53 protein-coding genes (1 of these 53 cut by a window edge) are annotated in these 55,963 nt (G+C 72.3%); 19 read left to right on the top strand and 34 right to left on the bottom strand.

Features of this window, described 5'->3' with window-relative positions:
- The 4 genes from AC07DS_RS25355 to AC07DS_RS25340 form a co-directional block, all read right to left on the bottom strand.
- A protein-coding gene (locus AC07DS_RS25355) for a vWA domain-containing protein (protein ID WP_479148749.1) crosses the window boundary here: on the bottom strand, positions 1–1,292 show its 5' portion. It extends 511 nt beyond the left edge of the window; 1,292 of the gene's 1,803 nt are visible here — the first part of the coding sequence; the start codon lies at positions 1,290–1,292; its stop codon lies off the left edge, out of view.
- Positions 1,289–2,350, bottom strand: a complete 1,062-nt coding sequence (locus tag AC07DS_RS25350; RefSeq protein WP_479148996.1) for an ATP-binding protein — start codon at positions 2,348–2,350, stop codon at positions 1,289–1,291. The genes AC07DS_RS25355 and AC07DS_RS25350 overlap by 4 nt, the downstream gene beginning before the upstream one ends.
- Positions 2,351–2,429: 79 nt before the next feature.
- Positions 2,430–4,547 (bottom strand): phage holin family protein, encoded by a 2,118-nt coding sequence (locus AC07DS_RS25345; protein WP_479148994.1) that lies wholly within the window; start codon positions 4,545–4,547, stop codon positions 2,430–2,432.
- An 86-nt stretch (positions 4,548–4,633) separates the two neighbouring features.
- Positions 4,634–5,065: a hypothetical protein gene (locus AC07DS_RS25340; protein WP_145884685.1), complete on the bottom strand. Its 432-nt coding sequence runs from the start codon at positions 5,063–5,065 to the stop codon at positions 4,634–4,636.
- An 85-nt stretch (positions 5,066–5,150) separates the two neighbouring features.
- Here AC07DS_RS25340 and AC07DS_RS25335 point away from each other — a divergent pair, with 85 nt between their 5' ends.
- Both AC07DS_RS25335 and AC07DS_RS25330 read left to right on the top strand, forming a co-directional pair.
- Complete coding sequence (locus AC07DS_RS25335; protein ID WP_479148747.1) at positions 5,151–5,924, top strand: MBL fold metallo-hydrolase; 774 nt, start codon at positions 5,151–5,153, stop codon at positions 5,922–5,924.
- A gap of 14 nt (positions 5,925–5,938) precedes the next feature.
- Entirely contained in the window at positions 5,939–6,553 is a 615-nt protein-coding gene (locus AC07DS_RS25330; RefSeq protein WP_479148745.1) for a DedA family protein, read from the top strand.
- A gap of 27 nt (positions 6,554–6,580) precedes the next feature.
- On the opposite strand, the gene AC07DS_RS25325 is transcribed toward AC07DS_RS25330, so the two are convergent.
- The 3 genes from AC07DS_RS25325 to AC07DS_RS25315 all read right to left on the bottom strand — a co-directional run bounded on the left by AC07DS_RS25325 (position 6,581) and on the right by AC07DS_RS25315 (position 9,987).
- Entirely contained in the window at positions 6,581–7,648 is a 1,068-nt protein-coding gene (locus AC07DS_RS25325; RefSeq protein WP_479148743.1) for an MBL fold metallo-hydrolase, read from the bottom strand.
- Positions 7,645–8,901, bottom strand: a complete 1,257-nt coding sequence (locus AC07DS_RS25320) for an aminotransferase class I/II-fold pyridoxal phosphate-dependent enzyme (RefSeq protein ID WP_479148741.1) — start codon at positions 8,899–8,901, stop codon at positions 7,645–7,647. Before AC07DS_RS25320 ends, AC07DS_RS25325 begins: the two co-directional genes overlap by 4 nt.
- A 243-nt stretch (positions 8,902–9,144) precedes the next feature.
- On the bottom strand, positions 9,145–9,987 hold the full coding sequence (locus AC07DS_RS25315) for a hypothetical protein (RefSeq protein WP_479148739.1): 843 nt from the start codon (positions 9,985–9,987) through the stop codon (positions 9,145–9,147).
- A 226-nt stretch (positions 9,988–10,213) separates the two neighbouring features.
- Between AC07DS_RS25315 and AC07DS_RS25310 the strand changes: the two genes are divergently transcribed.
- On the top strand, positions 10,214–10,588 hold the full coding sequence (locus AC07DS_RS25310) for a DUF2795 domain-containing protein (protein WP_479148737.1): 375 nt from the start codon (positions 10,214–10,216) through the stop codon (positions 10,586–10,588).
- A 75-nt stretch (positions 10,589–10,663) separates the two neighbouring features.
- Here AC07DS_RS25310 and AC07DS_RS25305 read toward each other — a convergent pair whose 3' ends face one another.
- The 3 genes from AC07DS_RS25305 to AC07DS_RS25295 form a co-directional block, all read right to left on the bottom strand.
- Complete coding sequence (locus tag AC07DS_RS25305; protein ID WP_479148735.1) at positions 10,664–10,951, bottom strand: DUF6158 family protein; 288 nt, start codon at positions 10,949–10,951, stop codon at positions 10,664–10,666.
- A 127-nt stretch (positions 10,952–11,078) separates the two neighbouring features.
- Positions 11,079–12,698, bottom strand: coding sequence for an ABC-F family ATP-binding cassette domain-containing protein (locus AC07DS_RS25300; RefSeq protein ID WP_479148733.1), 1,620 nt, complete (start codon positions 12,696–12,698; stop codon positions 11,079–11,081).
- Between the two features lie 108 nt (positions 12,699–12,806).
- Positions 12,807–13,463: a histidine phosphatase family protein gene (locus AC07DS_RS25295; RefSeq protein ID WP_479148731.1), complete on the bottom strand. Its 657-nt coding sequence runs from the start codon at positions 13,461–13,463 to the stop codon at positions 12,807–12,809.
- Between the two features lie 72 nt (positions 13,464–13,535).
- Here AC07DS_RS25295 and AC07DS_RS25290 point away from each other — a divergent pair, with 72 nt between their 5' ends.
- Positions 13,536–15,026, top strand: a complete 1,491-nt coding sequence (locus AC07DS_RS25290; RefSeq protein WP_479148729.1) for a phosphatase PAP2 family protein — start codon at positions 13,536–13,538, stop codon at positions 15,024–15,026.
- A gap of 103 nt (positions 15,027–15,129) precedes the next feature.
- A complete protein-coding gene (locus tag AC07DS_RS25285; protein ID WP_479148727.1) occupies positions 15,130–15,951 on the top strand; it encodes a class I SAM-dependent methyltransferase in 822 nt (273 codons plus the stop codon).
- A 119-nt stretch (positions 15,952–16,070) separates the two neighbouring features.
- On the opposite strand, the gene AC07DS_RS25280 is transcribed toward AC07DS_RS25285, so the two are convergent.
- The 13 genes from AC07DS_RS25280 to AC07DS_RS25220 all read right to left on the bottom strand — a co-directional run bounded on the left by AC07DS_RS25280 (position 16,071) and on the right by AC07DS_RS25220 (position 25,241).
- Entirely contained in the window at positions 16,071–16,364 is a 294-nt protein-coding gene (locus AC07DS_RS25280) for a gas vesicle protein K (RefSeq protein WP_479148725.1), read from the bottom strand.
- A complete protein-coding gene (locus tag AC07DS_RS25275; protein WP_479148723.1) occupies positions 16,361–16,549 on the bottom strand; it encodes a gas vesicle protein in 189 nt (62 codons plus the stop codon). The genes AC07DS_RS25280 and AC07DS_RS25275 overlap by 4 nt, the downstream gene beginning before the upstream one ends.
- Complete coding sequence (locus tag AC07DS_RS25270; protein WP_479148721.1) at positions 16,546–17,325, bottom strand: GvpL/GvpF family gas vesicle protein; 780 nt, start codon at positions 17,323–17,325, stop codon at positions 16,546–16,548. The genes AC07DS_RS25275 and AC07DS_RS25270 overlap by 4 nt, the downstream gene beginning before the upstream one ends.
- Positions 17,322–17,660 (bottom strand): gas vesicle protein, encoded by a 339-nt coding sequence (locus AC07DS_RS25265; RefSeq protein WP_479148719.1) that lies wholly within the window; start codon positions 17,658–17,660, stop codon positions 17,322–17,324. The genes AC07DS_RS25270 and AC07DS_RS25265 overlap by 4 nt, the downstream gene beginning before the upstream one ends.
- Complete coding sequence (locus AC07DS_RS25260) at positions 17,657–18,775, bottom strand: SRPBCC family protein (protein ID WP_479148717.1); 1,119 nt, start codon at positions 18,773–18,775, stop codon at positions 17,657–17,659. Before AC07DS_RS25260 ends, AC07DS_RS25265 begins: the two co-directional genes overlap by 4 nt.
- A complete protein-coding gene (locus AC07DS_RS25255; RefSeq protein WP_479148715.1) occupies positions 18,772–19,377 on the bottom strand; it encodes a DNA primase in 606 nt (201 codons plus the stop codon). The genes AC07DS_RS25260 and AC07DS_RS25255 overlap by 4 nt, the downstream gene beginning before the upstream one ends.
- Positions 19,374–19,637, bottom strand: coding sequence for a gas vesicle protein GvpG (locus AC07DS_RS25250; RefSeq protein ID WP_479148713.1), 264 nt, complete (start codon positions 19,635–19,637; stop codon positions 19,374–19,376). Before AC07DS_RS25250 ends, AC07DS_RS25255 begins: the two co-directional genes overlap by 4 nt.
- A 30-nt stretch (positions 19,638–19,667) precedes the next feature.
- Positions 19,668–20,432 carry a GvpL/GvpF family gas vesicle protein gene (locus tag AC07DS_RS25245; protein ID WP_479148711.1) on the bottom strand — a complete coding sequence of 255 codons (765 nt, stop codon included), beginning with the start codon at positions 20,430–20,432 and terminating at the stop codon, positions 19,668–19,670.
- Complete coding sequence (locus tag AC07DS_RS25240) at positions 20,429–20,887, bottom strand: gas vesicle structural protein GvpA (RefSeq protein ID WP_479148709.1); 459 nt, start codon at positions 20,885–20,887, stop codon at positions 20,429–20,431. Before AC07DS_RS25240 ends, AC07DS_RS25245 begins: the two co-directional genes overlap by 4 nt.
- 70 nt (positions 20,888–20,957) lie before the next feature.
- Positions 20,958–21,326 (bottom strand): gas vesicle protein GvpO, encoded by a 369-nt coding sequence (locus tag AC07DS_RS25235; RefSeq protein ID WP_479148707.1) that lies wholly within the window; start codon positions 21,324–21,326, stop codon positions 20,958–20,960.
- A gap of 209 nt (positions 21,327–21,535) precedes the next feature.
- Positions 21,536–23,383, bottom strand: coding sequence for a transketolase (locus AC07DS_RS25230; RefSeq protein ID WP_479148705.1), 1,848 nt, complete (start codon positions 23,381–23,383; stop codon positions 21,536–21,538).
- The gene (locus AC07DS_RS25225; RefSeq protein WP_479148703.1) at positions 23,380–24,702 is read right to left on the bottom strand and encodes an NAD(P)/FAD-dependent oxidoreductase; all 1,323 of its coding nucleotides are present in this window, start codon (positions 24,700–24,702) and stop codon (positions 23,380–23,382) included. Before AC07DS_RS25225 ends, AC07DS_RS25230 begins: the two co-directional genes overlap by 4 nt.
- Positions 24,703–24,818: 116 nt before the next feature.
- Positions 24,819–25,241, bottom strand: a complete 423-nt coding sequence (locus AC07DS_RS25220) for a phage holin family protein (protein WP_479148701.1) — start codon at positions 25,239–25,241, stop codon at positions 24,819–24,821.
- Positions 25,242–25,333: 92 nt separating this feature from the next.
- On the opposite strand from AC07DS_RS25220, the gene AC07DS_RS25215 reads away from it, so the two are divergent.
- Positions 25,334–25,681, top strand: a complete 348-nt coding sequence (locus AC07DS_RS25215; RefSeq protein WP_479148699.1) for a VOC family protein — start codon at positions 25,334–25,336, stop codon at positions 25,679–25,681.
- Positions 25,682–25,694: 13 nt separating this feature from the next.
- Here AC07DS_RS25215 and AC07DS_RS25210 read toward each other — a convergent pair whose 3' ends face one another.
- The 10 genes from AC07DS_RS25210 to AC07DS_RS25165 all read right to left on the bottom strand — a co-directional run bounded on the left by AC07DS_RS25210 (position 25,695) and on the right by AC07DS_RS25165 (position 39,930).
- Positions 25,695–27,656: a DUF5107 domain-containing protein gene (locus AC07DS_RS25210; protein WP_479148697.1), complete on the bottom strand. Its 1,962-nt coding sequence runs from the start codon at positions 27,654–27,656 to the stop codon at positions 25,695–25,697.
- A gap of 40 nt (positions 27,657–27,696) precedes the next feature.
- Positions 27,697–28,269 carry a GNAT family N-acetyltransferase gene (locus AC07DS_RS25205; RefSeq protein ID WP_479148695.1) on the bottom strand — a complete coding sequence of 191 codons (573 nt, stop codon included), beginning with the start codon at positions 28,267–28,269 and terminating at the stop codon, positions 27,697–27,699.
- 52 nt (positions 28,270–28,321) lie between these two features.
- Entirely contained in the window at positions 28,322–29,245 is a 924-nt protein-coding gene (locus tag AC07DS_RS25200) for a S66 peptidase family protein (RefSeq protein WP_479148693.1), read from the bottom strand.
- Complete coding sequence (locus AC07DS_RS25195; protein WP_479148691.1) at positions 29,242–31,206, bottom strand: LpqB family beta-propeller domain-containing protein; 1,965 nt, start codon at positions 31,204–31,206, stop codon at positions 29,242–29,244. The genes AC07DS_RS25200 and AC07DS_RS25195 overlap by 4 nt, the downstream gene beginning before the upstream one ends.
- Positions 31,207–31,209: 3 nt before the next feature.
- Positions 31,210–32,517, bottom strand: a complete 1,308-nt coding sequence (locus tag AC07DS_RS25190; protein ID WP_479148689.1) for a M20/M25/M40 family metallo-hydrolase — start codon at positions 32,515–32,517, stop codon at positions 31,210–31,212.
- Positions 32,510–33,343, bottom strand: coding sequence for a M55 family metallopeptidase (locus AC07DS_RS25185; protein WP_479148687.1), 834 nt, complete (start codon positions 33,341–33,343; stop codon positions 32,510–32,512). The genes AC07DS_RS25190 and AC07DS_RS25185 overlap by 8 nt, the downstream gene beginning before the upstream one ends.
- A 114-nt stretch (positions 33,344–33,457) precedes the next feature.
- Positions 33,458–34,177, bottom strand: coding sequence for a methyltransferase domain-containing protein (locus AC07DS_RS25180; protein WP_479148685.1), 720 nt, complete (start codon positions 34,175–34,177; stop codon positions 33,458–33,460).
- Between the two features lie 128 nt (positions 34,178–34,305).
- Positions 34,306–36,762, bottom strand: coding sequence for an ATP-binding SpoIIE family protein phosphatase (locus tag AC07DS_RS25175; RefSeq protein ID WP_479148683.1), 2,457 nt, complete (start codon positions 36,760–36,762; stop codon positions 34,306–34,308).
- Positions 36,763–36,926: 164 nt separating this feature from the next.
- Positions 36,927–39,323: an MFS transporter gene (locus tag AC07DS_RS25170; protein WP_479148681.1), complete on the bottom strand. Its 2,397-nt coding sequence runs from the start codon at positions 39,321–39,323 to the stop codon at positions 36,927–36,929.
- Between the two features lie 163 nt (positions 39,324–39,486).
- Positions 39,487–39,930 carry an SRPBCC family protein gene (locus AC07DS_RS25165; RefSeq protein ID WP_479148679.1) on the bottom strand — a complete coding sequence of 148 codons (444 nt, stop codon included), beginning with the start codon at positions 39,928–39,930 and terminating at the stop codon, positions 39,487–39,489.
- Between the two features lie 134 nt (positions 39,931–40,064).
- Here AC07DS_RS25165 and AC07DS_RS25160 point away from each other — a divergent pair, with 134 nt between their 5' ends.
- From AC07DS_RS25160 to AC07DS_RS25145, 4 genes are all read left to right on the top strand, one after another.
- The gene (locus AC07DS_RS25160) at positions 40,065–41,129 is read left to right on the top strand and encodes an Rv2578c family radical SAM protein (protein WP_479148677.1); all 1,065 of its coding nucleotides are present in this window, start codon (positions 40,065–40,067) and stop codon (positions 41,127–41,129) included.
- 136 nt (positions 41,130–41,265) lie between these two features.
- Positions 41,266–42,828 (top strand): alpha/beta hydrolase, encoded by a 1,563-nt coding sequence (locus tag AC07DS_RS25155; RefSeq protein WP_479148675.1) that lies wholly within the window; start codon positions 41,266–41,268, stop codon positions 42,826–42,828.
- A gap of 68 nt (positions 42,829–42,896) precedes the next feature.
- Positions 42,897–43,295: a RidA family protein gene (locus tag AC07DS_RS25150; protein WP_479148673.1), complete on the top strand. Its 399-nt coding sequence runs from the start codon at positions 42,897–42,899 to the stop codon at positions 43,293–43,295.
- Positions 43,296–43,334: 39 nt separating this feature from the next.
- Positions 43,335–43,853, top strand: coding sequence for an N-acetyltransferase family protein (locus AC07DS_RS25145; protein ID WP_479148671.1), 519 nt, complete (start codon positions 43,335–43,337; stop codon positions 43,851–43,853).
- A gap of 7 nt (positions 43,854–43,860) precedes the next feature.
- On the opposite strand, the gene AC07DS_RS25140 is transcribed toward AC07DS_RS25145, so the two are convergent.
- Entirely contained in the window at positions 43,861–44,442 is a 582-nt protein-coding gene (locus AC07DS_RS25140; protein WP_479148669.1) for an adenylosuccinate lyase, read from the bottom strand.
- 384 nt (positions 44,443–44,826) lie between these two features.
- Between AC07DS_RS25140 and AC07DS_RS25135 the strand changes: the two genes are divergently transcribed.
- From AC07DS_RS25135 to pssA, 9 genes are all read left to right on the top strand, one after another.
- The gene (locus AC07DS_RS25135; RefSeq protein WP_479148667.1) at positions 44,827–46,632 is read left to right on the top strand and encodes a 3-hydroxyacyl-CoA dehydrogenase family protein; all 1,806 of its coding nucleotides are present in this window, start codon (positions 44,827–44,829) and stop codon (positions 46,630–46,632) included.
- 169 nt (positions 46,633–46,801) lie between these two features.
- Positions 46,802–47,623: a TetR family transcriptional regulator gene (locus tag AC07DS_RS25130; protein WP_479148665.1), complete on the top strand. Its 822-nt coding sequence runs from the start codon at positions 46,802–46,804 to the stop codon at positions 47,621–47,623.
- Positions 47,624–48,064: 441 nt separating this feature from the next.
- A complete protein-coding gene (gene ccrA, locus AC07DS_RS25125; protein WP_479148663.1) occupies positions 48,065–49,408 on the top strand; it encodes a crotonyl-CoA carboxylase/reductase in 1,344 nt (447 codons plus the stop codon).
- A gap of 9 nt (positions 49,409–49,417) precedes the next feature.
- Positions 49,418–51,445, top strand: a complete 2,028-nt coding sequence (locus AC07DS_RS25120) for a protein meaA (RefSeq protein ID WP_479148661.1) — start codon at positions 49,418–49,420, stop codon at positions 51,443–51,445.
- The gene (locus AC07DS_RS25115) at positions 51,442–52,401 is read left to right on the top strand and encodes an HpcH/HpaI aldolase/citrate lyase family protein (RefSeq protein ID WP_145884643.1); all 960 of its coding nucleotides are present in this window, start codon (positions 51,442–51,444) and stop codon (positions 52,399–52,401) included. The genes AC07DS_RS25120 and AC07DS_RS25115 overlap by 4 nt, the downstream gene beginning before the upstream one ends.
- A 5-nt stretch (positions 52,402–52,406) precedes the next feature.
- The gene (locus AC07DS_RS25110) at positions 52,407–52,919 is read left to right on the top strand and encodes a MaoC family dehydratase (RefSeq protein ID WP_479148659.1); all 513 of its coding nucleotides are present in this window, start codon (positions 52,407–52,409) and stop codon (positions 52,917–52,919) included.
- Positions 52,919–54,124 carry an acyl-CoA dehydrogenase family protein gene (locus AC07DS_RS25105; protein ID WP_145884641.1) on the top strand — a complete coding sequence of 402 codons (1,206 nt, stop codon included), beginning with the start codon at positions 52,919–52,921 and terminating at the stop codon, positions 54,122–54,124. Before AC07DS_RS25110 ends, AC07DS_RS25105 begins: the two co-directional genes overlap by 1 nt.
- 170 nt (positions 54,125–54,294) lie before the next feature.
- Positions 54,295–54,951, top strand: a complete 657-nt coding sequence (locus AC07DS_RS25100; protein ID WP_145884640.1) for a phosphatidylserine decarboxylase — start codon at positions 54,295–54,297, stop codon at positions 54,949–54,951.
- A gap of 22 nt (positions 54,952–54,973) precedes the next feature.
- The gene (gene pssA / locus AC07DS_RS25095) at positions 54,974–55,792 is read left to right on the top strand and encodes a CDP-diacylglycerol--serine O-phosphatidyltransferase (RefSeq protein WP_393481755.1); all 819 of its coding nucleotides are present in this window, start codon (positions 54,974–54,976) and stop codon (positions 55,790–55,792) included.
- The last annotated feature ends 171 nt before the right edge of the window (positions 55,793–55,963 follow it).

Genomic DNA, 55,963 nt, shown 5'->3' with positions numbered 1-55,963 from the left:
AACCAGCGGGCCAGTCGGGCGTCCCAGGGCAGCGGCGGGTGGCTGAGCGCGCGGATCTCCTCGACCAGCCCGCCGGGCAGGAAGCCGCGCTGCTGCCCCTGGTGCAGGTCCAGGCCCCGGACCAGGCCGCGACGGTAGAACTCGTCCAGGTCCACGGGGGTGCCGGGCGGGCCGAGCGGGCCGCCGAGGACGTCACCGAGGCCCTTGCCGCGCAGGGTGGCGAGGCGGCGCATGCGGCGCAGGTCGCCGGCGATCCGGTCGTAGACCTCCTCGGCGGACAGCCCCTCCAGCTGCGGGTCGTGCAGCAGCCCGTCGGGCATGGTGCCGACCTGCATCTCGGCCAGCCAGCCGTTGATGACGTAGTCGCAGGCGACGTTGAACAGGTACGGGTCGCGGGTGCCGCAGCGGTCGCCGTGGCGCAGGGCGGCGTGCAGCATCTCGTGGGCGAGGATGAACCGCCACTCCTCGTCCTCGAAGGTGCGCAGCGGGTTGACGTAGATCTCGCCGGCCTCGGCGTCGACGGCGGCGACGGCGATGTCGTGGGCGCGGGCGAGTTCGGCGTCGGCGACGAGTCTGATGCCGGCCGCGATGCCGCCGAGCAGCGGGTAGGAGGAGACGAACCAGCTCAGGGCGCGCTCCCAGGGGCGCAACCGGGTGGGGCCGCCGGTCATGACGTCGCGGCGGCCGCCGGCCAGATCCATGGCGGTGGCCATGGTGCGGGTGAGGCCGTGGGCGAAGGCGAGCTGCCAGTCGGGGGGCTTGTTCAGGTAGCCGGTCCAGGGCACGAGCAGCTGGTCGGGTTCGGTGCCGGCCGTGCCGCAGTGCTCGTACACGGCCGGGATGTGCTCGTCGCGGCGCCAGCCGGCGGCGATCTGTTCCTCGTCGCCGCCGGGGTAGGACGCGGGCAGGTCGTCGGGGGTGCGGCCGACGGGGAAGGTGAGCAGGAAGCGGTTGACGACGGCGCAGCGTGCGGCGAGGTCGTAGCGGTCCGGCTGTACGCGTTCGCCCTTGGCGGCGGGTACGTGTCCGAAGCCGAGGTGGATCAGACCGTGGGCGATGGCCCAGGCCCACTCGGCGGGCTCCGCCCGGCGGGTGGGGTGCAGGTGGACGCGGCCGCCGGAGTCGATGCGGACCAGGCCCTGGCGGGGCGAGGCGGAGCAGTCCTCGCGGCGGCACATGTCGGCCTCGATCGCGGCGAGCGCCGGGTTGGCCCACACCAGCTGGACGCCCTTGGCGCAGTCCTCGGCGGCCGGATCCGGCTTCTTCCTGTTCTTCGCGCCGCGGCCGCTCATCGCCGGGCCTCGACCAGCCGGGGCATGTCCCGGGCGGCCTCGATGAGGAACCAGGCGGGCAGGACGGGGTTGCCGTCGGCGTCGGAGGCGATGACGCTCTGCGCGACCTCGACGGAGATCTCGGCGAGCTGCACCAGCAGGGACTTGGCGCGGTAGGCGGTCTGCCGGCCGTTCGCCGACATGTGCTCCTTGGCGACCGGCAGCTCCTTGACCAGGCGGCCGCGGAAGGACTCGGCGAGGTAGTACAGCAGGTCGCGGTCCTCCGGGCGGTGCGGCCAGCGGGCGTCGCCCTTGAGGATGGCCTCGATGCCGAACCGGCTGCGGACGATCTTGACGTAACCCCGGAAGGCGGTGGCGTGCGCCGGGGTGAGCGTGCCGTGCGCGAGAACGCTCAGGGTCGCTTCGTCGAGGTCGGCTCCGAAGGAGTGCAGGGCGTCGGAGAGCATGTGCCAGGAGCGGGGGGTGGAGAACGGCTCCTCGGTCTTCGGCGGCTTGGACCACAGGTGGTCGGGCCGGTCGGTGAGGTGGTCCAGGATCCACGGGTGGATGCCGTGGCCCGTGGCCCAGGCGAGCCAGTCCTTCGGGGAGGCCTCCAGGTGGACGTGGGCGAGCCGGTTGACCAGGGCGGAGGCGATGGGCCGGGCGAGCGCGTTGTCGGTGGCGCGGTTGCCGGCACCGATGACGATGGACCCCTCGGGCAGCTCGTAGCTGCCGATGCGGCGGTCGAGGATGAGCGAGTAGAAGGCCTTCTGCACATCCGGGGTGGCAGCGTTCAGCTCGTCCAGGAACAGGCAGTACGGCTCGTCGCGGGCGATGGTCTCCGGCGGGCAGAAGACGGAGCGGCCCTCACGGATCTGCGGCACGCCGATCAGGTCCTCGGGGGCGAGCTGGGTGCCGAGCAGGCTCACGCACTCCAGGCCGAGCGAGGCGGCGAACTCCCGCACCAGGGAGGACTTTCCGATGCCGGGGGCGCCCCAGACGAAGACGGGCCGGACGGTGGCGAGACCGAGCAGCAGCTCGGGGAGACGGGCCGGGGTGACCGTGACGGCAGCCTGCAAAGCCAAGGCTCCTTGGGGATGTTCGAGTATGTGCGACTCGAACAGTGTGGGTGTACGTCCCCGGGCGCGCAGCCGATTTTCAGGCGGCCCGCTCCTCCTCGGTCTCCGTACCGATCGGCACCTGGGGGCCGTTCGCCTCGCGCAGCCAGCGGCGCAGGACGCGGTGCACGTGCTCGGCGCCGGTCAGCTCCGCGCCCTCCTCGACCGGGGCGGACAGGGTGAGCGGGGAGAGCAGGAAGGGGTGGGACTGGGCGCCGCCGAGGCCGCCGTGGGAGCCGATCTGCTCCTCGAAGGCGAGGACTTCGCCGTCGACGGGGTCGTGGAAGGAGTTGACCATGATGTCGGCCGTGTGCGGGAAGGTGTGGGTGCGGCGGACGGCGTCGGCGGCGCCGGGGCCGAACCGGGCGAGCGGGCCCGGCTCGTGGTCCAGCTCGGCCAGCGGGATCTCGGTGCCGTGGGGACCGAGCACCACGCCGTCGTGTTCCTCGCTGCGCACCAGCAGGAAGCCGATGCCCGGGTGGTTGGCGAGGGTGGTGAGCAGGGCGGGGTGACGGGCCTCGATCTCCTCCTTGGTCATGCGGTGCGGCACGTCCGGGAAGGAGACCAGGCCGAGGTTGCCGGAGGCCAGCACGATCGGCTCGGAGTCCGGAGCGAAGCGGGACGCGGGTCCGCCCGCCCGGAGGGCGGGGGCGGGCCGGTGCCGCTCGCCCTTCTCCTCCACGGGCCGGCGCAGGGCTGCGCGGACGGCGGTGCGGGCCTCGGCGCCGCTGTGGGTTCGTTCGGCCCGGCGCGGCACGGGCAGTCCGCACCCGGCACGGACGAGGTCGGCGAGGGTGAGGCCGTAGCGGGCGCGGAAGGTCTCGCCGGGGCTCTGGCCGTGGTCGGACAGGACGACGATCCGGTAGGGGCGCGGGGCGTGCTCCGCGGCCTTCTCGATGAGCGCGAGGGACCGGTCGAGGCGCTGCAGGACCTTCTCCGCGTCCCGGCTGCACGGTCCGGAGTGGTGGGCGACCTCGTCGTAGGCGACGAGGTCGGCGTAGACGGCGGTGCGGCCAGCGAGCAGATCGCCCATCACGGCGGCGACCACGACGTCCCGTTCGACGACGGTGGCGAAGGCGCGCACGAAGGGGTAGAGGCCGCCGCGGCCCACCCGTGGCCGCTGCTTGCGGACCCGGGCCCGGGTGGACTGGCCGATCTCGCGGGCGACCTCGGCGACGAAGGACAGGGCGGTGCGCACCGCGTTGGCGGGGTCGGAGAAGTAGGCGAAGTAGCCGGCGCGGGAGCGGTTGTCCCGGCCGCGGCGGCGGGTGGCGATGGACAGCACGAGGGCCTGTTCGCCGGCGCCGCCGCCGAACAGGTTGCCGCGGCTGGCGCCGTCGACGGTGAGCAGTCCGCCGTCGCCCGTGTGCGCAGTGGCGCGGCGTTGGAGTTCGACGGCGCTGGTCGGGCGGTTGCACACCATCACCTCGCCCCGGTCCTTCTCGTACCAGCGGAAGGCCGGCACGTCGAAGGTGCTGCCGTGCAGGATGCCGAGCTGGCTGGCGCCGGTCTGGCTGGACCAGTCGGTGCGCCAGGGGGCGAGCCGGTGGGTCGGCCGTGCGCCGTCGCCCGACGCCAGCCAGCGGCCGACGGTCGGCATGAGTCCCTTGCCGACGGCGTGCGTGAGCACGTCGTGGCCCACGCCGTCGAGCTGGACGCAGACCAGGCCGGGCGTGGCCGCGCACGGCGGGCCGGCTCTGCGGCGACGGTAGGCGAGGCGCAGCAGACGGCGGCGGTAGGCGTCGTCGTCGCGTACGGCGAGGGCGGCGCCGGTGGCCGAGGCGACGGCGGACATCACGGCCGCCACGATGACGGCCGTCTCCGGGGCGGCCTCGCCCTGCCCGGAGGGGTTGAGGCGCAGGGCGAGCAGGAGCAGGGAGCCGTTGAGGAAGAAGACCAGCAGGCCGAGGACGAACGCGGGCACGAGCAGCAGCAGCCGTACGAGGAGCGGCCACACCACGGCCGAGAGCACACCGAAGGCCCCGGCGCCCAGCGCGGCGGTGACGGCTATCCGAGTGGCGCTGTCGCCGTCGGCGGACTGGAGCCTGAAGTCGGGCAGCAGTCCGGCGAGCAGGAGCATGGTGAGCGTGGAGACCGCCCACACCGTGACGCTCCGTCCGACCTGACTGGCGATCCGCCGCCACCGCACGCCCCGCACACCTCGCGTCCCGGCCCGCTCGATCACCGGGCCTCGTTCCACCTTGTCACACGGGGCGGAGCCCGGCCGGGCGGGGCGCCGGGCCCTCAGCGCCCGTCGTAGCCCGCCGTCGGCATGGACAGCCTGCGGTGCACCCGCGCCTTCATCTGCGCGTCGTACGAGGGCTCGGCCCGCCCCACCGTCTCCACCCGCACCCCGCGCCGCGCGCACTCGGCGGTGAACTCCTCCACCGAGGACAGCGCACGCTCCAGCACGCGCCGGCTGGGTGCGACGAACACGTCCACGCCGGGCCGGACGCCGTCCCACAGCGCGCAATGGTCGAAACGCAGCCCGCCGACGAGAAGTTCCCTCGCGACCACATAGCCGCGCTCGGCCGCCCAGTGTGCGCACATGGCGTGCTGGCTGCGGGAGTCGACCAGGAAGGGGTCGGCCTCCAGTTCCTCCAGAGGCGTCAGGCTCGCGATGGCAGTGACCCGCACCTGTGCGAGCCCGCCGGAGGCACCCCGCGACTGTCCCATGGCGTCCCCCTCACCTCCGGGTTTCGCCGCCGACCCTACTCCTGCCCGTAGGCTTCGGGGGAGTCGCGCGAAGGAGGCGAAGAACGTGCCGGTGGAGATCACCTGGTGGGGTCACGCCACCTGCGCGCTCCTGGATTCGAACATACGGGTGCTCACCGATCCTCTGTTCGCCAACAGGCTCGCGCATCTGCGTCGCCGCCGGGGCGCGGTGCCCCCCGCCGAGGCCCGTCGCGCGGACGTGGCGCTCGTCTCCCATCTGCACGCCGACCATCTGCACGTCCCCTCGCTGGGCGCGCTCGCCCCGGGCACGCGCCTGATCGTGCCCCGGGGCGCACCACGGGCGGTACCCGGGCTGCGCCGGCTGCGACAGCTGCAGATCACCGAAGTGGCCCCGGGGGACGCAGTCCGGATCGGGGACCTCGTGGTCCACGCGGTGCCCGCTCGGCACGACGGGCGCCGGCTGCCGGTCGGCCCGCACCGCTCCCCCGCGCTGGGATACGTCGTCGAGGGCGAGGTGCGGACCTACTTCGCCGGGGACACCGGGCTGTTCGACGACATGGCGGAGCAGGTCGGGCCGGTGGACGTGGCCCTGCTGCCGGTGGGCGGCTGGGGTCCGTACCTCGGCGAGGGGCACCTGGACGCGGGGCGGGCGGCGCGGGCGCTGGCCCGGCTCGCGCCCCGGGTCGCGGTGCCGGTGCACTACGGGACGTACTGGCCGATCGGCATGGACGCGGTGCGCCCGCACGAGTTCCACGCACCGGGCGACGAGTTCGTGCGCCTGGCGGCCGCGGCCGCGCCGCAGGTGGCCGTGCACAAGCTCGGGCACGGCGAGAGCGTGCGCCTGGAGGTCGCGCGGTGAGATGGCCGGCCGCGGTGGTGCTTGCCGCTGCTTCCACGTCCACTGCGCCTCCGGAGTCCACGCAGCGGGCGCTCGGGTATCCGTCCCTGTTCCTGCTGGTGCTGATCGGGGCGCTGGTGCCGGTGGTGCCCACGGGCGCACTGGTCAGTTCGGCCGCGGTGGTGGCGTTTCATCAGACGGCTCCGTGGTCGTTGGTGCTGGTGTTCGTCACGGCCTCGCTGGCGGCCTTTCTCGGGGACGCGACGCTGTACTGGCTGGGGCGGCGGGGGATGCGGTCGCGGAACGGGTCGCGGTGGCTTGAGGCGATTCGTGCCCGGGCGCCGGAGGAGCGGCTCGCGCAGGCGCAGACGAAGTTGGCCGACCACGGGGTGACGGTGCTGGTGCTGTCCCGGCTGGTGCCTGCCGGGCGGCTGCCGGTGATGCTGGCTTGTCTGGTCGCCGACTGGCCCTTGCGGCGGTTCAGCCGGGGGAATCTGCCCGCTTGTCTGGCCTGGGCGTTGACGTACCAGGTGATCGGGATTCTCGGGGGTTCGCTGTTTGCGGAGCCGTGGGAGGGCGTGGTGGCCGCGGTGGGGCTGACGCTCCTGATCAGTGTGGTTCCGGGCTTGGTGCGGCGCGTTTCGCGATAGCGCCGTCGGCGGCCGGCCGCGGGGAGTTCAGTCCAGCGTCATCGAGCCGCCGACCGGGATGTCCCACAGGTCCTCCCGGTCCAGGCCAGCCTGCTCCCAGGCCGTCCGCACTCGCGTCAGCGGTTCCAGGACCGGCTCCGCCGAGAGGATGAACGTGCCCCAGTGCATGGGGGCCATTCTTCGGGCGCCCAGGTCCTGGGTGGCCCGGACCGCCTCCTCCGGGTCGCAGTGGACGTCGCTCAGCCACCAGCGCGGATCGTAGGCGCCGATGGGCATGAGGGCGAGGTCGATGCCGGGGTAGCGGCGGCCGATACGGGAGAACCAGTGGCCGTAGCCGGTGTCGCCGGCGAAGTAGAGGCGCTGTCCCTCGCGGTCGGTGAGGACCCAGCCGCCCCACAGGCTGTGGCAGGTGTCGGTGAGGGTGCGCTTGGACCAGTGGTGGGCGGGCACGAAGTCGAAGCGGACCCCGGACAGTTCGGCACCCTCCCACCAGTCCAGCTCGGTGACGCGGGTGAACCGGCGCCGCTGGAACCAGCGGCCGAGCCCGGCGGGCACGAACACCGGTGTGGTGCGCGGGAGACGGCGCAGGGTGGGGGCGTCGAGGTGGTCGAAGTGGTTGTGGCTGATGACGACCGCGTCGACGCGCTGCAGGTCCTCCCACGGGACGCCGACGGGGGTGATGCGGGCCGGGGTGCCGAGGATGCGGCGGGACCACACGGGGTCGGTGAGGACGGTCAGCCCGCCGATCCGGACGATCCAACTTGCGTGTCCCGCCCAGGAGACGGCGAGCGTGCGGGCGCCCGTGCGGGGCAACGGGGCGGGTGCGTAAGGGAGCTGTGGGATGTCGGCGAGGCTCTCGGGGCCGGGGCGTACGGAACCCTCGCGGGCGAAGCGGGCGAGGGCCTTGAGACCGGGCAGGGGCGCGGTGAGCCGGTCGTGGAAGGTCCGCGGCCACACCCGGTGTTCGCCCAGCGGGCGGGGCTCGGCCAACGGCGGGAACGGAGGTGCGAGGGGGGCCGGGGCCGCGGGGGCGCCGGCTTTTGCGCTGGTCGTCGTAGTGCCGGCGGACCCGGGCTCATGCGTCTGCTGCGTCATCGAGGAGGCTCCCGTCGCCGAGCATCGTCGCGGAGATCTTCGAAGGCCGACCTCAAGGAGATCAACGCGCGCTGCACCTGTGGCAGTTCCAACGGTGAGGGTGACGTGAGGCATTCCGTGCGTTCCTCGTCCGTGCCGCCCAGCAGGGACCCCGTGGCGAGCCGCACCCGCAGCGCCCCGAGGTCGTCACCGAAGCGGTGGCCGCCGGGCGCGGGCAGGCCGAGCCGGGCGGTGAGGAGGTCCTCCAGTTCCTGGGCGTCCCCGACGCCCTGCTCGGCGAGCACCTCGCGCAACGGGCCGAGGTCGACGTACAGATGACGGCCGGCCCGCGGCGGCAGGGCGAACGCGCCGGCCGCGACGACCGCGCCGTGCGCGGCGGCCGCCACACGCGCGTGCAGGAGTACGGCGGCCTCCCGGCGCTCGGTGACGGGTGCGGGTTCGTCGAGGGCGTACCCGGCGGCCGCGGCGACCGGTGCGGCGATCCGGGCGCCGAGCGCGGTGAGGACGTCGAGCACGCGCGCGTGGAGGTGCTCCCCCGCCTCTCCCGAGGGGAAGCGGGCGACGGCCGCGGGCCAGCCGGGCGGCAGCAGGGCGCCGGCCAGGTCGGTGACGACGGTGACCCCGTCGGGCACCATCTCGGCGGGGCTGAGCAGGACCGTCTCGCGCGGGTCGTGCACGGTGTCGCGCCAGGTCTCGTCGCTGACCAGGTGGAGGCCCTCGGCGGCCGCCGCCTCGACGGTCTCGTGCAGCAGTTCGGGCGGGGTGACGGTGGCGGTGGGGTCGTCGGCGACGGACAGCACCAGCAGCCGGGGATCGCCGCCCTCGGCACGGAGCCTGCGGACGGTCTCCAGCAGGGCGTACGGATCGGGCACACCGCCGCCCTCGGCCGGGGTCGGCACGTGGAAGACGGGTCTGCCGAGGAGGCGGGCGTAGGGCGCCCACCAGGCGGCGCACGGGCGGGGCACGAGCACGTCGCCGGTGTCACCGGCGAGCGCGGCGGTCAGCGCGAGCAGCAGCGCGGGGGCGCCGGGTCCCGCGGCCACCCGGTCGGGGACGCAGGGCAGTCCGCGCCGGGTCCAGTACCCGCAGGCCGCCTCCAGCAGCGCGGGGGCGCCGCCGACCGGCTGGGCGTCGGCCCGGCCCGCCGCGGCGGCGAGGACGGCGGAGAGCTCCGGGAGGACGGGCAGGCCGTCTCCGGGCAGGGGCGGCCCGTAACGGACCGGCCCGTGGCCTTCCGGGTCCGTCCGCCGCATGTCCGCCTCCGCGCAGTCCGTGGTGCCGTGTGGTGTTCCCGTCGGGGCCGTGCTCTCCTCGCCGGCTGTGTCTCTGCCTGTTCCCGAGCCTGTTCCCGAGCCCGCTCCTGTGGTGCCGGCTGCGTGGGTGGTGCGTGCGGTGTCTGCTGTCGGTGCCCTCGGGATGTGTACCCGGCCGACGGCCCTCCATGGCCGTCGGCCGCAATTGCCCTCCGGCACGGACCCGGCCCGGGCCGCCCCGCGTCAGCCGTCCACCGGCCTCCTGCGGCCGGACAGCCGGTAGACGGCGCCTCCGCAGGAGACGGCGATCAGCACACCGCCGGCGACCAGCGCCGGAACCGAGTCGTTGAAGCTGCCGCCCGTCCCGGCCGCGACCCCGCCCTGTTCCGTGGCCCGGTCACAGTCGCCGTCGTCTCCCTTCCCGCCGTCGTCTCCCTTCCCGCCGTCGTCTCCCTTCCCGCCGCTGTAGCCGTTGCCGCCGTTGTAGCCGTTGCCGTTGCCGTTGCCACCGCCGTCGTCGCGGCAGCCGTGATCGCCCGAGCACGCCGAACCGTGGGAGTCCTCGCACTCCCGTCCCTGTTCCTGCTCCTGCCCCGGCCGCTGTCCCTGTCCCTGCCCTTGCCCCTGCCCTTGCCCCTGCCCTTGTTCCCGTCCCTGTCCCGTCGTCTCCTGCCCCGCCCCGGGCTCCTGCCACTGACCCGGCCCCGTCTCCTGCCCGGCCCCCGAATCCTGCCGCTCCCCCTGCCCCGCCCCCGATTCGTCCCGCTGCCCCGGCACCAGCCCCGGTGTCTCTCCCTGTCCCTGTCCCTGTCCCTGTCCCTGTCCCTGTCCCTGCTCCTGCCCCTTGGCCTGCCCCTCGTCACACTGCGCGGTGCCGTCCGCGAAGGCCTGTGGTGTGTCGTCCGGGGTGTCCGGTGCCAGTCCGGTGAAGGCTTCGCAGGGCACGGACGCGGTGGGGCCGGCGCCGGGCCGGACGGTGCCGGGGCTCGCCCCGTCAGCGGGGGCCGCGGACACGGTCGGCCCCGCTATGACGAGCGCGGCCCCGGCCAGGACGGCGACGGACAGGGCACGGGCGGTGCGGTGCATGGGGCTGGCTCCTCAGCGGTACGACGACGGGGCACGGCGGTCGTGCCCTCGCTGCCATCACAGCCCGCCCGGCGCCGCGGCGCGCGCGGCCGGGCCCCATTCGCGGGACGCGAAGGGCCTGACGGGTGACCCCACGACAGCTGCGGCCGAACGGCTCCGTACAGGTTTTCCGCCCCCGGCGCAGGTGACTCGGTAGGTGCTGACCTTCGACCCTCTGGAGGAAGTCATGCAGCGAGGCAGTGACCGACTGAGCGTCCACCGGGACGACGAGATGAAGCACGAGCTGCAGGAGCTGCTCAGGTCGGGGCACCCGACACGCACCGAGGAATGGGCCGATCCGGAGCCGGTCGCCGACGACGACCCGGAGGTCTGGAGCGGGCCTGTGGGCGGTCTGGGATCCCCTGCGTCGCTGGAACGGGTACGGCTGGCCCTGGCCCGGAACCTGAACCGGCACGCCTTCCCCGCCGACGCGCACGAGCTGGCCCGGGCCCTGCGCCGCGGCAACGCACCGGGCACGCTGATCGACGCGGTGGCCGGGCTTCCGCGCTCGCGGCAGTACGCCAACGTGCAGCAGCTGGCCGAGGCGCTGGTGGGCGTCTGACGAGCCGGGACCCTAACGGTGAGCGCACCGGGAATCGCAGGTGCGGCCCAACGCGGGCGGCACCTGGGGAGCGCCTCAGGTGCCGGACGCGCCCGGAGTCACCGCCTCGCCGCAGCCGCGCTCCCGGGCGCCCTCGCGGGTGCGGCCCGCACTGACGAGGCGGCGCGGGTTGCGGCGCAGGTACTCGCCCTCGAGCTGCGCCATGCGCTCGTTGTGGGCCCGCAGCGCGTCGTTCGAGCCGTACAGGAGGGTGTCGTGGCGCGTGCGGTGGATCGTCTCCAGCTCTTTCATGAGCTGCTGGTCGTCCAGCCGGCTGGGGTCGACTCCGGTCATGGTGGCACCCCGCTCGTCGTGGTCGTTCATCCGGTTCGGACACCCAGCCCGGCACACAGTGCCCCCGAGTGTTCCCGGGAGGGAGCCGTGGAGCTCGCATTCCTGAGTCCACTGTACGAACATCCGGCTCCCCGGGCCCTCCGGCGGTGGCGTCGGGCTACCGGGCCCGTTCCACCCGGCGTTCGTCCCAGACCGGCTCCGGGGTCTCGCGGACGCGGCCGTCGCTGCCGAAGACCAGGAAACGGTCGAAGGAACGGGCGAACCAGCGGTCGTGGGTGACCGCGAGAACCGTGCCCTCGAAGGCCTCCAGACCCTCCTGCAGAGCCTCGGCGGACTCCAGGTCGAGGTTGTCCGTCGGCTCGTCCAGCAGCAGCGCGGTGACTCCCTGGAGTTCCAGCAGGAGGATCTGGAAGCGGGCCTGCTGGCCGCCGGAGAGCCGGTCGAAGGGCTGTTCGGCCTGGCCGGTCAGCTCGTAGCGGCGCAGCCTGGACATGGCCGCGCCCCGGTCCTGCGCGTGTTCCTTCCACAGGATGTCGAGCAGGGTGCGGCCCTCCAGCTCCGGGTGGGCGTGGGTCTGGGCGAAGTGGCCGGGGACGACCCGTGCGCCGAGCTTCCACTTGCCCGTGTGCGCGACCTCGTCGCCGGCGAGCAGCCTGAGGAAGTGCGACTTGCCCGAGCCGTTGGAGCCGAGCACGGCGACCCGTTCGCCGTAGAAGACCTCCAGGTCGAAGGGGTTCATCAGGCCGGTCAGTCCCAGCTGCTCGCAGGTGACGGCCCGTACGCCGGTACGGCCGCCCTTCAGGCGCATGGTGATGTCCTGCTCGCGGGGCGGCTCGGGCGGCGGGCCGGCCTCCTCGAACTTGCGCAGACGGGTCTGCGCGGCCTGGTACCGGGAGGCCATCTCGTGGCTCACCGCGGCGGCCTGGCGGAGGTTCAGCACCAGCTTCTTCAGCTGGGCGTGCTTCTCGTCCCAGCGGCGGCGCAACTCCTCGAAGCGGGCGAAGCGTTCGCGGCGGGCCTCGTGGTAGGTGGCGAAGCCGCCGCCGTGCACCCAGGCGTCCGCGCCGGCCGGGCCGGGCTCCACGGAGACGATCTTCTCGGCGGCGCGGGCGAGGAGTTCGCGGTCGTGGGAGACGAACAGGACCGTCTTGCGGGTCTCCCTCAGCTGCTGTTCCAGCCAGCGCTTGCCCGGCACGTCCAGGTAGTTGTCCGGCTCGTCGAGCAGCAGGACCTCGTCGGTGCCGCGCAGCAGCGCCTCCAGGACGAGCCGCTTCTGCTCGCCGCCGGAGAGGGTGCGCACCTGCCGCCACTGGGCCCGCTCGTACGGCATGCCGAGGGCGGCGGTGGTGCACATGTCCCACAGGGTCTCGGCCTCGTAGCCACGCGCCTCGGCCCAGTCCGCGAGCGCCTGCGCGTACTGCAGCTGGGCGGCCTCGTCGTCGACGGTCATCATGGCGTGCTCGGCCCGGTCGACGGCCCGGGCCGCCTCACGGATACGGGGCGGGGCGACGGAGACGAGCAGGTCACGGACGGTCGTCTCGTCCCGCACGGAGCCGACGAACTGGCGCATCACGCCGAGGCCGCCGCTGACGGTGACGGTGCCGCCGTGCGGTTTCAGTTCGCCGGAGATCAGCCGCAGGAGCGTCGTCTTTCCCGCGCCGTTCGGGCCGACCAGGGCGACGGCGGCCCCTTCGCCGACCCGGAAGGAGACATCGCCGAGCAGCGCCCTCCCGTCGGGGAGGTAGTACTCGAGGTGCGCCGCTTCCAGATGTCCCATGAGGAGGCATTCTGTGGTGTGCTGCCGACCTGGGGCAAACGCTTATCCTGCCCGCTCCGGCAGCGGGCCCGCCCTCCCGCCCGGCGCGCTCCGGTGGCGGCCTGCCCTTCAGCCCGCCGCGCCCACCGGTGCGCCGGCCGGCCCGCCCTCGCCCGCCGGCTCGACCGTGGCGCCGGCCCAGGACAGCGCCTTGAAGCCGTCGGCCGGGGAGCCCTCCAGGATCACGACGCCGGTGTTCTCCAGTGGACGGGCGGCGGCGAAGGCCACGTCGACGTTGTCGGCGCGGGCGGCGGTCCACATGCGGATGGCGGCGCCGTGGCTGATCATCGCGACGCTCCCGGCGCCGCTCGCGGCGGCCTCGGCGATCACTCCGTCGTACCGGGCCAGGGCCTCCTCGCCGTTCTCCCCGCCGGGGATCCTCAGCGTGGTGTCCCCGGCCGCCCACGCGAACACCGTGCGCATGTAGCGCTCGCCCTCCGGCGAGTAGCCGGGCACCATCTCCAGGTCGCCGGCGGAGATCTCGCGGATGCCGGCGCGGACGATCACCTCCAGGCCGCGGGCGGCGGCCAGCGGGGCGGCCGTGAGCTGGGTGCGGATCAGGGTGGAGGCGTAGAGCGCCTCGATGTCCTCGTCCGCGAGCACGGCGGGCAGGGCGGCGGCCTGGGCCGCGCCGAGCGGGGTCAGGCCCGGCCCGGGTACGGCGGTGTCCAGCAGGTGGTCCAGGTTGGACGGGGTCTGGCCGTGGCGGATGAGGAGCAGACGCATGGCAGGGGCCCTCCGGGTGTCGTTCATCGCCCGCCGGGCAGGAAACGTCCGGTTCAGGGTACCCGGCAGCCTATGAGCCCAGACGTCGATCTCACTGTTGCCGAGCCCGGCCCCCATCCCCTGCGCCACCGGCTGCTCGCTCTGGACAGCCGGCTGTTCGAGTTCGCTGCGGAGCAGCACTGGCCGTTCGCCGGGCCCGTGCTGCCGCGACTGAGCCGGAGTGCGAACCACGGTGTTCTCTGGTTCGCGACGGCAGCCGCGATCGCGGCGAGCCGTACGCCGCGGGCCCGCCGGGCGGCCGCCCGGGGGCTGGCGTCGCTGAGCCTGGCCTCGCTGGCCATCAACACGCTGGGCAAGCGCTCGGTGCGCCGCCCCCGGCCCACCCTGGACCCGGTCCCGTCGGCCCGGCTGCTGAAGCGGCAGCCGATCACCACGTCGTTCCCGTCCGGTCACTCCGCGTCGGCTGCTGCGTTCGCGACCGGCGTCGCCCTGGAGTCACCGGGCTGGGGCGCGGTGGTGGCTCCCGTCGCCTGGTCCGTCGCGCTCTCCCGTGTCTACACCGGCGTCCACTTCCCGAGCGACGTGCTCGCGGGCGCGGTTCTGGGCGCGGGTGCCGCGTTCGCCGTACGGGGCATGGTGCCCACCCGCGCCCAGGTCGTGCCGCCGGCCCGGCCCCGCGCCGAGGTTCCGGCGCTGCCCGACGGGGCGGCCCTGGTCGTCGTGGCCAACTCCGGCTCGGGCACCGCGGACCGCGTGCACGCCCTGCGCGCCGGACTGCCGCTCACCGAGGTCGTCGAGTGCCGACCGGACGAAGTACCGGTCGAGTTGGAGAAGGCGGCGGCGCGGGCGCGGGTGCTCGGGGTGTGCGGCGGGGACGGGACGGTGAACGCGGCCGCCGAGGTCGCCCTGCGCCACGGCCTGCCGCTCGCGGTGCTGCCCGGGGGCACCCTGAACCACTTCGCCTACGACCTCGGCGTGGAGGACGCCCGCGACCTCGCGCGGGCGGTCCGGCGCGGCGAGGCGGTGCGCGTGGACGTCGGCCGCTTCACCTGCGGCGACCGGCGGGGCATCTTCCTCAACACCTGCAGCCTGGGCGTGTATCCGGAGCTGGTGCGGGAGCGGGAGGACTGGTCGCGCCGGATCGGCGGCTGGCCGGCCGGGGTGCTCGCGGCGCTGCGCGTGCTGCGTGCGCACGGGCATCCGATGGAAGCCGAGTTCCGGGGCCAGGTACGCCCGTTGTGGCTGTTGTTCGCGGGGAACGGCACCTACCACCGGATGGGCCTCGCCCCCGGCCGCCGCGTCGACCTGGCCGACGGGCAGCTCGACGTGCGGCTGGTGCACGGCGGCCGCCGGCCCGCACTGCGTCTGCTGGCGGCGGCGCTGGCCGGCCCGCTGACCCGCTCCCCCGCGCATGCGGCGGTCCAGCTGAGCCGTCTGCGCGTCGCGGGTCTGGCACCCGGCACGCTCCTCGCCCACGACGGCGAAGTCACCGAGGTGGCGGGCGAGGTGACGTTGGAGAAGCTCCCCGGGGCGCTCACCGTGTACCGCCCGACGCATGGGTAGCCGACATTCCATCAGTCCACATGGCAGAACGCAGTTCTCACTATTCGACATGCGGGCCTACGGTGAGGTGCAGCGACAGAAGCTCGGACAGGGGAGTTCAGCCATGCCGAAATCGCAGGAGACCGCCGTCTACACGCACGGGCACCACGAGTCGGTGCTGCGGTCGCACACCTGGCGGACCGCAGCCAACTCCGCGGCCTATCTGCTCGGTTCGCTGAGGCCCCACATGAAGATCCTGGACATCGGCTGCGGCCCGGGCACCATCACCGCCGACCTGGCGGAACTGGTCCCCGACGGCCATGTCACCGGCGTCGACCACGCACCCGGCATCCTGGAGCAGGCCCGGGACACCGCGGCCGGACGCGGCCTGGCCAACGTGGACTTCGCGGTCGCGGACGTGCACGCCCTGGACTACCCCGACGACACCTTCTGCGTGGTCCACGCCCACCAGGTGCTCCAGCACGTGGGCGACCCGGTGCGGGCACTGCGCGAGATGCACCGGGTGACGAGACCGGGCGGGTTCATCGCCGTACGCGACGCGGACTACGCCGCGATGACCTGGTATCCGGCGGTGCCGGGCCTGGACGACTGGCTGGACCTGTACGAGCGGGTGGCCCGGGCCAACGGCGGCGAGCCCGACGCCGGGCGCCGGCTGAAGGCCTGGGCGCTGGCCGCGGGCCTCACCGACATCACGGCCACGTCCGGCACCTGGACGTTCGCCACGCCGGAGGAACGGGCCTGGTGGAGCGCGCTGTGGGCGGACCGCACCCTCGCCTCGGCCTACGCCGATCGCGCCACGCAGGGCGGCCATGCCACGGCGGAGCAGCTGCGGGCGGTGTCTCAGGCGTGGCGCGAGTGGGGCCGGCGGGAGGACGGCTGGTTCACCGTCCTGCACGGGGAGATCCTGTGCCGTAAGCAGGCCTGAGGCCGTAAGCCGGCCTGAGGCCGTGAGCAGGCCTGAGGCCGTGAGCAGGCCTGAGGCCGTGAGCAGGCCTGAGGCCGTGAGCAGGCCTGAGGCCGCATGCAGGTCTGCGCCGGTTCGCCTCAGGCACGGGGCAGCAGCGGTCCGAGCGGTCCGAGGTCCAGATTCAGGTCCTCGGGCCGCAGCCCGTAGTGCTCCCGCAGCTCGGCCATCCGCTCCTCCAGGAGCATCAGGGTGAGCCCGATCCGCTCCTCCTGCTCCTCGGTCAGCTCACCCGTGTCGAAGCGGCGCACCGCCTGCCGTTCCATCAGCTGCCGCAGCAGCTCCACCACGGTCAGCACGAGTTTCACCAGGTCGCGCTCGACCGTGTCGGGTTCCAGGTCGAGCCGGTCGTGCGGCCTTCCGCGTGCCGTCATCGGGGCTCCTCGAAGGGCGAGGGAACCGACTCGTTGACCGAGCTGATCAGCGCGTTCAGGTCGATGCGCACAAGGTCGACGTCGGCGATGCGCAGCGTGACGTCGCCGGTGATGACGACCCCGCCGGCCAGGAGCCGGTCGAGCAGGTCGACCAGCGCGATCTCACGGTGTTCGGCCACGGTCACGGTTCCTCCCCGCCGAACTCCCCGGAGAACGAGTAGGCGGCCCACGGCCCGGTGAGCTCCACCCGCATCCCCGGCGCCTCGTTCTTCGTACGATCCACCAGTTCCACGAACTTCTCGGAATCCGCCCGGCACACGAGATAGGCCGCGTTGAGCACGTTCCGGCCCGGCACGCCGGAGAGCGCGGGGTTCTGCGGCGGATGCAGCCGGGAGTCCTCGGCATGCCGCACCAGGCGCTCGTGCACGGTACGGGCGAAGGTCTCGGCACTGCGCCACGCCTCCTCGTGCGCGTGGGTGCGCTCACGCCGCCGGCGCAGATAGTCCCGCCCGCTGGCCGGTCGCCCCGCGGCGGAGGCGACGAGCTCGGCCGGCTCGTCGCTCTCGCTCGGCACGGACACCTTGACGCCCCACTCCACGCGCCCGTCCAGCCGGTCGAGGATGCGCCGGAAGTCCTCCTCGCGGGCCTCGATCATCGTGCGTACCCCGCTGTTGTCCCGGAAGACGGTCGCGAGCCGCAGCGGCAGCGGGGTGGTGACGGTGGTGAGCGCGTCGATCACGCCCTGGTGGGCCCGGGCGGTCGCGGCCAGCCAGTCGAGGTCCTCCAGGTGGGCCCGCAGGGCCTCCTCGCAGTAGTCGGCCTCGGGGACCGCGCTGACGACGGCCACCAGCCCGTGGTGGTGCAGCAGCGCGGCCGGGGCGCCCCCGACGCCCGTCAGCTCGGCCTGCAGGGGCGCGTCGAGAGGGCGGCAGATGGCGTAGACGTAGCGCAGTCCGCTCATCGGGCCTCCTTCGGCACACGGCCGCCGGTTTCCAGCTCCTCGACGCGCGCGAGCCGTTCCCTGAGCTCGGCGTTCTCACGGGCGAGTTCGTTCTGGCGGGCGCGGGAGGAGAGCGCCGGGTCGGTCTCCCACCAGTCAATGCCCATCTCCCTGGCCTTGTCGACCGAGGCGACGACGAGCCGGAGTTTGACGGTGAGGAGTTCGATGTCGAGCAGGTTGATCCTGATGTCGCCCGCGATGACGATGCCCTTGTCGAGCACACGTTCCAGGACGTCGGCGAGGTTCGCCCCGCCGCTCGGACCGTAGGGCTCGGGAAGCCGGCGGGCCGTGGTCATCGACGGCTCCCGCTCTCAGCGTATTCGGGTTCCTCCTCCTCGTCCTCTTCTTCCTCGTCCTCCTCGTACTCCTCCTCGGGCTCCCGCTCGTCCTCGTCCTGCAGCTCCCCCTCGTCCTCCCTCCCGTCCTCGTCCTCCGGCTCCTCCTCGTCCTCGTACGGTTCCTCGTCCTCGTCGACGGGCTCCTCCGCCTCGGACGCCTGGGACTCCTCGGCCTCCTCGGACTCCTCCTCCTCGGCCACCGCGTCCTCATGGCTGCGGACCACCTCGCCGTCGCGGATCTCTCCGCGCCAGCCGTCCTCCGCCTCGCCCCTGAGGGCGACGAAACGGGCGAAGTTCTTCAGGTCCAGCCTGGTCCGGCGGCCCTGGGCGCGCCACAGGTTGCCGGTCTTCTCGAACAGGCCGCTCGGGTAGTACTCGATGACCAGCAGGACACGGGTGAGGTCGTCCCCGAGCGCATGGAAGGTGACGACACCCTTCGTGGTGCCCTTGGCACCCTCCGACGTCCACTGGATCCGCTGGTCGGGGATCTGCTCGGTGGTGTGGGCCTTCCAGCTGCGGTTGGACCAGAACACCTTCAGCTGCCAGTCGGACTTGGTGTCGTCGGCCCGGCTCGCACTCTTGACGCCCTTGGCGAAGGTGCTGAAGTCCTGGTACTGGGTCCACTGGTCGTAGGCCGTCCGCAGCGGCACGCCGACGTCGACGGACTCCATGATCACGGTCGGCTTGTTGCCGCCGCCCTTGCGTCTGCCCTTGCCGCCCCCGAGGTTCTTCACCGCCTCCGTCACGTTCTCCTTGATCCGGGAGGCGCCCAGCTCCAGCGCGGAGCGCAGCGGTCCCTTGCCCTCGGCGAACTTGCGCCCGCCCTCGAGGGCCAGCTTCGCGAAGCCGGGACTGTTGCCCTCGGCGATGTCGTTGAGTTTGACCGTGGTCTCGCCGAGCTTGTGGCCGATGCCGACGAGCATCCGTTCGGCCTGTGCCGACAGGTACTCCTGCACCTCCTCCTTCAGGCGGTCGGCGGCCTCGCTGTGGGCGAGATCGGTCAACGGGTTGTCCTTGGCGGCGCCCGTGGCCTTGCCGGCCGCGGAGGTCGCGGATCCCAGGGTCTCGGTCATCGGTCATCGCCGTCCTTCGACTGCCGGGACCGTCCGCCGCGCGTCGCGCCGCCGGCCGCGGCCGTCCTCTTCGCACCCGACCTGCCGGACGGGCCCGTCTTCTTCGCCGCCGTCTTCTCGCCCGGGGCCTTCGCCCCTGCCTTCTTGTCAGGGGTCCGCTTCGCCGCGGACTTCCTGGCCGCCTTCCTGCGCCGCGGCTCCTCCCGCCGGGCCTCGCCCGCCTCCTCGTCGTGCCCGGACTCCTCGCGCGACTCCTCCTCGTCCTCGGCGCCGGTCCCGGACTCCTCCGCGGAGAGCAGTTCGCGTACGTCGGCGGTACGGTCGTGCAGGCGGTCGGCGAGCGCGCTCATCTGCCGCTCGGCCATGGCGCCGGTGGCGGCCTTGCCGACGTCCCGGAGGTCCTCGCGCAGCTGGTCCCCGATCTCCTTGAACTGCGGGTTGTCGTGCAGCTGCTGCTGCACCAGCTCCCCGAGCGCCCGTGGGCCGAGGTTCAGCTTCTTGCCGGCCACCAGGGAGCCGACCGCGAGGGCCAGTTTCATCTTCTTGGTACGTCCCAGCAGATATCCGGCCCCTATTGCGAGGCCGAGTGCCGTCCGATTCATGATGCCGTCCCAGGGTCTGTGGTCCCGCCGGAGCGCAGGCCGGTCTCCAGCCGGGCGAGCAGTTCGTCCTCGTACCGGTCGAACTCCTCCTCGCTGATCTCGCCCGCCTCCAGTTGTTCTTCGAGCCGGGCCAGTTCGGCCCGTACGGTGGCGGGGTCGTAGTAGATGCGCTCCGCCTCGCGGAGCACCTGTCCGATCACCCATGCACTGCCGCGCACCGGTGCGAAGGGCAGCAGGAGCACCTCGCCGATCAGTCCCACGGTGTCCTCCTTCCGTCCGTGGCCCGGCCGCTACCGCACGGCCGCACCGGCCGTGCGGACCGCGGGTTCGGCGGGGCCGGGCTCGACGAAGCTGTACGGCGGCAGCGGCCCGTTGACCCGCAGGTCGAGGTGGGCGTGGCTGGTGCGGACGTGTTCGACGGCGGCCAGGAACCGCTCGGCCGAGCCCCGCGCGACGAGATACGACACGTTGAGCAGCCAGCCGGTGGATTCGGGGCCCACGCTCACCGCGGCGGCGGCCGGCTCCAGCCGGCTGCGCACCTCGACGGCGTCCCGGATCTCCCTGGCCTGGATCGCGGCCGCGATCATCTCGCCGAGGCGGATCCGCTCCTCGTAGCTGCCGCCGCCCGCCTGCCGGTTGGCTTCGGCGAAGGCGCGAAGCTCCGCGTTCTCGGCGATCACGAGGTGCAGGACGGCCTCTTCGACGTGGCTGGCCTTGACGTTGTACTCGGCCTTTCCGTCCAGCTCCCGCAGCCGCTCCCGGTAGTGCTGCGCCCGCTCGGCGAGCAGCCGGCCGACGGCGTCGTCGTCGGGTGCGACGTTGCCGAACCGCATGGGCAGCACACACCCGGCCGCGCCGGCCTCGGCGAGCACGTTCTGGTGGGCGAGCAGGTCCCTGCGCTTGGGGCGCAGGGCTTCCGGGGCGTCACTGACCAGGGCGGCCAGTTCGCCGGCCTCGAGGACGCGCACCGGGCGGGGCGGCTCGCCCACGCCGGCCATGCCCTCGGGAAGCTCCGGATTGGACCGGGCGGCGATTCCGTAGACGTAGGTACTCACTCCTGCTCCTCCTTCCTGCGCTCCGATGTCCTGCGGGTGCGTGGCCGGGGCTCGGCCTCCCTCTCCTCACGGCCGTGCTTGTCCTCGCGGCCCTGCTTCTCCCCGCGGGCCTGCTGGAAGGCGTCGGCCACGGTCTCCGCGGCGCCGGCCAGTGCCCCCTTGGATTTGCCGCGGGCGCCGGACTCGGTGATCTCACCGACGACGTCGGGCAGCCCGGGAGGCTTCCTCGGGCCCGCCTCCAGGTCGAGGCGGTTGCACGCCTCGGCGAAGCGCAGATAGGTGTCGACGCTGGCGACGACGACCCGGACATCGATCTTGAGGATCTCGATGCCGACCAGGGACACACGAACGAAGGCATCGATCACGAGGCCCCGGTCGAGAACCAGCTCGAGTACGTCGTAGAGGCTGCTGCCGCCGCCTCCGCCGCCGATCTGCTGTGCCGGTACAACGGTCATGCCTGTCGTTCCTCCCTGTGCGTGGCCGGATGCAGGACGTGTGCGTGGACGTGGGATCCGGGCCGGCGGCCTAGCGGCCGCCGGCAGGGCGCGCGTCGGCCCGCCCGCGTTCGTAGCGGCGAACGCGCCGATAGCCGGTGAGCTGCCCCCGTGGGTCGAGTTCGACCTGATAGCTCGCCATCAGGCTCATCGTGTCCGGCACCCTCGGCAGTTCGAGGACCTCCACGTCGAGCGACCATCCGTCCTCGGTCTGCTCGAAGGAGGACACCGACTGCGGTGCGAGACCGGTGAGTTCGGCGAGCTGGGCGCGCGCCTCGCGCAGCACCTCCATGGGTGCCGGCCGGTCGTTCGCCGCATCCGACTCGGTGGTGGATTGCTTCTTATGGGGAATCTGGGATTTCTGTGAACTCTGAGAGTGTGGTGTGTTCTTTGTGTTCACTGCGTCCACCTCTCCCTGCGAATGGCCTCTCCTCGCCCGGCCAAACACCCGGGAGGGCATGGCTCATCGAAGTCGCAGGTCACAGGTGGTGGAAGAGGTGCGGCGGCGCGGGCACGACAAGCCACGCTGAGCCACGGGCGGCGACGGAGAGCCGCGATCGGCACCGAGGTCCCGCGAATCCGCGGGGCCTCAGCGAATCGGGTTCCCGCTCAGCGCACGACCGCCTCCTCGACCAGCAGTTTCGCCGCGGCCGCGATGCCGGCGGCGTCGATGCCGGCCGCGTGCAACTGTTCGTCGGGCGCGGCCGAGCCGGGCATGGTGCGCACCGCGAGCCTGACCAGGCGGGGCGCGGGCCGGGCGTCGGCGAACGCCTCCGCGACGGCGTCGCCGAGGCCGCCCTGCTCGTGGTGGTCCTCGACGGTCACCAGACAGCCGGTCTCCTCGGCGGCCCGGCGCAGGGTCTCCACGTCGACGGGCTTGACCGAGTACAGGTCGACCACCCGCACCTCGATGTCCTCCTCCGTCAGCCGTTCGGCTGCGGCGAGCGCCTCGTGCACGGTGACGCCGGCCGCGACGAGCGTCAGCCGGTCCCGCTCACCGGAGCGCAGCACCTTGCTGCCGCCGACCGGGAACTCCTCCTCGGGGCCGTAGATCACCGGGGTCGCGCCGCGCGAGGTGCGCAGGTAGCGGATGCCGTCGAGTCCGGCCATCTCCGCGACCAGTCTGGCGGTCTGATTGGCGTCGCACGGGTACAGCACGGTCGAGCCGTACAGGGACCGGAACATCGCCAGGTCCTCCAGGCCCATCTGCGAGGGCCCGTCCTGCCCGATCGCGACCCCGGCGTGCGAGCCGACCAGGTTGATGCCGGAGCCGCTGATCGAGGCCATCCGCAGGAAGTCGTGGGCGCGCGTGAGGAACGCCGCGAAGGTGGCGGCGTACGGCAGCCAGCCGCGGGCGGCGATGCCGACGGCCGAGGCGACGAGCTGCTGCTCGGCGATGTAGCACTCGAAGAAGCGGTCGGGGTGCTCCTTGGCGAACACCTCGGTGCGGGTGGAGTCGCCGACCTCGCCGTCCAGGGCGACGACGTCGCCGCGGGCGGTGCCGAGTGCCGCGAGGGCCCTGCCGAAGGCGTCGCGGGTGGCGACCTCGTCCCCCTTGTCGTAGTGCGGCAGTTGGACGACCTCGGTGGTGAGGGAGCGGAGCATCGCGGCGGCGGGCGGCTCGCCGACGCGGACGCGCACATCGCGCGGTCCGCCCAGTTCGGCGACGGCCTCCTCGGGTTCGGGCAGCGGCTTGCCGTGCAGGCCCTCGCGGTCCTCGACCGAGGCGACGCCCTTGCCCTTGAGGGTGCGGGCGAGGATCACCGTGGGCTGCCCGGTCCGCGCCTTCGCCTCGCCGTAGGCCCGGTCGATCGCGTCGACGTCGTGTCCGTCGACCTCGACGGTGTGCCAGCCGAAGGCGGCGAAGCGGCGGGCGTAGGCGTCCAGGTCGTGGCCGTGCCGGGTCGGGCCGCGCTGGCCGAGCCGGTTGACGTCGACGATCGCGGTCAGGTTGTCCAGGTGCTCGTACGCGGCATGTTCGGCGGCCTCCCAGACCGAGCCCTCGGCCAGCTCGCTGTCCCCGCACAGCACCCACACGCGGTAGCCGACGCGGTCCAGGCGCTTGCCGGCCAGCGCGATGCCGACACCGACCGGCAGGCCCTGGCCGAGCGAGCCGGTGGCCGTCTCCACCCACGGCAGCCGGCGCGGGGTCGGGTGTCCTTCGAGCCGGCTGCCGATCCTGCGGAAGGTGAGCAGCTCGCCGTCCTCGACCTGACCGGCCGCCTTGTAGGCGGCGTACAGCAGGGGCGAGGCGTGTCCCTTGGACAGCACGAAGCGGTCGTTGGCTGGGTGTTCGGGGCGTTCGAAGTCGTAGCGCAGATGGTGGGCGAGCAGGACGGCCATCAGATCGGCGGCGGACATCGACGAAGTCGGATGCCCGGAGCCCGCCGCGGCGGCGGCCCGCACGCTGTCGACGCGCAACTGCTGTCCGAGTGCGGCGAGTTCGGCGGTGTTCATGAGTCTCCTTCGGGCTGTTGCTGGGGAGCGGGCTGGTGCGCAGCCTCCGTGTCCAGGGGGACCGCCCCGGATCTGACGAGGCCCAACTGGACCGCCTGGCGCGGGAGTACGGCGTCCAGGAGCCAGTCGGCGGCGACACGGACGCGGTTGCCGGGCAGCGCGGCCAGGTGGTAGCCGCGGGTGACCGCTCCGGCCGGCAGGCCGGACAGCGGGATGCCGAGCGGGTTGGCGGCGGCCTGGACACCCCCGAGGTCGACGGCGAAGCCCAGGTCGCGGTGGCGGTAGACACGCCGGCGCCTGCCGAGGCCGAGCGAGGCGGCCACGTTCTCGCCGGCCACCCGGCCCTGCCGCCAGGCGTGCTGGGCGGTCATGGGCGTGAACTCCCCCGGGTGCTGCAGATCCGGCACGGCCGCGGCGTCCCCGCAGGCGAACACGTCCGCGTCCCCCGGCACCTGGAGGTACGGATCGACGATCAGCCGGCCCCGCTCCAGCGGCTGTCCGACGACCTCGACCAGCGGGTCAGGACGGACCCCGACGCACCACACCAGGGTCCGTGACGCGACGAACTCCCCGTCGGTGAGCAGCACCCCGTCCCGGCCGGCCTCCTTCACGGAGGTCCCCGTGCGTACGTCGACGCCGCGCGCCCGCAGCACCCGGTCGGCCGTGCGGGAGAGCCGTTCGTCCAGCTCCGGCAGCACCCGGGGCGCGGTGTCCAGCAGGATCCAGCGGGGCCGCCCGGCACCCGCCGGGCGCCGGCGCGCGAGGCTGTCGGTGAGCAGCTGGAGCTGTGCGGCCACCTCGGTGCCGGTGTAGCCCGCACCGGCCACGACGAACGTGCACCGGGCGGCGCGGACCGCGGGGTCGTCGTCCGTGGCGGCCAGCTCCGTCTGCCGGGTCACGTGGTCGCGCAGGTACAGGGCCTCGGGCAGCCCGCGGAAACCGTGTGCGTGCCGGGCGACCCCAGGGATCGGCAACAGCTTGTTGACGCTGCCGACGGCCAGCACCAGCCGCTCGTAGCCGACCGCCCCGCTGCCGCCCTCGGGGTCCGTGTAGTGGACGGTGCAGCCGTCCAGGTCGACACCGTGCGCCTCGCCGAGCAGCAGCCGGACCCCGCGCAGGGTGCCGGGGAGCGACACGGCGACCCTGCGGGGCTCCAGGAGCCCGGCGGCCACCTGGGGCAGCAGGGGCAGGTACAGGAAGTAGTCGGTCGGGTTGAGCAGTGTGATCAGGGCACGGCCCCGGGTCACACGGGCGAGGGTGCGAGCGGCCCGGTACCCGGCGAAACCGGCGCCGACGATCACGACGCGTGGTCGACTCACGGTGCGCCTCCGGCGGTGTGGCTCCTCCGAGGCTTTCCGCGTAACCGGGGCCGCGCCACCCAAACGCCGCTCACCTCACCCGGACGCCGGTCCGGCCCCCGTCGCGCCTTTCGGGGTCAGGCCCGGTGGTGCGGGCCCTCGGGATCGATGCCGGGCCGGAGGGGGGCCTCGGACGGCATCGGCGGGTACGGCGTACCGGGTCCGCCGGGCGCGGCCGCGGTCTCACCCGCGGCGGCCGCGTGCGGGTGCTTCTGGTGGGCGGCGCCGCGCAGCAGGTAGGCGATGACGCCGAGGATCGCCGCGGTGATCAGCGCGGCGGCCCAGCCGGGCAGGCCGGTGGCGAGGCCGAGGCCCAGGGCGAGCGCGAGCGCGCCGCCCGCGTACAGGGCGACTGCGCCCGAGGCGGCGTAGAGCATGGCGGTGCGGCGCTGCCTGCGGGTCTGCTCGCGCAGCTCGTCGCGAACCGTCTCGCGTGCCACCTGAGCCAGCTCTTCGACGAGGTGCTTGTCCAGATGTTCCAGGTGATCGATGTGCTCCATGAACTGCGAGTACCCGCCGCGCACGATGCGTAACAGCGACGGCCACGGCCCTGGCCTGTGCGCGACGGTCCGCCGCAACTAGGCTCGTCCGCATGGAGATTCTGGGCGCCTCTCTACGCATCTGCGTCGACGACCTCGAAGCCGCGATCCCCTTCTACGAGCGTCTCGCGGGCGGCAGAGCGCTCCGGTTCGAACGCGGCGGCGTGCAGGTCGCCGCGATCGGCTCCTTCCTGCTGATGAGCGGCCCCGAGGCCGAGCTGGAGCTGCTGCGCAAGGTGGCGGCCACGATCGCCGTCAAGGACGTGGACGAGGCCCACCGGCTGCTCACGGAGCTGGGCGCCCGGATCGTCGCGGGGCCGCTGCCGACGCCGGTGGGCCGGAATCTGCTCGCGGTGCACCCGGACGGCTCGGTCTTCGAGTACGTCGACCACGGCGCCTGAGCCGCACGGCCGCTCAGGGCGCGTCCGGGCGCATCCTGAAGTCCAGGCGGGCGGGCAGGGGCTCGTCGGTGACCCGGGCCCACAGCCGCCCGATCACCTCCGCGCCCTCCCGCAGGTCGGCGACCTCGAAGCCCGTGTCGAAGACGGCCCGGGCGTCGGCGCGCCGTCCTTCGGCGAGCAGCAGCTCGGCCTCCAGCAACCGGAACCGGCCGCGCCGCCGGACAGCGGGCAGCAGCCGCTCCCACACCGCGCGGGCGTCCGCCGCGCGCCGGGCCCTGAGCAACGCCTCCAGGGCCTCCCGGCCGAGCGCGGCCACGGCGGCCGTCCAGGCCTCACCGTCGTCGCGGCGCTCGTGGCACAGGTCGTCGAACGCCTCGGCGTACCGTTCGGCGGCCCGCTCGTGGTGGCCGGACTCCTGGTCGGCCACGGCGAGGCAGCGCAGCAGGGGCCACAGGGACGGGGCGAGCGGGAGGGCGCGTTCCCAGCTGCGGACCGCCTGGGCGCGGTCGCCGGCGTGCCACTGGGCGACGCCGAGGTGGTACTCGGTGTGCGGGGTGGCGGGCGCGGTCTCCAGCATGTCCCGCCAGTGCGGGGCGACCAGCGTCTCACCGGGCGGGCGGACCCGGCGCGGCTCGGGCAGGGAGCCGGTGCGCAGCAGCTCGCGCCAGGGCGCCTGCGCCTCGCCGAGCGTGGACCCGGCGAAGGGGGTGCCGGGCAGTTTCCAGTCGGCGCGCAGGACTTCGAGCGCGCCCCAGCCCGAGCCGGTGGCCAGGATCTCGCCGGGTTCGGTGTCGGCGTACGGCTTCCAGGCCGCGTACGCCTCCTCGACGCGGGCGCGCGGCAGCACCGCGGCGAGCCGCTCCTCGGCGCTCCGGACGACCGCCGGCCACTCGCCTTCGGCGGGCGTGTCGAGCGGGCCGTAGGCCTCCAGCCAGGACACCTCGCTCTCCGGCTCCAGCCGGACGTGCTCCAGCTGGGTGCGGGCGAGTCCTGCCTGGATCTCGCAGTAACCACCGGTGCCGGGCCCGGTCAGCCACTGCTGCCAGCGCCGGCCGCCGGGTCCGCTGCCCCACACGAACAGCTTGCGGCCGCACAGCGCGTCGGTGGAGGTCTGCACCAGCCCGTGCCCGTCCGCGTCCAGCGCGGCGATCCAGCGGCGCCGGCCGTCGGGCACCTCGTAGAAGCAGTCGGCGGCGTAAGGGCTGTCGAGAGGACGGCTGCGGTCGATGCCGTCGTACGAGGGGACGGGCACCCGGCGCAGGCGGCGCTCGTAGCCGAAGTACCAGGCCTCCTCGGCGGGGGCCAGGATCCGGCGCTCCTCGGGTACGGCGATGTTGGACCACCAGTACGTGGGCACCGGGCGCTCGTGCGGATTGCGGATCCGGACGCCGACGAGAAGGAAGTCGGAGCCCTCCGGGAGCCACAGGTCGACCTGGAAGGGCAGGTCGCGCAGCCGCTCCCACTCCCACAGGCGCAGCATCTCGCCGCCGTCGGGGGCGGGGACGCGGGCGGCGTGCAGGGGGGCGCAGGAGAGGGTGGTGTGGCCGGTGGCGCCGATGTTCCACTCGATGCCGCCGGAGAACCAGGCGCCGTTGAGGGCGAAGTCGGCGGGCTGGAACACCGGGTTGCGGTAGAGGAGTTCGCGCCCGGTGGGCAGGTGGACCAGGGAGGCGATCCGACCGCCGAGGCCGGGCAGGACGGTGGCGCGCAGCCGGTCGTTCTCGATCACCAGGGCGTCGAGGGCGCGGGGCTCGCGGGCTCTGCCGTACCCGTCGCGGACGCGCACCGGCAGCAGGCTGTGCAACGGCTCGTAGCCGAGCTGCCGGGCCATGTCCCCGGGCATGTCGTCCCGTTCACGGTCGTCGACCCGGTGGATCTCGTCGAGCGGCCGGAGCGGAGGGAGCGGGTTGTCGGGTCCCAACTGCGCGGCCGGCAGGGTCAGTACCTCACGTCGGATCCTCGTCACGTCGACCATGGAACCCGGGGTGCGGGGAGTCGGCCAGGGGCGCTGCCGGTCAGGATTGCGCAAAGGCGCTCTCGGCGGGGTCGCGCATCTCGGCGGTGAGCGCCCAGCGTTCGTGGTCCCGCCAGGCCCCGTCGATGAAGATCATGTCGGGTGAGAAGCCCTCCAGGCGGAAGCCGGCGCCACGAGCCAGCGCGATCGAGGCGGTGTTGCCGGGCTGGGCGTTGATCTCCAGGCGGTGCAGCCCCAGCGGTCCGAACGCGTACCCGATCACCAGGTCGAGGCCCTCGCGCATCAGCCCCCGGCCGGCCGCGTGGACGAAGACGCCGTAGCCGAGGGCGCCGCACTGGAAGCCGCCGCGGACGATGTTGTTGATGTTGATGAACCCGGCGATGTCCCCGCAGTCCTTCTCGCACACGAGGAAGCCGGCGCGGCTCGGGTCCTCGATGAGGGGTCCGGCGTAGCCGGCGTAGCCCTCGTCGGTGTCCGGCGGGAACAGCCACGGCCGGTGCAGGTCCTTGCTCTCCCTGGCCCGGGCGGTGAACTCGGGACCGTCGTCGAGGGTGAAGGAGCGGATGCCCACGCGGGGGCCCTCGGCGAGGTGGCGGGATGCGGTGTGCGGCATCCCGCCAGCCTACGGGGCACCGGTCGCGGTGCTCGGTGCGGTACCCGGGATCTCAGCGCAGAGCGGGCTCGTCCAGCGTCAACGTGCCCGCGTCCGCGTCGAGTTCGGCCGCGACACCGAAGGGGACGGTCAACGCTCCCGCGCAGTGCCCGAATCCGAACTCCTCGGCCACGGGGACACCCAGCGGGCCGAGGCGGTCGGCGAGCATGGGCCGCACCCGCTCGTAGGGATCGCACTGCGCCCAGGAGCCGAGCAGCACCCCGCGCACCCCGTCGAGCCAGCCGGAGCGCAGGAGCTGGGTGAGGTAGCGGTCCAGCCGGTACGTCTGCTCGCCCACGTCCTCCAGGCACAGGAGCCCGCCGCTCGCCGACGGGCGGGCGTGCGGGGCGCCGCGCTCCGCCGCGAGCAGGGAGAGACAGCCGCCGAGGGTGACCCCGCGGGCCCGGCCGGGCACGAGGGCGGTGCCGCCGGAGGCGAGGGTGCGCACGGTCTCCGGCTCGAAGAGCGTGGACCGCAGGTGCGCCTGCGCCCGCTCGCTCTTGACGAAGTCGATGCCGGCCGCCATCGGCCCGTGCAGCGTGGCGAGGCCCAGACGGGTGGCGAAGGCCTCGTGCAGGACGGTGATGTCGCTGAAGCCGACGAACACCTTCGGTCCGGCCGCGCGCATCGCCTCCCAGTCGAGCAGGTCGATCATCCGCTGGACGCCGTACCCGCCGCGGGCGCACAGGACCGCGTCCACCGCCGGGTCGCACCAGGCGTTCTGGAAGTCGGCGGCGCGGTCGGCGTCCGTGCCCGCCAGGTAGGGGAACTCCCCGTGCCGGTCCAGCACATGGGGTGCGGCCACCGGGTCGAGGTCCCAGCCGCGCAGCACGTCGAGCCCCGCCTGCAGCCGCTCCTCGGGCACCGGCCCGCTGGCGGCCACCACGGCCACGCGTGCCCCGGGGGCCAGCCGCGCGGGCCGTACCAGCTCTCTCACGTGCGCAACTCCAACTCCGGAACACCGGACACACTCAGCTCGAACACCTGAGCGTACAAGGACAGCTCGGCCTCCAGCGCGCGCACCATGGTCTCGGCGCGACGGAACCCGTGCCCCTCCCCCGCGAAGGTGAGATAGGCGTGCGGCACGCCCCGCCCCTCGATCCCGGCGAGGAAGCGCTCGCACTGGGCGGGCGGGCAGATCACGTCGTCCAGGCCCTGGAGCAGCAGGAAGGGCACGGTGAGCCGGTCGGCGTGCGCGGTGGGCGAACGCTCGGCGTACCGTGCGGGCACCTCGGTGAGCGGGCCGATCAGTGACTCCAGGTACCGCGACTCGAAGTCATGGGTCTCCCCCGGCCCCCAGGTGGCCAGGTCGAGGACGGGGTAGACGATGGTGCCGCAGGCGTACACGTCGGTCGTGGTCAGGGAGGCGGCGGTGGTCCAGCCGCCGGCGCTGCCGCCCCGGATCGCGAGCCGGTCACGGTCGGCGGTGCCCTCCTCGGCGAGGGCGAGGGCCACGGCCGCGCAGTCCTCGACGTCGACCACGCCCCACTGCTCGCGCAGCCGCTCCCGGTAGGCACGGCCGTACCCGGTGGAGCCGCCGTAGTTGACCTCGACGACCCCGATGCCGCGCGAGGTGAAGTAGGCGATCTCCAGGTCCAGCACGAGCGGCACCCTGCTGGTGGGGCCGCCGTGCGCCCAGACGACGTACGGCGGCAGCTCGCCGTCGAGGGCGGTGCGGTGCGGGTGGTGCGGCGGGTAGACGTGGGCGTGCACCTCGCGGCCGCCCGGGCCGGTGAAGGTGCGGATCTGCGGCTCGGGGTAGTACGCCGGGTCGACCGGATCCCGGTGCCGGGCGCCGATCGCACGGGCGCGTCCGCTCCTGATGTCCAGCTCGACCACTTCGTATCCGGTGCGCGGGCTGGCGCCGACCGTGACGACCCGGCCCCCGAGCGCCGCGAGGCCGGGCGCGAACTCGGTCCAGGGTCCGGCGGCGTCGACCACCTCGCCGGACTCCGGGTCCAGTATCCCGAGGGCGGTCGCGCCCCGGCCGTGGACGACCGCGACCAGCCCGTTGTCCAGCGGAGCGAACCAGCTCAGGCCGAGCTTCCACAGCGGCCCGGCGAACTCCTCCTCGCGCGGGCACAGCGGGGTGCCGTCCCAGTACAGGTTCCACCAGCCACCGCGGTCGCTCGCGTACAGGAGACGGCCGTCCCTGTCCCACTCCACCTGCGCGACGGCCTCCTGCGGACCGCCGGCGACCGTGCGAACGGTGTGCAGCGTGCCGTCGTCACCAACCTCGCCGACGAGCAGTTCCGTGCCGTCCCACGGCATCCGCGGATGGTCCCAGGCCAGCCACGCGGCCCGGCGCCCGTCGGGCGAGAGCCGGGGGCCGGTGACGAACCGGTGCCCTCCGCCGGTGAGTTCGCGTACGGCGGCCCGGTCCTCGGCGGCCGAGCCGTCCAGCGGTACGGCGGCCAGGACGCGCCGTACGTCGTCCGGGCCGTCCCCGGTGAACTCCTCGAGCACACACCACACTTCGCCACGGGCGAGGTCCACCTGCGGCTGCGCCCAGCGCAGCCCGCCGCCGACCGGGGAGAGGGGGGTCAGCGGGCGCGGCTCGCCGCCGGGCTCGTAGCGGTACAGGCGCTGGTCGGCGAAGTGCGTGAACACCACCAGGGGTCCGTCGTCCCGCATCACCCCGGTCCAGGGCAGGCCGCCGTACTCGATGACCCGGCTGCGCACGTTCCACGGCGCGGCCAGCAGCGACTCCTCGCTCCCGTCGGCCAGCCGCCGCACCAGCGCCCGGCGGCCGCCCTCGGCGGGCCGGGGCTCGGTCCACCAGACCTCGTCCCCGACGAAGCCCACCCACTCGGGGTGCCCGTCGTGCGCGGCGGCCAGCGCCGCGTCGATCGGCGAGGGCCAGGATCCGTACGCCTGCTTGTGCACGTCTTCCCCCATCACCTAGGCCGTCCGCAGGAAACGGTCGAGCACCCGGACACCGAAGTGCAGCGCCTCCACGGGGACGCGTTCGTCGACGCCGTGGAACATCGCCTGGTAGTCGAAGCCCTCGGGAAGCTTCAGCGGAGCGAATCCGTAGGCGGCGTCGATACCGAGCAGCGAGAACTGCTTGGCGTCCGTGCCACCGGTCATGCAGTACGGCACCACGTGCCCTCCGGGCGCGAACTCCTCCACGGCCGCCCGCATCCCGGCGAACGTGGGCGAGTCGACGGGTGCCTGCAGCGCGACCGACCGGTGGTGGAACTCCCAGTCCACGTCCGGCCCGGTGAGCCGGTCGAGGGTCGCGATGAACTCCTCCTCGCCGCCCGGCAGAAAGCGCCCGTCGACGAACGCGGTCGCCTCCCCGGGGATCACGTTCACCTTGTAACCGGCGTCCAGCATGGTCGGGTTGGCGCTGTTGCGTACGGTCGACTCGACCAGCTTGGCGGCCGGGCCCAGCTTCTCCAGCAGACCGTCCACGTTCCGGAAGTCCGGCTCGAAGCCGTACAGGGCGGCGAGCTCGGTGAGCGCGGCCCGTACCGTCGGGGTGAGCCTCAGCGGCCACTCATGCTCGCCGATGCGGGTGACGGCGGCGGCGAGCCGGGTCACCGCGTTCTCCTTGTTCACCTTGGAGCCGTGTCCGGCCCGGCCGCGCGCGGTCAGCTTCAGCCAGCCGGTGCCGCGCTCCCCTGCGGCGATGGGGTAGATCTCCCGGCCGTCGCCGTCGTGGAAGGTGAAGGCACCGGACTCGCCGATGGCCTCGGTGCAGCCCTCGAACAGCTCCGGATGCCGGCCGGCGAGGAACCCGGAGCCGTCCTCGGCGCTGTCCTCCTCGTCGGCGGTGAACGCGATGACGATGTCCCGGCGGGGCCTGATGCCCTGCCGGGCCCAGGAGCGGACGACCGCGAGGATCATCGCGTCCATGTTCTTCATGTCGACGGCGCCGCGCCCCCACACGACGCCGTCGCGGATCTCGCCCGAGAAGGGGTGCACGCTCCAGTCGGCGGCCTCGGCCGGCACCACGTCCAGATGGCCGTGCACGAGCAGGGCGCGGGCGGACGGGTCGGTGCCCGCGAGCCGGGCGACGACGTTGGTCCGCCCCGGCGTCCGCTCCAGCAGCAGGGGTTCCAGGCCGGCTCCGGCCAGCCGCTCGGCCGCGTACTCGGCGGCGGGCCGCTCCCGGCAGTCGCCGCCGCCCCGGTTGGTGGTGTCGATCCGGATCAGGCCGGAGGTGAACTCCACGACCTCGTCCAGCGCCTGCTCGTCAGCCATACTGCTCCTCCACCGCGGCCGAGACGATCGTGGTGACCGCCTTGAAGGTCCGGATTCCCTCGTACATCGTGTCGCTGGTGTACGCCACCTTCCGCTCGCCGATGCGCGCGACCCCCGGGACGACGGTCGCCGCCATCGCCAGGTGCTCGGCGTCGAACTCGACGGCGACGGTGAACGGACCGCCCTGCACGGGCTCGTGGCGGACGGCCAGCCGCGCGGCCTCCTTGGCTGCGGCACGGATGTCGGAGGCGGTCCGGGACGGCGTACGACACACCGCCGCATACCGGGACACATGATCCTTGACCGCGACCTTCAGCGCCTCGGGCGCGTACCCGAGGGCGTCCTCGCAGGCCAGGTCGTCGCCGGTGACGAGCACGACAGGTACGCCGTACTCGGCGACGACATGCGCGTTGAGCAGACCCTCGCTCGCACGCACGTCGTTCACCCACACCCCGGTGATCTGGTTCGCGAGGTAGGTGTGGGCGAGGACACCCTCCATCCCGGCACCCGCGTGGTAACCGACGAACGCGATGCCGTCCACGTCACCGTGCTGCACGCCCTCCACCATGGACAGCGCCTTGTGCCGCCCGGTGAGCATCTCGACCCGGTCGTCGAGCTGCTCCAGCAGCAGGTTGCGCATGCTCCAGTGGGCCTCGTTGACGAGCACCTCGTCGGCGCCGCCGTCGAAGAAGCCCAGCACGGCGGCGTTCACGTCGGAGGTGAACATGGACCGGCACCGCTCCCACTGCGGTGTGCCGGGGAGCACGTCGCCCGGCCAGGTGACGCCGGTGGCACCCTCCATGTCCGCACTGATCAGGATCTTCATGCCCGGCACGTTACGCGTCCCGACCGGGGACGGGCTACGACGGGGCCGTGCGGGGCGGCGGCCACGGCGTCCGCCGCCCCCGCTCCGGAGGATGCTCCCCGGTGTGCGGCCCGCTCACTTCCCGGCCAGGACGAACCAGCGCGCCGGCAGGTCGATGCGGGTGCCGTCGGTGAGGTACTCGGTCTGCGGCAGGACCGTCTCGCCGCTCGCGAGCACCTCCAGGCCGGCTTCACCGAGCAGCCGTGGGATCTCCTCGTCGTCGGCGTCGGCGGGCTTGAGGCCGTGCAGGAAGACGCGGCGCAGCTTGGGCCCCGGTCCGTCCGGGCCGGTGGCCGCCCGCTTGAGGACGTCCCGCGAGCCCGAGGTCAGCTCGACCACGAAGGCACGGCCCGCGGAGCCGATGATCTCGGCGACCGCGGCGGCCACCGCCGCGCGTGCGTCCGGCTCGCTCTGGTGGATGACGGCCCGCATGTACACGTGGCTGTCGCCGAGCCGCTCGTGCAGGGCCCGTACGGTGCCGGTGTCGGTCAGGTCGAGCTGCTGGAACTCGACCGTGTCACCGTGCCCGGCGTGGCGGGCGTGCTCGACGGCGGCGTGCGAGAGATCGACGCCGACGGCCCGGGCGAACCGGGTGGCGAGGTAGCGGGTCTGGGTGCCGTTGCCGCAGCCCAGGTCGACGATGGTGCGCGCGGTGTCCGCGTACGGCAGGAGCAGCTCACTGTGCGGCTGCGCGGTGAGGGAGGGATCGGAGTCCCAGATCGCCTCGCCCGTCGCGTCGGAGGTCTCGCGCCAGTAACTCTCCCACGCGTTGCGGTAGTTGTCCGAGACGTTCATGACGATCTCCCCACGGTCGGTTCCGTGATCGGGATATCGCGGCGGCAGCGGGTTCGGCAAGGGGCAGGAGGTCACCTTCACCGGAAGTACCGACCCCGGCAACCCCGGGGGACGCGGGCGCCCCCGGCTCACTGCCTTCCGTTGACGGCCTGTTCGAACCAGACGGTCTTGCGGTGCCCGGTCGCGCTGGCGCCCCACTCCCGGGCCAGCCGGCTGACCACGCGCAGACCGCGGCCCGACTCGTCGTACGGTCCGGTACCGAGCATCGCGGGCAGGCCCGGTTCGTCGTCCGTGACCTCGAAGAGCAGGGCATCGGTGCGGACCACCCGCAGTCCGATCCGGCCGCCCGAGCCGTGCTGGACGGCGTTGGTGACGACCTCGCTGACCAGCAGCTGCGCCGTTTCCACCGTGTGCGGCAGGCCCCACTCCAGCAGCCGGTCGCGGACCAGGCGCCGGGCCCTGGCCACCTCGTGCGGGGCGGCGTCGAGGTGCCACTCGGCGACATGGTCGTCGGGGATGCCGTTGAGCCGGGCCATCAGCAGGGCGACGTCGTCCTTGCGGCCGCCGCGGGTGTTGAGGGCACGGATGATGGTGTCGCAGGCGACGTCCATGGAGGCCGCGGGGTGGGCGGCGGACTCGCAGAGCGCGGCGAGGCCCTCGCCGATGTCGGAGCCGCGCACCTCGACCAGCCCGTCGGTGCACAGCACCAGCCGGTCGCCGGGCGAGACGCGGACGACGGTGGACTCGAACGCGACACCGCCGACCCCTATGGGTGCTCCGGTGGGCAGGTCGAGCAGTTCGCTGCGGCCGTCCTCGGCCCGCACCAGGACGGGCGGGATGTGTCCGGCGTTGGCGAGGTGCAGTTCGCCGCGGATCGGGTCGTAGACCGCGTACAGGCAGGTGGCGAGGTAGTTCTCGCCGAGCCGCCGGGCCAGGTCGTCCAGGTTGCGCAGCAGTTGGGCCGGCGGGGTCTCCATGGTGGCCATGGTCTGTACGGCGGTACGCAACTGGCCCATCATGGCTGCCGAGTTGAGGCCGTGGCCCATGACGTCGCCGACCACGAGGGCGGTGCGCGAGCCGGGCAGCTTGATGGTGTCGAACCAGTCGCCGCCGATCCGGCCGAGCCGGGTGCCGGGCAGATAGCGGGTCGCCACGTCACAGCCGGCCATCCGCGGGTTCACCTGCGGCAGCATGCTGTCCTGGAGGGTGTCGGCGACGTTCTCCTGGTACGTGTACATGCGGGCGTTGTCGAGCACGAGGCCCGCGCGGGCGGCGAGTTCGGCCCCGGTGGTGCGGTCCATGTCGTCGAACGCCGGGCGGTCGGGGCGGCGCATGAGCACCATGAAGCCGAGCACCACGTTGCGCGCCTTGAGCGGGACGATCAGCAGGGAGCGGCCGCCGATCAGCGGCCTGAGGTCGCGTTTCTCGAACTCGCCGGAGATGCGGTTGGACAGTTCCTCGGTGACTCTCGGGATGAGGACCGGTTCGCCCGTGACCATGCACTTGTAGAACGGGGTGTGCTCGGGGAAGGCGAAGGCCTCGCCGACCGGCACGGTGTCGTCCCAGCGGCCCGGTTCGTCGTTGTGCTCGACCCACACCCGGAACATCACGGTGCTGGCGTCCGGCGGACCGTCCGGGAAGCCCTCGCCGGCCAGGACGGCGGCGCGCAGGTGGGTGCCGGCGAAGTCCGCGAAGCGCGGTACGGCGGCACTGGTGACCTCGCGGATGGTCTCGCCGAGATCGAGCGAGGTGCCGATGCCGGAGCTGACCTCGTTGAGGAACTCCAGCCGCTCGCGCACGGCGGCGTACTCGAGGTCGTACTCGGCGCCGGTGGGGATCATCACGGGTGCCGTGCGCTGCTGCGGTACGACGGCTTCGGCGGGGCCGCGGCCGGCGCGGCGCGGGACTCCCCAGTACGGGGTGACGGGCACCCGGTCGTACTGACTGAACTCCAGGACGGGGTAGCCGAGTTCGAGGACCTGGGAGATGATGCGGCCGCTGAGTCCCGGGCCCATGTTGGGCAGGATCTCGGGGAGCCGGCGCTCCAGCTCCTCGGAGGCGGGCAGTTCGGTGTGGCGGGCGAAGCCGGGCGAGATGCGTTCGGCGCTCTCGTCGTCGTAGCCGCGCTCGTCGCGCAGCCGGGTGGCGTCGGCGGCGAGGACCAGCAGCCGGGAGGGTCCCGGACCGATCAGCGGGTAGGCCCACCACAGCACGTCGATGCGGGTGCCGTCGTCCTCGTCCGGGCACAGACGGGCGCGGCCCGCGGTCGCGTAGCCGGTGCGACCGTCGAGGGAGGCCTCCAGGTCGGGGCCGAGCGCCTCGTGTGTCTCGGGGAGGCCGTAGGTGTCCGGCAGTGCGTCGGCGGGGAGGTCGTCGGAGAGTGCCCCGGAGACGGGCAGCAGGTCGGCCGCGGGACGCCCGATCGCGTCCTCGCGGTCCACGCCGAACAGACGGCGCGCGCCGCTGCTCCAGTGGGACACCAAGCCGTCGCGGTCGACGACGACCACGCCCAGCGGCACCCGGCCCGCGGCCGCGTCGCCGGCGCCGCGGCCGGGAGGTTCGTCCCGCTCGCTGCCACGGTCCATGGCCCAGGCCCTCTCTCCCCACGGCTGTTCGTAAACGATCTGTGCCGCCCGCCACTACGGTACGGCTGCGGCCGGTCGCGATGTGTGGCAATCCTGGAATTGGTTTCACCTGATCGCCCCGGCGCGCAGCTCAGCGCCCTGCGGGCGCCCCCCTCGGCGCGCCCTCAGTCCTCGTGGCCGAGTTGCAGGTCGCGCTCGGTGCGGCCGCCGCGCGCGACCTGCAGAACGGTTGCGACCGGCGGGTAACCTGCGGCGATGACGGTGTACTCGCCGGAGGACAGGTCGACGAACCGGAAGGTTCCGTCCGCCCCGGTGGTGAGGGTGTCCACGACGTTGCCCGCGGCGTCCAGCAGTGTCACCCGGGCGTCCTCCACGGGGCGGCCGCCGTTCGCCCGGACCGTGCCCTTCAGGACGGCGCCGCCCGCGAGTTCGATGTCCTGCCGGGTCTCCCGGGCTGCCTGGACGGTGACCGGGAGGGCGGCGGGGCGGAAGGCGGGGGCGCCGGCGGCGAGGGTGTACTCGCCGGCGACCAGTTCGGTGATGACGTAACCGCCCTCGCGGCCGCTGCGGGTGGCCGCGACGACCTCGCCGTGCACGTTGGTGAGGGTGACGGTGGCGTCCCGGACGGCGCTGCCGTCGGCGGTGAGCACGCTGCCCGCGAGGCGTCCGGCGCCGCCGAGCACGACGTCGAGTTCGACGGGGCGCTCGCCGACGGTGACGGAGACGGCCTGCGGCTGGTGGCCGCCCGCGGCGGCGATCAGTACGTACGAGCCGGGCCCGGGGGTGGCCAGCGCGTACCGTCCGTCCTCGCCGCTCGCGCCGCGCCCGACCTGCTGTCCGGAGACGTCGATGAGGGTGAGCGCCGCGCGGGGCACCACGGTCCCGTCGGGGTGCTGCACCGTGCCGCACACCGGGATTCCGGCGGTGTGCGGCGAACGAGCCTGCGGGATGGGGGCGTTCACGGCGGCGGGCTCCGTCTCGGTGGCGTGGTGGGACACCAGCGGTTTCTCCTTGAGGAAGAAGGCGATGAGCAGGCCGAGCACGAGCACCGGGACGAGGTAGAGGAAGATCCGGGGCATCGCGTCGGCGTAGGCGCGGATGTAGGCGTCGCGCAGCGCCGGTGGCAGCGCGTGGACGAGCTGCGGGGTGAGCGACTCGGGGTCGGGCAGCCGGGCGCCCGCGCGCGCGGGCAGTTCGCGGCGCAGTGCGTCGGTGAGCCGGTCCGCGAAGAGGGTGCCGAAGACGGCGGCGCCGACGCTGCCGCCGATCTGCCGGAAGTAGGTGTTGGCGCTGGTGGCGGTGCCGAGGTCGGCGAGGCGCACGGAGTTCTGCACGGCGAGGACGAGGACCGGCATCACCAGGCCGATGCCGGCGCCGAGGACGGCCATCCAGATGCTGTAGTGCAGCCGGGGCGTGCCGGTGTCCAGACGGGACAGCAGCCACATGCCGACGGCGGAGAGGGCGCCGCCGAGGAGCGGGAGGAGTTTGTAGCGGCCGGTGAGGGTGATGAGCTGCCCGCCGATGACGGAGGCGCCGACGATGCCGGCCGTCATGGGCAGCATCAGCAGCCCGGACTCGGTGGCGCTGGCCCCGTCGACCATCTGCAGGAAGGTCGGCAGATAGCTGGCCGCGCCGAACAGGGCGACACCGATCACCAGGCCGACCAGGCCGGTCACGTTGAAGACGGAGTCCCGGAACAGCCGGAGCGGGATCAGGGGTTCGGCGGCGAAGTGCTCGGCGACGAGGAAGAGGACGGTGGCGGCGACGGCACCCGCGCCGAGGCCGAGGATCTCCCGGGAGTCCCAGGCGTACTCGGTGCCGCCCCAACTGGTCAGCAGGACCAGGCAGGTGGAGGCCGCGGCGAGCAGCAGGGCCCCGAGCACGTCGAGCCGGGCACGGACCCGCGGCCTCGGCAGCTTGAGGACGACGGTGACGACGGCCAGGGTGACCAGGCCGAAGGGGACGTTGACGTAGAAGCACCAGCGCCAGGAGAGATGGTCGGTGAAGTAGCCGCCGAGGAGAGGTCCGGCGACGGAGGCGAGGCCGAAGGCGGCGCCGATCAGGCCCATGTAGCGGCCGCGCTGCCGAGGCGGCACGATGTCGGCGATGATCGCCTGGACGCCGATCATGAGCCCGCCCGCGCCCACGCCCTGGAGGGCGCGGAAGGCGATCAGCTGGTCCATGCTCTGCGCGCGCCCGGCGAGGGCGGAGCCGACGACGAATACCAGGATGGCGAACTGGAAGACGCCCTTGCGGCCGACCAGGTCGCCCAGCTTGCCGTACACCGGCAGGCCGATGGTGGAGGTGAGCAGATAGGCGGTGATCGCCCAGGACATCCGGTCCAGGCCGTGCAGCTCGCCGACGATCTTCGGCAGCGCGGTGGCGACGATCATCTGGTCGAGTGCGGCCAGGAGCAGGGCGAGCATGAGCCCGAAGAAGACCAGCCGCACCCTGCGCGCGCCGAGTCCGGCGGCCGGGGCGGGGGGCGGAGGTTCCTCGACGGTCTCCGCCGGGGCCGGTGCCGCGGCCGGCTCGTGCTGCACCAGAGTCGTCCCGCCCACGTAGGGCTCCCCTCGTCGCGCCTGTCACATTTCCCGCGTAAGGCGACAACTGCGAACAAGTACGGCGAGTTACGGTGCAATCCCGGACGGGACGGAGATCCACTCGAACCGGTGAGGGGGCGCTGCACCGGCGCAACACCCCTTCACCGGCCGGATCTTGGCCCTACTTCTCCACGTGGGCGGCGAGGTTGGCGAGGATCGCGTCGTAGATCCGGCCGAGACCCTTGGGCGCGAAGGTCTTCTCGAAGAAGCCGCCGATGCCGCCGGCACCCTTCCAGGTGGTGGTGACGACGACCCGGGAGCTGCCCTCGCCGGCCGGCGTCACGCGCCAGGTGGTGACCATGGAGGAGTTGCGGTCCTTCTCGACGAGTTCACCGTCGCTGGGCTCGCTGACCTCCAGGAGACAGTCGCGCACGCGCTTGCTGGTGGCCTGGAGCTTCCAGTGGACGAGGGTGCCCTCACCGTCACCGCCCTCGCGCACCTCGTACTCGCTGAAGTGCTCGGGCAGCAGCTGCCGCCGCGTGCCGCTGTAGTCGGCGAGCGCGTCGAACACCTGCTCCGCGTTCGCCGCGACGACCCGCTCCGTGGTGGCTTCGACCTGCGCCATTGCGTTCCTCCAGGACCTGGTTTCTCGGGGTTGGAGCAAGCCAACCACCCCGGCGCCCGGCCACCCAAATCGGGGTCGCACGATCATGGGAACGTATGTTCTATTCTATGCGCGAGCGCTACCGAGGAGGCGTCATGCGCTGGGAGAACCTCACCGTGGACTCCGGGGAGTCCGGCGGTCACGGCCGGGCCGCCGATACCGCACTGTTCGGCGCGGACGCCGTCGTCACCCGCACCTTCGACACACCGGAGTTCCGCGGGATCACCTTCCACGAGGTGCGGGCCCGCTCGGTCCTGAACCGGGTGCCGGGCGCCTCACGCATGCCGTTCGAATGGACGGTGAACCCGTACCGTGGCTGCTCCCACGCGTGCGTCTACTGCTTCGCCCGCAAGACGCACAGCTATCTGGACCTCGACACCGGGATCGGCTTCGACACCCAGATCGTGGTGAAGGTGAACGCGCCCGAGGTGCTGCGCCGCCAGCTGGCCTCGCGCCGCTGGCAGGGCGACCACGTGGCGATGGGCACCAACGTCGACTGCTACCAGCGCGCCGAGGGCCGCTACCGGCTGATGCCGGGCATCATCTCGGCGCTCACCGAGCACGCGAACCCGTTCTCGATCCTGACCAAGGGCACGCTGATCCTGCGCGACCTGGACCTGCTGGTCCGCGCGGCCGCGGTGACGGACGTGGGGATCTCGGTCTCGGTCGGCTTCACGGACACCGAGCTGTGGCGCACGGTGGAGCCGGGCACGCCGGCGCCCGAGCGCCGCCTGGACGTGGTCCGCACCCTCGGCGAGCACGGCATCGGCTGCGGGGTGCTGATGGCGCCGGTCATCCCCTTCCTGAGCGACGATCCCGCCCAACTGCGAGCCACCGTGCGGGCGATCGCGGCGGCCGGAGCCACCTCGGTCACCCCTCTGGTGCTGCATCTGCGCCCCGGCGCCCGGGAGTGGTTCATGGCCTGGCTCGGCCGGCACCACCCGCACCTGGTGCGCCGCTACGAGCGGCTGTACGCGGAGGGCGCCTACGCACCCAAGTGGTACCAGCGCCGGATCACCCGTCAGGTGCACGAGCTGGCCCAGGAGTACGGCATCGGACCCACGCGCGCGGGCACGGCCCGGCGGATCCGGCCGGCCGGGGTCCTGGCCGCGGCCGAGCCCACGGACGTGTCCGAACCGACCCAACTCACCCTCCTTTGAGAGCGTTAGAGGGCATCCCTCGACCCAATTGGGTCAACTATTGACATAATAGGTTCTTCAGGGCGCTCTCTTCGGGACGATGCGGCGAGAACCGTGACCCTCGCGGTTCGCATCACCCTCCGTCCCGGGAGGACCCATGAGGACACGCGCAGCGATGCTGTGCGCAGCCGCCGTCATCACGGCGGGCTCGGTCACGGCCGTGCCCGCGCAGGCGGCCCCCACCGCTCCGGCGGCCAGGCTCACCTGGAAGACCTGCGGCACCAGCGACTACCCGACGCTCCAGTGCGCGTCCCTGAAGGTGCCGCTGGACCACACGCATCCGTCCGGCACCCAGATCACCCTCGCCCTGTCCCGCGTGCCGCACACCGCGGCGACGTCCCAGGGCCCGCTGCTGGTCAACCCCGGCGGCCCCGGCGGCAGCGGTCTGACGCTCGCCGGGTTCGTCGCGTCCGCGCTGCCGAAGGGCGTGGCGGCGCAGTACGACGTCATCGGCTTCGACCCGCGCGGAGTGGGCCGCAGCACCCCGGCCCTCGACTGCTCGCCCCGCCACTTCAGGACGGTGCGTCCCGACACCGTTCCCGCCACGGCCGCGCTGGAGCAGAAGAACCTGCAGCGCGCTCAGTCCTTCGCCACCGCCTGCGGCCGCAAGTACGCGAGCGTCCTGCCGCACATCGACACCGTCGAAGCAGTCCAGGACATGGACTCGGTCCGACAGGCCCTCGGCGCGCAGAAGATCAGCTACTTCGGCTACTCCTACGGCACCTACCTGGGCGCGGTCTACGCCAAGCTCTTCCCCGAGCGGGTCCACCGCCTGGTGCTGGACTCGATCGTGAACCCGACCGGCATCTGGTACGAGGACAACCTCGGCCAGGACTACGCCTTCGACGACCGCCACCGGGCCCTGATGGCGTGGATCGCCAAGTACGACTCCACGTACCGGCTCGGCAAGGACCCCGCGAAGGTCGAGGCCGCCTGGTACGCGATGCGGGCTGCCCTGGCGAAGAAGCCCGCGGGCGGGAAGGTCGGCGCCTCCGAACTGGAGGACACCTTCATCCCCGGCGGCTACTACAACGGGTACTGGCCCTATCTGGCCCAGGCGTTCTCGGCCTACGTCCACGACAAGAACGCCGAACCGCTGGTGGAGGCGTACCAGCGGTTCGCCGCCGTGGACACCTCGGGCGACAACGGCTACAGCGTCTACACGGCGGTGCAGTGCCGTGACGCCTCCTGGCCGCACAACTGGAACCGCTGGCGGACGGACACCTGGGGGGTGTACGCGAAGGCACCCTTCATGGCCTGGAACAACGCCTGGTACAACGCACCCTGCGCGTACTGGCCGGCCGGCACCCTGAAGCGGGTGAACATCGCCAACGGCAAGCTGCCGCCGACGCTGCTGTTCCAGGCGACGGACGACGCTGCGACCCCGTATCCGGGCGGTGTGACGGCCCACCACCTGCTGGCCCGCTCCAGCCTGGTGGTCGAGGACGGCGGCGGCAACCACGGCATCACGCTGAGCGGCAACAGCTGCCTGGACAAGTACCTGGCCGACTATCTGACGAGCGGCAAGGTCCCGTACGGCACCGGCACGGCCGACGCGGTGTGCAAGAAGTCCCCGGACCCGAAGCCGCTCAAGGCGAAGGCGGCCTCGGCGCCGTCGCGCGGCTCGACCCTGCACGGCCTGCTGGGCTTCCGGCGCTGAACTGCTCCTGACGGCCCGTCGGGGGCCGTGACGGGGCGTTGTCGGACCCGTGGTCCACCATGGGACGCATGAGCGAACCGACCCGCATCCCCGCCCCCGACGGGGTCGCGCCCGCGGCCCAGTACAGCCACGTGGTCAGCGCGACCGGCCGCCTCGTCGCCGTCTCCGGCCAGCTGGCCCTGGACGAGGACGGCAAGCTCGTCGGCGAGGGCGATCCGGCCGCGCAGGCCCGGCAGGTGTTCGAGAACCTGAGGCGCTGTCTGGCCGCCGCCGGGGCCGGCTTCCGGGACGTCGTCAAACTGACCTGCTTCGTCACGGACATCGCCTTCCTGCCGGCGATCCGCGCGGCCCGCGCGGCGCACATACCCGACGACCGTCTGCCGGCGGCCTCGGCCGTCCAGGTGGCCGCGCTCGTCGCCCCGGAGTTCCTGATGGAGGTCGAGGCGCTCGCGGTGGTCGGCGGATAACCAGGGGCGCGTGCGGGAGCGGGTCTCTAGGGTGCCGCCATGGACAACCCGCTCCCGCACATCCGTCCGATGGCCCTCGACGACTGCGACCGCGTCTCGGAGATCCGCGTCCGCGGCTGGCAGCACGCCTACCGGGGGCTCATGCCGCAGAGCCATCTCGACACGCTCAGCGTGGCGCGGGACGCCGAGAAGCGGCGGGCATGGTTCGTACAGGGGGACGGAGCGGTGGCGAACCTGGTCGCCGAGCTGGACGGCCGGATCGTCGGCTGGGCGGCGCACGGGCCGTACCGGGACGGCGAGGTGCGCACCGGGGACTGCGAGTTGTACGCCCTCTACCTCGACCCCGCACACATCGGAAGCGGGATCGGGCGGGCGCTGCTGGCCGCGTCGGTCGAACAGTGCTCCGGACACCCCCGCATGTTCCTGTGGGTCCTCGAGGAGAACACGCGCGCCCGCCGCTTCTACGAACGCGCCGGTTTCCGTGCGGACGGCGCCGAGGAGCCCTTCGACGTGGACGGCGTGGCCGTCCCCGAGGTGCGGTACGCCAGGGAGCTGTGAGCGGGCGTCACCTCTGCCTCTGCTGCGGGATGCGGGCCAGCGCGTGCACCGCTGCCTCCGCGAGCGCCGGATGCGCGAGGGCCTCGTTCAGGACCCGGCGGGCGCGCTCGTCGCCGAGGGTGCCGAGGCCCTCCACGCAGGCCAGCGCCACCCGCCGGTACGGGTCGTGCGGGCGCAGCCGCCGCTCCAGGGTGGTGATCAGCGCGGGCACGGACTCGGGGGCCTGCAGGTCGACCAGGAGCCGCACCGGGTGCAGGGCGTAGGCGACGCGCAGTTCGTTGGTGGCGAGCGCGGCGGCCGCGCGTGCGGTGCGCGGGTCGCCGAGGCGGGCGAGCGCGTGGGCGGCGGAGGCGCAGCGCGGCGGGTCGCGGTGGTTGAGCAGCAGCACCAGGGCCTCGAAGGCGCGCCGGTCGCCGGCGACGCCGAGCCGGAACGCGGCCAGTTCCCTGGCCCACAGCGGCTGTCCGGGCGCGGTGAGCACCTCCGCCAGTTCGTCATGGTCCTCGGTCGCCGCCAGCTGCTCGTACGCGACCGAGCCGCGCGACTCCTGTCGCATGCGTTCCGTGAGCGATCGCCACTCTTCGTCCACGAGGGCCAGCCTAGGCGGGTCGCGCCCCTGGAGGGAGCTACATCACAAACTCGGTCCGGCTCAGGTCTGGCGCGCTCGTTACTCGCCGGTTAAGCTCAGACGAGCGAGTTACCCACTCGCACATCCGCTGACGACGGTTTGGTGACGCAGCCGTCGTGAGTAGGTCGGTTCGGTACATCGGTACCGCAGTACGACCCGGCTCCGGGACAGGGCCGGTCGGAATCAGCCTCTCCCGGGCGTGTGCATGCCCGTGGCGAAGGCCCACCGGGCGTGTGCGCCAGCAGCCCGGAAACACCCGCATCTTCTTTTCTCTCCGCCCCGGTGTGCGCCTCCTGGCGCACCCGGTGCGTTCCCAGTCGTCACCCTCATTCCTGGAGTCCCGCGATGGCCACTCCCCTGTCCGACACCCCCCTGTCCCAGCTCAAGACGATCGCCGTCGTCGGCCTCGGCACCATGGGCACCGGCATCACCGAAATCCTCGCGAAGGCCGGCCGCGAGGTGATCGGCATCGACATCAGCGAGGCTCAGGCCGCGAAGGCCGCCGCCGCCCTGGAGGCCGCCACCGCCCGCGCCGTGGAGCGCGGCCGGCTGACCGAGCAGGAGCGCGCGGACGTCCTCGCCCGGGTCCGCACGTCCACCGACATCGCCGCGGCCGCCGACGCCGACCTGGTCATCGAGGTGGCCCCGGAGTCGTACGAGATCAAGCACCAGATCTTCCGCGACCTGGACGCCGTCGTCCGCCCCGAGACGATCCTCGCGACCGGCACCAACGCTCTGTCGGTCACCCGGCTCGCCGCCGACTCGGCCCGCCCGGAGCGCGTGCTCGGCCTGCACTTCTTCAACCCGGCCCCGGCGATGAAGCTGGTCGAGGTCGTCTCCTCGGTGCTGACCGCGCCGCAGGCCGTCGCCGCTGTCACCGACCTCGCCGTCGAGCTGGGCAAGGAGCCGGTCGCGGTCGGCGACCGCCCCGGTTTCGTCGCGGACGGGCTGCTGTTCGGCTACCTCAACCAGGCCGCCGCGATGTACGAGGCCCGGTACGCCTCCCGCGAGGACATCGACGCGGCCATGCGGCTCGGCTGCGGTCTGCCCATGGGCCCCCTCGCCCTGCTGGACCTGATCGGCATCGACACCGCGCGTACGGTCCTGGACGCCATGTACGCCGAGTCCGGCGACCGGCTGCACGCCCCCGCCCCCATCCTGAAGCAGCTCAGCGAGGCGGGCCTGACCGGCCGCAAGGCCGGGCGCGGCTTCTACACGTACGAGGCGCCGGGCAGCGCCACCACCGTGCCGGACGCACTGACCCCCGCCGAGGGGAACGCACGGGTCACGGGCCGCTCCGTGCGCTCCGTCGGCGTCGCGGGCTCGGGCACGATGGCCTCCGGGATCGCCGAGGTCTTCGCCAAGGCCGGGTACGAGGTCGTCCTCGCCGCCCGCAGCGAGGAGAAGGCCCAGACCGCCAAGGCGCGGATCGGCAAGTCCCTCGCGCGCTCCGTCGACAAGGGCCGGATGACCGCCGAGGCGGCCGCCCGGACCCTGGACCTGATCACCCCGGCGGGTTCCTACGAAGCCTTCGCCGGTGTCGACCTCGCCGTCGAGGCGGTCGCGGAGGACCTGGAGGTCAAGCAGCAGCTGTTCGCGACGCTGGACAAGGTCTGCAAGCCCGGCGCGGTCCTCGCCACCACCACCTCCTCGCTGCCCGTGGTCGCCTGCGCCCGCGCCACCTCGCGCCCGCAGGACGTGATCGGCATGCACTTCTTCAACCCGGCCCCGGCGATGAAGCTGGTCGAGGTCGTCCGCACGGTCCTGACGGCCGACGACGTCCACGCCACCGTCCGCGAGGTCTGCACGAAGGTCAGGAAGCACGCCGTGGACTGCGGCGACCGGGCCGGGTTCATCGTGAACGCGCTGCTGTTCCCGTACCTGAACAACGCGGTCAAGATGGTCCAGGAGCACTACGCGTCCCTCGACGACATCGACGCCGCGATGAAGCTCGGCGGCGGCTACCCGATGGGCCCGTTCGAACTGCTGGACGTCGTCGGTCTGGACGTCTCGCTCGCGATCGAGAAGGTGCTCCACCGCGAGTTCCGCGACCCGGGCCTGGCCCCGGCCCCGCTGCTGGAGCACCTGGTGGCCGCGGGCTGCCTCGGCCGCAAGACCGGCCGCGGCTTCCGCGAGTATGCCCGCCGCTGACGGCGTCGGTGACTGGTTCGACGGTGCCTCCGAGGGCGCGGACTGGGGCGGCCTGCTGGACCCAGTGGCGTTTCCCGCCCTTTCCGGACCCGGCACTCCCCCGCCCTCCAAGGGCGGGGGAAACCCCGGACCTGCGCATCGAGCTGCGGACATGCAGTACGTTCGGGTCATGTCCCAGCCCGCCAAGTCCTCACGTACACCAGCCACGCCCGACGCGCCGGAAAGTGCCGCAGGCAGCCGCGCCGCCGCCCAGCGGCTGAAAATGCGCCGAGAGCTGGCGGCCGCAGCGATGGAGCTGTTCGCGACCAAGGGGTACGAGGCGACCACCGTCGACGAGATCGCGGCCGCTGCCGGGGTCGCGCGCCGCACCTTCTTCCGCCACTTCCGCTCCAAGGAAGAGGCGATCTTCCCCGACCACGACGACACTCTGATCCGCGCGGAGGCGGTCCTCAACGCCGCCCCCGCGCACGAGCACCCGCTCGACACCGTGTGCCGTGGCATCAAGGAAGTCATGAAGATGTACGCGGCCCGGCCGGAGATCTCGGTCGCCCGCTACAAGCTCACGCGCGAGGTGCCCACCCTGCGCGAGGCGGAGATCGCCTCGGTGGCCCGCTACGAGCGCCTGTTCACCCGCTATCTGCTCGGCCACTTCGACGAGCACGCGCACGCCGACGACGCCAACGACGACCCGCTGCTCGCCGAGGTCGCCGCCTCCGCCGTCGTCACGGCCCACAACCACGTCCTGCGGCGCTGGCTGCGGGCCGGCGGCCAGGGCGACGTGGAGGCCCAGCTCGACCACGCCTTCTCGATCGTGCGCAAGACCTTCGGCACGGGCATCGGCGCCGGGCGCGGCTCGGCGGCCAAGCCGGCCGCCACCACGGCCCCGGCGACGGTGTCCGCACACGGCGAGGTGCTCGTGACGGTCGCCCGCACGGACGCCCCGCTCGACGAGGTCATGCGCACCATCGAGGAGGCGCTCAAGGAGCGCTGAGGCCCGCCGAGGCGCTCCGAGCGCGCGTTCCCGCTGTGACGACGGCCACCCCACGGGGTGGCCGTTTTGGCATGTCAGGGGCCCTTTTCCAGCAGATTTCAGAAGCCGTTCGATCGATCATCGCTCATTTGTTACGTAAAGATTTCATCCGAGGCGAACTCATGACACTCAGTGCCTTGCCACCTGACACGCGGTGTCATACGTTGAAGGTGTCCGGGCGGCCGGCGAGCAGAGACCGATCGTTCGCCGGCTGTCCCCGCAAGCTCATGGCCTGCGCGCCCGGACGCCTGCGTCACAGGCAACCTCCCGCGCCACAAAGCGCTGCCGAAGCATCACCTCGCCGAACCGACGGCATCACCAAAACCCTCAGCAGCACTCCCAGCAGCACCGACGAACCCCCAGCGCCCCTCCCTCAGGGCGCACACCGCCGGAGGCAATACCGTGACCGTGAAGGACATCCTCGACGCGATCCAGTCGCCGGAATCGACACCGGCCGACTTCGCAGCCCTGCAGGTCCCCGAGTCGTACCGCGCGATAACCGTGCACAAGGACGAGACGGAGATGTTCGCGGGCCTCGAGTCCCGCGACAAGGACCCGCGCAAGTCGATTCACCTGGACGAGGTTCCGGCGCCCGAACTGGGCCCCGGCGAGGCCCTGGTGGCCGTCATGGCCTCCTCGGTCAACTACAACTCGGTGTGGACCTCGATCTTCGAGCCGCTGTCCACCTTCGGGTTCCTGGAGCGCTACGGCCGGCTCAGCGAGCTGACCAAGCGCCATGACCTGCCGTACCACATCATCGGCTCCGACCTCGCGGGCGTCGTCCTGCGCACCGGCCCCGGCGTGAACGCCTGGAACCCCGGTGACGAGGTCGTCGCGCACTGTCTGTCCGTCGAGCTGGAGTCCAGCGACGGCCACAACGACACGATGCTCGACCCCGAGCAGCGCATCTGGGGCTTCGAGACCAACTTCGGCGGCCTCGCCGAGATCGCGCTCGTCAAGTCCAACCAGCTGATGCCGAAGCCCAAGCACCTCAGCTGGGAGGAGGCCGCGGCCCCGGGCCTGGTCAACTCCACCGCCTACCGTCAGCTGGTCTCCCGCAACGGCGCCGGCATGAAGCAGGGCGACAACGTCCTGATCTGGGGCGCGTCCGGCGGGCTCGGCTCGTACGCCACGCAGTTCGCGCTGGCCGGCGGCGCCAACCCGATCTGTGTCGTCTCCAGCGAGCAGAAGGCGGACATCTGCCGCTCGATGGGCGCCGAGGCGATCATCGACCGCAGCGCCGAGGGCTACAAGTTCTGGAAGGACGAGCACACCCAGGACCCGAAGGAGTGGAAGCGCTTCGGCAAGCGCATCCGCGAGTTCACCGGCGGCGAGGACATCGACATCGTCTTCGAGCACCCCGGCCGCGAGACCTTCGGCGCGAGCGTCTACGTCACCCGCAAGGGCGGCACCATCACCACCTGCGCCTCGACCTCGGGCTACATGCACGAGTACGACAACCGCTACCTGTGGATGTCGCTGAAGCGGATCATCGGCTCGCACTTCGCCAACTACCGCGAGGCCTGGGAGGCCAACCGGCTCATCGCGAAGGGCAAGATCCACCCGACCCTGTCGAAGGTCTACTCCCTGGAGGAGACCGGCCAGGCCGCGTACGACGTGCACCGCAACCTCCACCAGGGCAAGGTCGGCGTGCTGTGCCTGGCCCCCGAGGAGGGCCTGGGCGTGCGCGACGAGGAGATGCGCGCCAAGCACATCGACGCCATCAACCGCTTCCGGAACGTCTGAGAGCCTTAGATGACAGAGCGTCAGAAGGACCGTCCGTGGCTCATGCGGACGTACGCCGGCCACTCGACGGCCGAGGCGTCCAACGAGCTGTACCGGCGCAACCTCGCCAAGGGCCAGACGGGTCTGTCGGTGGCGTTCGACCTGCCGACGCAGACCGGCTACGACCCCGACCACATCCTCGCCCGCGGCGAGGTCGGCCGGGTCGGCGTGCCCGTCTCGCACCTCGGTGACATGCGCCGGCTGTTCCAGGACATCCCCCTGGAGCAGATGAACACCTCGATGACGATCAACGCCACCGCCATGTGGCTGCTGGCGCTCTACCAGGTCGTCGCCGAGGAGCAGGGTGCGGACATCACCAAGCTCCAGGGCACGACCCAGAACGACATCGTCAAGGAGTACCTGTCCCGGGGGACGCACGTCTTCCCGCCCGGGCCGTCGCTCCGCCTGACGACGGACATGATCGCGTACACGGTCTCCCACATCCCGAAGTGGAACCCGATCAACATCTGCAGCTACCACCTGCAGGAGGCCGGGGCCACGCCGGTGCAGGAGATCGCGTACGCGATGTCCACCGCGATCGCCGTCCTCGACGCCGTGCGCGACAGCGGCCAGGTGCCGCAGGAGCGCATGGGCGACGTGGTCGCGCGCATCTCCTTCTTCGTGAACGCGGGCGTCCGCTTCGTCGAGGAGATGTGCAAGATGCGGGCGTTCGGCCGCATCTGGGACAAGGTCACCCGTGAGCGGTACGGCATCGAGGACGCGAAGCAGCGCCGGTTCCGCTACGGCGTCCAGGTCAACTCGCTCGGCCTGACCGAGGCGCAGCCGGAGAACAACGTCCAGCGGATCGTCCTCGAGATGCTGGCCGTGACCCTCTCCAAGGACGCCCGTGCGCGTGCCGTGCAGCTGCCGGCCTGGAACGAGGCCCTCGGCCTGCCCCGGCCGTGGGACCAGCAGTGGTCGCTGCGCATCCAGCAGGTCCTCGCGCACGAGAGCGACCTGCTCGAGTACGAGGACATCTTCGAGGGCTCGCACGTCATCGAGGCGAAGGTGACCGCCCTCGTCGAGGAGTCCCTCGCCGAGATCGAGCGGATCCAGGAAATGGGCGGCGCGATGGCCGCCGTCGAGTCCGGCTACCTCAAGTCGCAGCTGGTCTCCTCGCACGCCGAGCGCCGGGGCCGGATCGAGTCCGGCCAGGAGAAGATCGTCGGCGTCAACATCTTCGAGACGACCGAGCCGAACCCGCTCACCGCCGACCTGGACGCAGCGATCCAGACGGTCGACCCGGCGGTCGAGGCCAGGGTCGTCGAGGCGATCGGGACCTGGCGCGACACGCGCTACCAGCCGCCCTTCAACCACCCGCGCCCGTGCAAGGCGCTGGAGCGGCTGAAGGAGGCCGCCAAGGGCAGCGGCAACCTCATGGAGGCCACCCTGGAGTGCGCCCGTGCCGGGGTCACGACCGGCGAGTGGGCGGGCGCGCTGCGCGAGGTGTTCGGCGAGTTCCGCGCGCCGACCGGTGTCTCCTCCGCTCCCATCGCCGTTCCCGTCGAGGCGGGCTCGGCACTCGCCGAGGTCCGCGCCAAGGTGGACGCCACCGCCCGCGACCTGGGCGTCGGAAAGCTCCGCTTCCTGGTCGGCAAGCCCGGCCTGGACGGGCACTCCAACGGCGCCGAGCAGATCGCCGTCCGGGCGCGTGACGCCGGCTTCGAGGTGGTCTACCAGGGCATCCGGCTGACGCCCGAGCAGATCGTGGACGCCTCACTGGCGGAGGACGTGCACGCCGTGGGCCTGTCGATCCTCTCCGGCTCGCACGCCCAGCTGGTGCCGGACGTGCTCCAACGGCTGCGTGTGGCCGGTGCCACAGATATACCCGTGATCGCTGGTGGCATCATCCCGAATGGTGACGCCGACCAGCTGCGGGCCGCAGGAGTGGCCGCGGTCTTCACCCCGAAGGACTTCGACATCACCGGGATCATCGGCCGCATCGTCGACGAGATCCGGAAAGCGAACAAGCTCGACCCCCTGGAGGTCCCCGCATGACCGTCAACCGTCTTCGTCCGCGGCGTTCCTGCCTCGCCGTGCCGGGGAGCAACCCCCGCTTCCTGGAGAAGGCGCAGGGTCTCCCGGCCGACCAGGTCTTCCTGGACCTGGAGGACGCATGCGCGCCGCTGGCCAAGCCCGAGGCGCGGCACACCATCGTCAAGTTCCTCAACGAAGGTGACTGGACGGGCAAGACGCGGGTCGTGCGCGTCAACGACTGGACGACCGAGTGGACGTACCGCGACGTCGTGACCGTCGTCGAGGGCGCGGGCCAGAACCTCGACTGCATCATGCTGCCGAAGGTGCAGACCGCCGAGCAGATCGTCGCCCTGGACCTGCTGCTGACGCAGATCGAGAAGACCATGGGCTTCGAGCTGGGCAAGATCGGCATCGAGGCGCAGATCGAGAACGCGCAGGGCCTCAACAACGTCAACGCGATCGCGCAGGCCTCCCCGCGCGTCGAGACGATCATCTTCGGCCCGGCCGACTTCATGGCCTCCATCAACATGAAGTCGCTCGTCGTGGGCGAGCAGCCGCCCGGCTACCCGGCGGACGCCTACCACTACATCCTGATGAAGATCCTGATGGCCGCCCGCGCCAACAACCTCCAGGCGATCGACGGCCCCTACCTGCAGATCCGCAACGTCGAGGGCTACCGCGAGGTCGCCCAGCGCGCCGCGGCCCTGGGCTTCGACGGCAAGTGGGTGCTGCACCCGGGCCAGGTCGAGGCGGCCAACGAGATCTTCTCGCCCTCCCAGGAGGACTTCGACCACGCCGAGCTGATCCTGGACGCGTACGACTACTACACGTCCGAGGCCGGCGGCAAGAAGGGCTCCGCGATGCTCGGCGACGAGATGATCGACGAGGCCAGCCGCAAGATGGCCCTGGTCATCTCCGGCAAGGGACGCGCCGCCGGCATGCAGCGCACGTCGAAGTTCGAGATCCCGGAGGCCTGAGCGCGATGCAGTTCGGACGCACCTACGAGGAGTTCGAGGTCGGGGCGACGTACAAGCACTGGCCGGGCAAGACGGTCACGGAGTACGACGACCACCTGTTCTGTCTCCTCACCATGAACCACCACCCGCTCCACATGGACACCAACTATGCGGAGAAGACGACGGACTTCGGCAAGAACGTCGTCGTCGGGAACTACATCTACTCGCTGCTGCTCGGCATGAGCGTGCCGGACATCTCCGGCAAGGCGATCGCCAACCTGGAGATCGAGTCGCTCAAGCACGTGGCGCCCACCTTCCACGGCGACACCATCTACGGGCAGACGACCGTGCTCGACAAGTGGCCGTCGAAGTCGAAGGACGACCGCGGCATCGTCTACGTCGAGACCAAGGGCTACAAGCAGGACGGCACCCTGGTGTGCATCTTCCGCCGCAAGGTCATGGTGCCCACCGAGACGTACATCAAGGAGCGCGGCGGCGAGCAGCCCGGCCGCCCGGAGCTGAAGCAGCAGGAGAAGTAATGGCGCGCCTCGCCCAGACCGCCGGTCTGACCGACGTCCAGCAGGAGATCCTCTCCACCGTTCGGGACTTCGTCGACAAGGAGATCATTCCTGTCGCGACCGGGCTGGAGCACCGCGACGAGTACCCGCAGCAGATCGTGGACGGCCTGAAGGAACTCGGCCTGTTCGGTCTGATGATCCCCGAGGAGTACGGGGGCCTGGGCGAGTCGCTCCTCACCTACGCGCTGTGCGTGGAGGAGATCGCCCGCGGCTGGATGTCGGTGTCCGGCATCATCAACACGCACTTCATCGTCGCGTACATGCTCAAGCAGCACGGCACGCAGGAGCAGAAGGACCACTTCCTTCCGCGCATGGCGGCCGGCGACATCCGGGGCGCGTTCTCGATGTCGGAGCCGGGCCTGGGCTCCGATGTGTCGGCCATCACATCCAAGGCGGTCAAGGACGGCGACGAGTACGTCCTGAACGGTCAGAAGATGTGGCTGACGAACGGCGGCACCTCATCCCTGGTGGCCGTTCTCGTCCGGAGTGACGAAGGACACCCCGAGGGTACGGCGCCCCACAAGTCGATGACGACCTTCCTGATCGAGAAGGAGCCCGGCTTCGGCGAGGTCCGCCCCGGCCTGACGATCCCGGGCAAGATCGACAAGATGGGCTACAAGGGCGTCGACACCACCGAGCTGATCATGGACGGCCTCCGGGTTCCGGCCGATCGGGTGCTCGGCGGCGTCACCGGCCGAGGTTTTTACCAAATGATGGACGGCGTGGAGGTCGGCCGCGTCAATGTGGCGGCGCGTGGCTGCGGCGTCGCCCAGCGTGCCTTCGAACTGGGTGTCCAGTACGCCCAGCAGCGGCACACTTTCGGCAAGCCGATCGCCCAGCACCAGGCCATCCAGTTCAAGCTGGCCGAGATGGGCACCAAGGTCGAGGCCGCGCATGCCATGATGGTCAATGCGGCACGCAAAAAGGACTCCGGGGAACGAAACGACCTCGAAGCAGGGATGGCGAAGTACCTCGCCTCCGAGTACTGCAAGGAGGTCGTGGAGGATGCCTTCCGGATCCACGGCGGCTACGGCTTCTCCAAGGAGTACGAGATCGAGCGCCTCTACCGGGAGGCCCCGATGCTGCTCATCGGTGAAGGTACCGCCGAGATCCAGAAAATGATCATCGGGCGCAGGTTGCTCGAAGAGTATCGATTCCAGGGCTGATTGTCCGGATACGGGGTGTTTTCTTCGAGAAGAAGATCACACCCCGTAGACACTCTTCGGCCGCCGACTCGGCTTCCTGGCTTGCCCAGTTGCAGCCCGCGCCCGGTACGATCCCGGGAAAGCCGCCGTCCCCCGTCAGAGCGCGGCATCATCCGCTACGAAGGTCATCCATGCCCCACAGCCAAACCTCTGCACCTCGCGACCGCCAGGTCGGCGTACGCCTCGCGCGCGGAGCATCGCCGTGGCTTCTCCCGACCGTCGCCACCGCAGCCCTCAGCCTGGCCCGCGCCCGCCGTTCCGGCGCCGCCAAGGCCGTGGCCGTGCCCGCCACCGCGCTCGCGGCGGGCATGCTGTGGTTCTTCCGCGACCCCGAGCGCGAGATCGCCCAGGGCCGTGTCATCTCGCCCGCCGACGGTGTGGTGCAGAGCATCATGCCCTGGAAGGACGGCCGCACCCGGGTCGCGATCTTCATGAGCCCGCTCAACGTCCACGTCAACCGCGCGCCCCTCTCGGGCACGGTGACGTCGGTCGAGCACATCCCCGGCGGCTTTGTTCCGGCTTTCAACAAGGAGAGCGAGAACAACGAGCGCGTAGTCTGGCATTTCGACACCGAACTCGGCGACATCGAGATGATCCAGATCGCCGGCGCGGTGGCCCGCCGCATCGTGCCCTACATCCCGGAGGGCACGAAGGTCGAGCAGGGCGACCGAATCGGTCTGATCCGCTTCGGCTCGCGTGTCGACCTCTACCTGCCCGAGGGCGTGGAGGTCGCGGTCGAGGTCGGCCAGAAGACCGTGGCTGGGGTGACTCGCATTGACCGTGATTGATCCGGAGACCCAGGCGGGCTGGGTGCCCGAGGCGGACGAGGTGGACGAAGAGGAGGAGATGCCCCTCTCTCTCCGCCTCTCAATAGCGGACACCCTCACGCTGGGCAACGCCACGTGCGGCTTCATGGCGGTGTACTTCACCACCACCGGCATCCTGATCCCGCACCTCACCGACAGCCAGGAGTCCGGCATGGCGCGCAACAGCGCGGCCACGGCGGTCATCCTGATGCTGTGCGCAGCCGTGTTCGACCTGTTCGACGGTCTGGTGGCGCGCAAGCTCCGCTCCTCGCCCATGGGCGCCGAGCTGGACAACCTGTCGGACCTGATCAGCTTCGGCCTGGCGCCCGCGTACTTCGTGCTGGTCTACGGCATGGTCGCGGACGACGCGTACCAGAAGGTGGCGGCGGTCGGGGCAATCGTGGTGCTCCTGGCCGTGGTGCTGCGTCTGGCGCGCTTCTCGTGCGTGACGCCGACGAACGGCATGTTCCAGGGCATGCCCTCGCCGTTCGGCGCGCTGACGGTCGTCTCGATCGTCCTCCTGGAGCTGCCCTTCTTCGCGACGCTCCTGGCGATCCTCGGTACGGCCTGGCTGATGGTGAGCCGGGTCGAGTACCCGAAGCCGCGGGGCCGCCTCGCGGTGGCCATGCTGTCCTGGATCGTCCTGTCCATGGGCCTCCTGACCGCCTGGGCCTTCGACGCCCCGGGCGGCCAGCTGCTCCTCCAGACGGGCTGCGCCCTGCAGCTGGTCATGGGCGCGGTGATCCCGCTGTTCGCCACGGCGCGCCGGGTGAACAACTTCCGCGACAACCGTCGGGAGGCACGGGCGGCCCAGCTGCCCTGACCCTCCGCACCGACACACCGGGTGTGGGGGGGGGGGGGGGGGGGGGGGGGGGAGAAGGGGGGGGGGGGGGGGGGGGGGGGGGGGGGGGGGGGGGACGAGGGGGGGGGGGGGGGGCGGCGGCGCCGGTCGCAAAAAGAGAAAAAAAAAAAAAAAAGGGTGATCCCCCCGCGG

The organism is Streptomyces sp. NPDC044064 (assembly GCF_056434245.1).
Note: the sequence above shows the minus strand (reverse complement) of the source record. Positions and strands in the feature narration are given on the sequence as shown.

Coding starts and splice junctions, on each gene's coding strand:
- AC07DS_RS25340 (WP_145884685.1), bottom strand. CDS start 5,065: ATGGGACAGTCGCGGGGTGCCTCCGGCGGGCTCGCACAGGTGCGGGTC.
- AC07DS_RS25325 (WP_479148743.1), bottom strand. CDS start 7,648: ATGACGCAGCAGACGCATGAGCCCGGGTCCGCCGGCACTACGACGACC.
- AC07DS_RS25320 (WP_479148741.1), bottom strand. CDS start 8,901: ATGCGGCGGACGGACCCGGAAGGCCACGGGCCGGTCCGTTACGGGCCG.
- AC07DS_RS25315 (WP_479148739.1), bottom strand. CDS start 9,987: ATGCACCGCACCGCCCGTGCCCTGTCCGTCGCCGTCCTGGCCGGGGCC.
- AC07DS_RS25310 (WP_479148737.1), top strand. CDS start 10,214: ATGCAGCGAGGCAGTGACCGACTGAGCGTCCACCGGGACGACGAGATG.
- AC07DS_RS25305 (WP_479148735.1), bottom strand. CDS start 10,951: ATGAACGACCACGACGAGCGGGGTGCCACCATGACCGGAGTCGACCCC.
- AC07DS_RS25300 (WP_479148733.1), bottom strand. CDS start 12,698: ATGGGACATCTGGAAGCGGCGCACCTCGAGTACTACCTCCCCGACGGG.
- AC07DS_RS25295 (WP_479148731.1), bottom strand. CDS start 13,463: ATGCGTCTGCTCCTCATCCGCCACGGCCAGACCCCGTCCAACCTGGAC.
- AC07DS_RS25290 (WP_479148729.1), top strand. CDS start 13,536: ATGAGCCCAGACGTCGATCTCACTGTTGCCGAGCCCGGCCCCCATCCC.
- AC07DS_RS25285 (WP_479148727.1), top strand. CDS start 15,130: ATGCCGAAATCGCAGGAGACCGCCGTCTACACGCACGGGCACCACGAG.
- AC07DS_RS25280 (WP_479148725.1), bottom strand. CDS start 16,364: ATGACGGCACGCGGAAGGCCGCACGACCGGCTCGACCTGGAACCCGAC.
- AC07DS_RS25270 (WP_479148721.1), bottom strand. CDS start 17,325: ATGAGCGGACTGCGCTACGTCTACGCCATCTGCCGCCCTCTCGACGCG.
- AC07DS_RS25265 (WP_479148719.1), bottom strand. CDS start 17,660: ATGACCACGGCCCGCCGGCTTCCCGAGCCCTACGGTCCGAGCGGCGGG.
- AC07DS_RS25260 (WP_479148717.1), bottom strand. CDS start 18,775: ATGACCGAGACCCTGGGATCCGCGACCTCCGCGGCCGGCAAGGCCACG.
- AC07DS_RS25255 (WP_479148715.1), bottom strand. CDS start 19,377: ATGAATCGGACGGCACTCGGCCTCGCAATAGGGGCCGGATATCTGCTG.
- AC07DS_RS25240 (WP_479148709.1), bottom strand. CDS start 20,887: ATGACCGTTGTACCGGCACAGCAGATCGGCGGCGGAGGCGGCGGCAGC.
- AC07DS_RS25230 (WP_479148705.1), bottom strand. CDS start 23,383: ATGAACACCGCCGAACTCGCCGCACTCGGACAGCAGTTGCGCGTCGAC.
- AC07DS_RS25220 (WP_479148701.1), bottom strand. CDS start 25,241: ATGGAGCACATCGATCACCTGGAACATCTGGACAAGCACCTCGTCGAA.
- AC07DS_RS25215 (WP_479148699.1), top strand. CDS start 25,334: ATGGAGATTCTGGGCGCCTCTCTACGCATCTGCGTCGACGACCTCGAA.
- AC07DS_RS25210 (WP_479148697.1), bottom strand. CDS start 27,656: ATGGTCGACGTGACGAGGATCCGACGTGAGGTACTGACCCTGCCGGCC.
- AC07DS_RS25205 (WP_479148695.1), bottom strand. CDS start 28,269: ATGCCGCACACCGCATCCCGCCACCTCGCCGAGGGCCCCCGCGTGGGC.
- AC07DS_RS25195 (WP_479148691.1), bottom strand. CDS start 31,206: ATGGGGGAAGACGTGCACAAGCAGGCGTACGGATCCTGGCCCTCGCCG.
- AC07DS_RS25190 (WP_479148689.1), bottom strand. CDS start 32,517: ATGGCTGACGAGCAGGCGCTGGACGAGGTCGTGGAGTTCACCTCCGGC.
- AC07DS_RS25185 (WP_479148687.1), bottom strand. CDS start 33,343: ATGAAGATCCTGATCAGTGCGGACATGGAGGGTGCCACCGGCGTCACC.
- AC07DS_RS25180 (WP_479148685.1), bottom strand. CDS start 34,177: ATGAACGTCTCGGACAACTACCGCAACGCGTGGGAGAGTTACTGGCGC.
- AC07DS_RS25175 (WP_479148683.1), bottom strand. CDS start 36,762: ATGGACCGTGGCAGCGAGCGGGACGAACCTCCCGGCCGCGGCGCCGGC.
- AC07DS_RS25165 (WP_479148679.1), bottom strand. CDS start 39,930: ATGGCGCAGGTCGAAGCCACCACGGAGCGGGTCGTCGCGGCGAACGCG.
- AC07DS_RS25160 (WP_479148677.1), top strand. CDS start 40,065: ATGCGCTGGGAGAACCTCACCGTGGACTCCGGGGAGTCCGGCGGTCAC.
- AC07DS_RS25155 (WP_479148675.1), top strand. CDS start 41,266: ATGAGGACACGCGCAGCGATGCTGTGCGCAGCCGCCGTCATCACGGCG.
- AC07DS_RS25150 (WP_479148673.1), top strand. CDS start 42,897: ATGAGCGAACCGACCCGCATCCCCGCCCCCGACGGGGTCGCGCCCGCG.
- AC07DS_RS25145 (WP_479148671.1), top strand. CDS start 43,335: ATGGACAACCCGCTCCCGCACATCCGTCCGATGGCCCTCGACGACTGC.
- AC07DS_RS25135 (WP_479148667.1), top strand. CDS start 44,827: ATGGCCACTCCCCTGTCCGACACCCCCCTGTCCCAGCTCAAGACGATC.
- AC07DS_RS25130 (WP_479148665.1), top strand. CDS start 46,802: ATGTCCCAGCCCGCCAAGTCCTCACGTACACCAGCCACGCCCGACGCG.
- AC07DS_RS25120 (WP_479148661.1), top strand. CDS start 49,418: ATGACAGAGCGTCAGAAGGACCGTCCGTGGCTCATGCGGACGTACGCC.
- AC07DS_RS25115 (WP_145884643.1), top strand. CDS start 51,442: ATGACCGTCAACCGTCTTCGTCCGCGGCGTTCCTGCCTCGCCGTGCCG.
- AC07DS_RS25110 (WP_479148659.1), top strand. CDS start 52,407: ATGCAGTTCGGACGCACCTACGAGGAGTTCGAGGTCGGGGCGACGTAC.
- AC07DS_RS25105 (WP_145884641.1), top strand. CDS start 52,919: ATGGCGCGCCTCGCCCAGACCGCCGGTCTGACCGACGTCCAGCAGGAG.
- AC07DS_RS25100 (WP_145884640.1), top strand. CDS start 54,295: ATGCCCCACAGCCAAACCTCTGCACCTCGCGACCGCCAGGTCGGCGTA.